Source organism: Nonomuraea rubra, assembly GCF_014207985.1.
Classification (GTDB): Bacteria; Actinomycetota; Actinomycetes; order Streptosporangiales; family Streptosporangiaceae; genus Nonomuraea; species Nonomuraea rubra.
This window is the reverse complement of record NZ_JACHMI010000001.1, coordinates 7,167,617-7,225,287: the sequence shown is the minus strand read 5'-3', so window position 1 is coordinate 7,225,287 and position 57,671 is coordinate 7,167,617. Positions and strand designations below refer to the sequence as shown.

Here is a 57,671-nt window from a genome sequence, read left to right as displayed (position 1 = left end):
TCGAGGATGAGCAGACTCGTGCTGTAGCGCAGCGTGCCCATCAGTTGCCGGCGAAGTGCCGCGGTGGTGAAGAGGTCGATCTCGCCGGACAGGTGGACGATGGTCGGCTTGCCGGTGTTGGCCACGCCGAGCGGCGCGGTGTCGATGACGGTCATATCAGGTCTCCTTCTGCGGAACGTCTCTTCTGCCTGGTCAGAGACCACGGGTGCGTGCCGGTGAACGTTCCGCCCCCGTTCTGTCGCCGTTCTGTCGCCGGGCAGAGCCGGCGGCCGGCGCTCGCGCGTCGAGGCTGGGCGGCAGGCGCGCGAGGCTGCGGCTGTGTCGTCAAGGGCCACGTCGGCCGTGTCCTGAGCGGCGAGCTTGCGGCGGGGCTGCGCGGCGCCGGTTGCGGTGTCCGGCGGGATGAACGGCAGGGTGATGGGCTCGCCGGTCGAGAGGACCCGAGGGATCGCGGATGAGGCGGAGGCGAGCGGTGCGGGCTGGGGAGAAAGTGCCTGTGTCATGGTCGCGTGCCCCGTCCGGGCCCCTGCACGGGCCGGTGGTGGTTCGCCGGGGGCGACGCAGACCTGAATGCCAACGCTCGAGAAGTCCTCGGTATTTCTATTGTACCTCTCGATGGAAGCGATGCCGGCGGGGTTCCGGGGGCGCGTGAATCGTCCGGCGTACAGGGCGGCCCAGGCGCGAGTGTCAGACGGGCGCCGCCACGCTGTGACGCCGGTCGCTGGGCGCGCTCCCGCTGATGAAGACGAGCCCGAGACCGTCGACGGCGACCTTGACGACCTGGCCGGGCCGGAGCTCGCCGTAGAGGATCTTCTCCGACAGCGAGTCCTCCAGCTCGCGCTGGATCGTGCGCCGCAGCGGCCGGGCGCCCATGACGGGGTCGTAGCCGCGGTCGGCGAGCAGCTGCTTGGCCTCGGGCGAGACCTCGAGCCCCATGTCGCGGTCCTTCAGCCTGGCGTCCACCTGGGCGAGCATCAGATCCACGATCTTGATGATCTCGTTCGGCGTCAGCTGGTGGAAGACCACGATGTCGTCGACACGGTTGAGGAACTCGGGCCGGAAGTGCTGCTTGAGCTCCTCCTGGACCTTCGCCTTCATCCGCTCGTAGTTGGACTCGGTGTCGTTGGACTTCGCGAACCCGACCCCGATGCCCTTGGAGATGTCGCGGGTACCGAGGTTGGTGGTCATGATGATGACCGTGTTCTTGAAGTCGACCACCCGGCCCTGGGCGTCGGTCAGCCGGCCGTCCTCCAGGATCTGCAGCAGCGAGTTGAAGATGTCGGGGTGGGCCTTCTCGATCTCGTCGAACAGCACCACGGAGAACGGCTTGCGCCGCACCTTCTCGGTGAGCTGGCCGCCCTCCTCGTAGCCGACGTAGCCGGGAGGCGAGCCGAACAGCCGGGAGACGGTGTGCTTCTCCATGAACTCCGACATGTCCAGGCTGATCAGCGCGTCCTCGTCACCGAAGAGGAACTCCGCCAGAGCCTTGGACAGCTCGGTCTTACCCACACCGGAGGGGCCGGCGAAGATGAACGAACCACCGGGACGGCGCGGGTCCTTCAGCCCGGCGCGGGTACGCCGGATGGAGCGCGACAGGCCCTTGATGGCGTCGTCCTGGCCGATGATCCGCTTGTGCAGCTCGTCCTCCATGCGGAGCAGGCGCTGCGACTCCTCCTCGGTCAGCTTGAAGACCGGGATGCCGGTGGCGGTCGCCAGGACCTCGGCGATCAGTTCCCCGGTGACGACGTCCTTGACGCACGCATCGACGGGATCGGTCATCCGGTGGATGCGCAGCCGCGCCCCCGCCTCGTCGATGAGGTCGATCGCCTTGTCGGGCAGGCAGCGGTCGCTGACGTACCGGTCGGCCAGCCGCGCCGCGGCCACGAGGGCGTCATCAGTGATCGAGACGGCGTGGTGCGCCTCGTAGCGCCTGCGCAGGCCCTTCAGCATCTCGATCGTGTGGTCGAGTGAGGGCTCGGGGACCAGGATCGGCTGGAAACGGCGGGCGAGAGCGGCGTCCTTCTCGAAGTGCCTGCGGTGCTCGTCGAGCGTGGTCGCGCCGATCGTCTGCAGCTCGCCGCGGGCCAGCATCGGCTTGAGGATGCTGGCGGCGTCGATCGCGCCCTCCGCGGCGCCCGCACCCACGAGCGTGTGCAGCTCGTCGATGAACAAGATGATGTCGCCGCGCGTGCGGATCTCCTTCAGCACCTTCTTCAGGCGCTCCTCGAAGTCACCGCGGTAGCGGGAGCCGGCGATCAGGGCGCCGAGGTCAAGCGTGTAGAGCTGCTTGTCCTTCAGCGTCTCGGGCACCTCGCCCCTGACGATCTTCTGCGACAGGCCCTCGACGACGGCAGTCTTGCCGACGCCGGGCTCGCCGATGAGAACGGGGTTGTTCTTGGTCCTGCGGGACAGGACCTGCATGACCCGCTCGATCTCCTTCTCACGGCCGATGACCGGATCCAGCTTGCCCTCGCGGGCGGCCTGGGTCAGGTTACGGCCGAACTGGTCGAGCATCGCGGCGGACCGCCGGATCGGCTCCTGAAAGGCCGGGGGCGGCGTCGACGGCCCGTCCCCGGGACTGGAGAGCGACTGGATGACCCAGCTCCGGATTCGCCCGGGATCGGCTTCGAGGTTGACCAGTACCTGGGCCGCCACGCCCGCACCCTCGCGGATGAGCCCGAGCAGGATGTGCTCGGTGCCGATGTGGTCGTGGCCCAGCTGCACGGCCTCACGGACCGACAGCTCCAGGACCTTCCTGGCCCGCAGGGTGAACGGGATGTGCGCCGACTCGGCCGGCAGGCCCTGGCCGATGATCTCCTTGATCTGCCGGCGCACTCCCTCAAGGCTGACACCGAGGCTCTGCAGAGCCTTGGCGGCCAGACCCTCACCTTCCTGGATCAAGCCGAGAAGAATGTGCTCGGTACCGATGAAATTGTGGTTGAGCATCCTGGCCTCCTCCTGCGCCAGGACGACGGCACGCCTCGCTTGGTCGGTGAACTTCTCGAACATCTCAAGCCTCCAGGCGGAGCGGGATATGCCGGATGAGGGTGACCGGACCTACCGGATCGCGGCCCCGTCAGGAGTTCACGGGTGTGGCCGTCAGCTGTCGTCAGGAGGGCATGATGCCCCCGGTGGATCCCACGCGTTCAACAGAACGGGCGGTGTGATCACCGCGCGACATCGTCCGGCGTACTGAGTCGGCGAACGCTGGCCATCGCATGGAACTGCGTGGGCGACCTCGTCGGGCTCCGGCGGATGACCCGCCTGCTCATCACCTTAGTACCCATTTTGGTAATTGCCCCGAATCAGGCCGCAGCCGTGGGCGGCAATCCGCGGCCGGCCCGCGCGGACCTGTACCTCGGTCCGCGTGCGAGGATGTGTGCTCGCGGAACGGCTGGAGTTGCGGCATCTTTTGGCGTTGGATGTGGAATCGAGCGGAATCAGCACGCAGAGTTGACTGGATCATTCCACTGTTGTCCGCCAGGGCGGCGTTGACCTTGTGGGTGCCCGTCGGGCGGCCAGGTGTGGTGCGCATGGCCGAGAGATTCGTGGAGGGATGAGATGGAAGATGTTGACGTCTGGGTGTTCGCGCTGTCCAGTGTGGAAGGCAAACAACAGCGGGTAACCGTTCACCTGTACGGGGGGCAGTCGCTCAAGGGGGCGGTCGTGGAGTTGGATCGAGCTCGCAAAACCGTCGTGCTCGACGAGTTCGCCCATGGATCGGCGGCGACGCGGCACGAGTCCCCTGTGCACACGATCCTCTTGACGGCGGTGCAGGCTGTCACCGTCCACAAGGTGGAGTAGGCCGTCCGGTGTTGCGTTATTGAACCCGCAATGAACTTCGTACGCACCTGGCAGAAGTGAGGCCCAGGTGCGTTTTTGTTTTTCCGGCGTATCGTGGTTTTATCTGGGACATTTCGCATGCTGGCAACCGCGTCGGCGTCGCCCCGGACGCAGCCGGCCTTCACGCCGGAGACAGGCGGCACACCCGATGCCGAACCGCCACGCATCAGTCACACCCATCGCACCCCAACCAGCCCGGGTGTTCCTCGAACCCACGCTGACTCGCGACGGAACGCTCGACGGCGCGTGGTGGCCGCACTCCTTCGACCTCCACCGCGAGCTACCCGCCCTCGTCCGGCTCCTCGAGGAGCGCCTCGGGCCCATCCTGCGGGTCAGGCTCGACACGGCTGCCTGGCCAGAGCTCCCGGCCCACCTGCTGGTAGATGGCCGGTTCGTGCGGGTCAGCGGCTTGTCGGCGACTCCGCACACCATCAGGGTGATTCGCGGCAGCCAGGATGGCTTCCTCCTCCTGGTGATCCCGCCCGACGCCGCCGGACCTGTCGCCGCCGCCGCGATGAGAATCGCCGCGAGCACGGGCAACACGCTGTCCGCGAAGGAAATCCTCGCCCCGCTCCACCTGCTCCCTCGTTCACCGGCAGCGGGGATGAGACTGCGCCGCTACCAGAGCCGCGACAGCGCGTCGGTGCTCGCGCTCATCGATGCCGACCGCCTGCCGGGCCAGCCGTCGTGCACCCCTCACATGCTCGACCAGGCGGTGGCAGGAACGTCCCGGTACGGCTGCGGTCCCTGGACCGACCTCGACCGCCCCGCAACCGACGTGCTGGTGGATCCGGACGGTCAGGTCGCGGGAGTCGTGTCGTACGCGACACGCCGGGATCACCGCGCCGGGCACGTCCTGTGGCTGCACGGGCGCGAGGTCCTGCACATCGTCGAAGAGCTCGTCGGCCACGCCCTTCTTCACCTGGGCGACAGCAGACCCGTGCTCGCCTTCACCGCCGCGCCGGGCCCCGGCCCGGCGGCCCTGCCGACGGGGCGCCGGCCCATGACACGAAAGGTCCTCGAACACGCGGGGTTCGCCGCGCGGGACTCCTGGCGCTACCTGTGCCGCACGACACCCGGTGCTTCCCACGCTCCGGCCCGCCCCGAGGTTGTCGTCGTCGCCAGCAGCACCCCGCCGGGCTGGTGGCTGAAGGCCCGGGACGACGACGTCTCGGCCGAAGTGGTCGCCCAGGAGCCGATCGACGGCTTCGGCATCCTGTGGTGGTTCGGCGCGGCCGCCGGACACGCCGATGAGGGGCTCGAACGGGAGCTGCTGTCCCAGGCGGACACCCTCCTGCACGAACACGGGGCATCGGAGACGGTCCTGTACGCTGCGGGCGATCCCGAACCTTGCTGGGAGCTGTTCGACACCGCCGGTTTCGCCGAGATCGACCATCTGGCCTCCTTCACCCGCCCGAGTCCTCCCACCGACCGGCCACACCCGGGAAGAGGCCTTTGACCAGCTCCGGCCGTTCCGCCGGCGATCGTTTCATCGGCATTCTGGCCGTCGGCCTCGCGCGCGGCGGGCGGTGCACAAGGGTCGCGTACTCCTCCTCGGGGCCGGCGACCGCCGACAGCCACGCGTGCACGGCCGCCGGGCCACCGCTACTGTCCGCCGGCTCGCGGTGCCGAGCCATCCGGCCGGCTCAGGAGGAGGACGTGAGGGGCGGCGCGGCAGGTGCCCGGCGGATCCCCTCGCGGCTCAGGCGGCTGCCGTCACACCGTGGTGAAGGCCCGGCGGTAGAAGTCGATCTGGTCGGCGACCACGCCGTCCCGGAACGTGGGGTCGGTGTAGAAGGTGAAGTGGGTGCCGGGGTAGACGCGCAGTTCGCCTCGTGGTGCACGCTCGGCCAGGACGCGGGTGGTCTCCAGGGGCGTCTCCTGGTCCTCGGCGGCGACGCAGACGAGCAGCGGGCAGGTCAGGCGGGCCGCGGCGCCGGCGGGGCGGTAGCGCATCATCTGCAGCAGCCCCCTGGGCGCGACGCTGTTGCGCCATGACGTGCTCTCCCCGCCGGTCAGGGTCTGAATGTGCTGGCCGGCCTCGGGGGTGGCGGTCACGGCGAGCTCTCCGGGGTGCCCCACCATGGGGATGTAGTACGGGCTCAGGCCCAGCCTCCCCCGGAGCGCGTCCCAGACGATCGCGCCCAGCACCCGCAGCGTCTGAACGGTCGAGCGGCCCTCGACCTGCTTCGGGAACCCGTTGAACGGGATCTGTGCCACCACGGCGGCGATCCGGGGGTCGTCCGCGGCCACCGTGATCACGTGCGCGCCGCCCAGCGAGTTGCCCCACAGCAGCACCCGGTCGGGGTCGACCCGCTCGTGCCCGCGTACGAAGGCCACCGCGGCGCGGACGTCGGCGAGCTGGCCGCCGATGTCCGGAACCCGGCGCGGCTCGCCGTCGCTCTCGCCGAAGCTGCGGTAGTCGAAGACCAGCGCGGCCAGGCCTTCGGCGGCGAAGCGCTCGGCGTAGTCGAAGAGCCGGTCCATGGTGCCGCTGAAGCCGTGGCAGAGCACCACGCACGGCACCGCCCCGGAACCGGCGGGCAGGTAGAGATGGCCGGCGCAGCGGACGCCGCCGGCGGTGAAGGACACCCTGGATCGCATGCAGATCATCCCCGCGCAAATTAGACTTACTTCCGGTAAGCACATTAGCGAAAGAACTGACCGATGGTAAGTGAGACCTCTTGACTTCAGAGCGGATTCTGGAGGCGGCGCGCGTCCTGTTCGCCGCTCGCGGCTACCGCGCCACCTCCATGCAGGCCATCGCCGACGAGGTCGGTCTCACCAAGGCCGCCCTCTACTACCACTTCGAGTCCAAGGAGGAGATCCTCCGGCAGCTCACCCTGCCGCTGCTGGACGAGCTGGAGGCGGTGCTGGCCCAGGCGGAGTCGTACGAGGACGCCGAGGAGGTGCGGTGGCGGGCCATCGAGGGGTACGTGGATGTGCACCTGCGGCACCGGCACACGCTCACCATGCTGGTCAAGGACATGACCCTGCTGGTGCAGGCGCCGATCGCCGACCGCTTCCGTACCGTCATCGCCCTGGCCAACGACCTGGTGGCCGGCCCCGGCAGCGGCCTGGAGCAGCGGGTGCGAGCCTGCCAGGTGGTCGCCGGGCTGGCCGATCCCGTGGTGCTGTTCCGCGACGAACCGGCCGGACAGCTGCGAAGCCTGATCCTGGACGGCGCCAGGGCCCTGCTGGGCGAACCGGCCGTTCCCCGGGCGCGCGGGCGGGCCCGGGGACGAAACGGCGGGCGGCACGCCCTCCTCACCGGGGAACAGGTCGCACAGGCCCGTTCCCTCTACGAGCAGGGCTGCGGCGCCGAGGAGATAGCCGCCCGTTTCGGCGTCTCCAGGGCGACCATTTATCGTCATCTCAAAAACTAAAGATAGTGAGATTTGATTTTGAGACTCGATTCCCGGCCGGAGTGAGACCGGGCCTTCGCGGGCGGCCTCAGCGGGTGGCGGCGTGGGCGGCGAGGATCTGCCGGACGACCGTGTCGGGGCGGGACATCATCACCACGTGCGACGCCCCGGCGACCTCCTTGACCTTGCCGCCGGCGCGCTTGGCCATGAAGCGCTGCACGGCGGGCGGGATGACGTTGTCAGCGGTCGGGATGACGAACCAGGACGGCACGCTCTTCCAGGCCGGGACGCCGCTGAGCCCGGACAGGCCGTCGACGCTGCCGGGCCGCTGGGTGGCGGCCATCAGGCGCGTCTGCCGGGCGGGCAGGTCGGCGGCGAACACCTCCCGGAACGTGGCAGGGTCGATGTAACCGTCCTTCCCGCCCGGGTAGGGCCGGATCACGAGGGCCGGGGGCAGCTTGCTGCCGGGGAACTTGCCGGCCAGCTCCAGCGGGGTCTCGCCTTCGTCGGGGGCGAAGGCGGCGACGTAGACGAGGGCCTTGACGTTGTCGTGGCCGCGGGCGGCGTTGGTGATGGCCGCGCCGCCGTAGGAGTGGCCGACCATGATGACCGGGCCGGGGATGGTGTCGACGATGCTGGAGACGTAGGCCGCGTCACCGGCCAGGTCGCGCAGCGGGTTGGCCGCGGCGATCACCGGGAAGCCGGCCTGCTGCAGGGCGGTGATGGTGGCGTTCCAGCCGGAGGAGTCGGCGAACACGCCGTGCACCAGCACGACGGTGGGCTTGGGGGTGCCCGCCGTCGCCGTTTGGGCCGCCGAGGCGGGCGTGACGGTTCCGGTCACGCCGAGCGTCACGGTCAGCGCGGCGAGCAGCAGGCTCAGGCCGCGGCGCTGGGAGCGGATGGTCATGGCGGTCTCTCCTCGGGTTCGTGCCGGTGAGGCGTTGATCACGGCACGAGCATGGGCCGCCGGGGCGCGGGCGCGAATCGGTCAGTTGACTCCATTGCCCGCCAAACCCTCCAAGGCGTCGCGTAAAGCGGCCCGGGAGGTGATGCCGAGCTTGGGGAAGATCCGGTACAGGTGGGCGCTGACCGTACGGGAGGACAGGAAGAGCCGCTCGCCGATCTCCTTGTTGCTCAGCCCCGAGGCGGCCAGGCGGGCCACCTCCAGTTGCTGGGCGGTCAGCCCGTGTGCGGCGTTGGGCCGCTGGGCGACGGCGACGCCGCTGGCGCGCAGCTCCTGCTCGGCCCGCTGCTGCCAGGCGGTCGCGCCGATGGAGGCGAACAGGTCGGCGGCTCTGCGCAGTTCTGGCCTGGCCTCGCCGGGTTGCAGGCGGCGGCGTTGCAGCTCGCCGAGCGCGAGCCGGACGCGGGCGTGGTCGAAGGGCCAGCGTTCGGTTCTGGGCAGCGCCAGGGCGGCCTTGAACAGCGGCACCGCCTCCTCCTCCGGCGCCACCAGCGCCTGGGCGGCCATCACGTGCAGGCGCAGCCGGGGCGCGCGCTCGGCCAGGCCGGCCGCGGCGGCGGCGTGTGCCCTGGCCTCGGCCGTCCGGCCGGTCCGCACCGCGGATTCGACCAGCTCGAAGACCGCCCACGGGGCGAACGCCACGTACGGGGGGATGACGCCGGGCGGGCTGATGCTGGTCCAGTGCGCGTAGGCCGTCTCGTAGTCGCCGTGGGCCATCGCGGCCAGGGCCAGGTTGCGGGCGGCCAGCGACAGGTGCAGCGCGCTGCCGCGCGGGGCGGCCCACTGCTCGACGGTCCTGCTGTACTCGCGGGCGCTGTCGGCGTCGCCGCGCGCGGCGGCGATCCAGCCGAGGCTGCAGCGCAGGTCGTGGGCCAGCAGTTCCAGGTCGTGCCGGACGCACAGGTCCAGCCCGGCGTTGGCGGCGTTCTCGGCGGCCTCCCACTGGCCGGCCAGGAAGTGATCGTGCGCGGCCAGCCAGTGGCCGCTGGCCGCGTGGGTCACCGCGCCGTGGCCGGACTCGCCCTCGGTCAGCGCCCGGATGCGCTCGCGGTAGTCGGGCAGCAGGTCCATCCAGGTGGCCGCCCGGCACAGCGCGGCCACCCGGCCGGGCGGGGCGTCACCCGGCAGCGTGTCGAGCGCCGTACGCACCCGCTCCGCCGTGCCGGTGCCCAGGAAGACGTCATGCAGCAGGCGGACGTGCTCGTCGTCGCAGCCCGCCACCACGTCCGTGACCTCCGCCCACGCTTCGGGGTCCTGGGCGTACGAGGCGGCCATCACCCTGACCAGCGGACCGGCCCCGGGCGTGCCGCGCAGCAGCCGGCGGGCGGCGTCCAGGTCGCCGTCACGCAGCAGGAGGATCTGCGCCCGGACCGCCAGTGCCCTGCCCGGGTCGTCCAGGTGGCGCCGGGCCTCGTCCAGCAGGGTCTGGGCCAGGTCGAGCTGCCCGGACTCGCCCGCCAGCTCGGCCGCGAGCTCCAGCCGGGCCGCGCGGGCCGCTGGGTCCGGGGTCAGCTCGGCCGCGCGCTGCAGCGCCTTGACCGCCAGCCCGCTGCCGCCCCGCAGGCTCACCGCGCGGGCGGCCTTCTCGATCTCGGCGGCCACCTGCTCGTCCGGCTCCACCGTGGCCGCCGCCAGATGCCACATGCGCAGCTCCGGGTCGGCCTGGTGCTGTTCTGCGAGCACGGCGTGCGCCTCTCGGGTCTCCTCCGGCGAGGCCGTCTTGATGATGGCCGACCTGACCAGCGGGTGACGGAAGCGCAGCCCCGACGGCGTCGAATCGCGGGTGACCAGGCCCGCGCGCTCGGCCTCCAGCAGCTCGTACGGCGACAGCTCGGCCCGATGCTGCAGCCGGTCGCCGTCCAGCGCGGCCACCAGCAGCGTGGTACGGATCCGCGGCGCCAGCTCCAGCAGCCGCCCCGCGAACCCGGTCTCCAGCCGGGTGCGCAGGGACGCTCCGGAGGGCAGCAGCTCCACGCTCACCGACGTCTGCGGCAGCTCGGTGATCGCCAGCGGGTTGCCCGCGGCCTCGGCGAGCACGCGTTCGCGCACCGACGGCGGCAGCGCGGGGTGCAGCAGGTCCAACAGCCGCCCGGCCGCCTCGTCGTCGAGCGGCCCGACCTCCAGCATGTGCACACCGGGGGTGACTCGCTCGGTGGCGGTCAGCGGCCGGCGGGCGAAGATGGCGCGCAGGTGGTACGGCTGCAGCCGCAGCAGGATGAACATCATCACTTCCCGCGTGGGATGGTCCACCCAGTGCGCGTCCTCCACGGCGATCAGCACCGGCCCGTCCTCGGCCACGGCGGCCAGCACCGCCAGGGAAGCCACCGAGATCGCCAGCCGGTCGGGCGGCGGGCCGTCCCGCATGCCCAGCACCCGCAGCAGGGTGTCGCGATGGAAGGGCTCCACCCGGTCCAGATAGTCCATCACCGGTGCGAAGAGCTGGTGCAGCCCGGCGAAGGCCAGCTGTGCCTCCGATTCGAAGCCGCTGCCGCCCACCACCCGCATGCCCTGCTCCCTGGCGTAGGCGATGCCGGCCTGCAGCAGCACGGACTTGCCTACACCGGGGTCGCCGTGCAGCACGACGTTGGGCAGTGCGCCGGGGGCGCGGTCGATCGTCCGCCGTAGCGCGGCCAGTTCTGTGGCGCGTCCGATGATGTCCATGTGGTTCGTCTCCTGGGTGCAGTCATTTGACCGATTGCCGCGCCTGTAGGTGGCGGCATGCTGGGCGGGTGCCGCGACTACAGGTGGATTCAGACGTGAGCCTCTTCTACGAGGACGTCGGCGACGGACCGCCCGTCGTCCTGGTGCACGGCTGGCCGCTGTCGTGCCGGTTCTGGGAGAACCAGATCGGCCCGCTCGTCGAGGCCGGTCACCGGGTGGTCTGCTACGACCGGCGCGGTTTCGGGCACTCCAGCCGGCCCTGGCACGGCTACGACCACGCCACCTTCACCGCCGACCTGGCCGCCCTGGTCGAGGGCCTCGACCTGACCGGGCTGGCGCTGGTCGGCCACTCCACCGGCTGCGCCGAGGCCGTCGGCTACGCCGCCGTGTCCGAGCGGGTGACCCGGCTGGTGCTGGGCAGCCCGGCGCTCTTTCCGGACCCGATCGCCGCCGAGCTGCGCATGGCCGCGCGGCGGCACCGCATCCCCATGCTCGACGACGTTCTGCTGCGTCTGTTCGCCGTCGACGGTCACAGCACGCTGGACGAGCAGACTCGCCTGTACCTGCTCAGGCACGCCGCGGACGCCTCCCCCCAGGCGACCGCGCAGTCGCTGGCCGCGTGGAGTTCCGCGGCCCCGGACGCGGAGCTGGCGCGCGTCGCCGTACCCACGCTGATCGTTCAGGGCGAGGCGGACGCGTTCGTGTCGCCGCGCGACAGCGGGGCACGGGTGAGGCGGGCGATCGCGGGCAGTGCGCTGGTCACGATCCCTCGCGCGCCGCACGGGGCCCCGCTCACCCACTCTGAGCAGTGGAACCAGCTGCTGCTGGAGTTTCTGGCGAGATGACGGCATGGCACGACGGTAGGCACCGGGCCCCCGCGAGGGGTATCGGTCGCATGACGTAGGTGCCGGGGGGTGACGCGCGGCTCAGAGTACGTCGCGCAGCTGGCCGCGGGAGGCGATGCCCAGTTTGCGGAAGGCGTGGTGCAGGTGGGTGCCGACCGTGCGATGGGACAGGTAGAGCTGCTGGCCGATCTCGCGGTTGGACAGGCCGCCGGCGGCCAGTTTGGCGATGTGCAGCTCCTGCGGGGTCAGCCGCTCGGCGGAGCTGGGCACGCGCTGGTGGCTGCCCTCGCCCGCGGCGCGCAACTCCTGGCGGGCCTTCTCTCCCCAGGCCAGCAGCCCAAGCTTGTCGCAGGCGTCGCGGGCCGCGCGCAGCGGGTCGCGAGCTTCCACGATCCGGCGTTGACGGCGTAGCCAGAGGCCGTGCGCGAGCAGCAGACGGGCCCGCGCTGTGGGCCAGGAGGTCAGGTCCGCGTCGAGCGCGGTCTTGAACAGGCCCTCGGCGTCGGCGTCGTCGGCCAGCACCGCTCTGGCATGGCGCAGGCCCACATGCAGGTAGGGGGAGGGCGTCTGGTGGCCCATGACCTCCAGCTCGGCCAGAGCCGTACGGGCCAGGTCACGGTGCTCGGCGGTCACCGCCGCCTCGGCCAGCTCGCTGATCGTCCACGAGCCCCAGATGGGATGGTAGGCGGTGTCACGAGGGTCGAACACCCGCCACAGATGACCGAAGGCGGTGGCGTGCCGGCCCGCGCACAGCGCGATCAGGCCCCGGGCGTACTGGGCCTGGGCGATGTTGGAGGCGATCGTGACGCTGCCCAGCACCCGCTCGCTCTGAGCGGCCAGCTCCAGCCCCCGGCTCACGTCCCCGCGCAGCCCGGCGAGGGCGGCCAGGATGGACAGGGCCGCCGACTGCCAGCGGGGCTGCTGGGTCTCCCTGGTCAGCCGTTCACACTCCTCGGCCACCAGCATGGCGCTCGGCCAGTCGCCGCCCAGGAGCTGGTTGAGCATCTGCGAGGTCAGCGACTGCGCCAGCACCCCCAACCGTCCCTGGGCGCGCAGTTCGCTGATGGAGTGGTCGAGGAAGGCGGCGGACAGCTCGTGCGCGCCGATCGTGCTGGCCGCCACGCCCAGCAGCCTGGCCATGGCGCCGTCCAGCCGGGTCTCCCGTAACCTCGTCAGCCGGCCGATCAGCTCCCCGGCCCGCTCCACCGGCGCCGCGGTGGCCAGCGCGACCAGCAACTCGGGATCGTCGTCGTGCGCGGCCAGCCGTTCGGCCAGCGCGATGACGCGGTGGCGAAGCTCCGCACCGGGATCGCGCCACCAGCAGCGCATCGCGGCCGCGCGGACGAAGTTGCGTGCCAGGGCCCGGTCGCCCGCGCGCTCACGTTCCTCGGCGGTCACGATGAGCCTGCGCACCCGCTGCGGGCCCTCGTTGCGGCCCTCCTCCCGCATCTCGTTCAGCCACGCCAGCCGGGCTCGTTCGGGCTCGCCCAGCAGGGCCGGGTCGGTCAGCGCGAGCAGTTCGGTGATCAGCTCGCCGCGGCCCAGCTCGAAGGCGAGTTCCGCGGTGCGCAGCAGGCGCATGGCGCGGTCGGCCACGTGCTCGCTCAGCTCGGCAGCGCGGCGCAGCGCGGTGACCGCCACGGTGAGCGCGCCGCGCTGCCGGGCTCGCAGCGCCACCTGTTCCAGGTCGGCGGCGACGCTGTCGTCCGGGTGGTCGAGCGCGGCGGCCCGATGCCAGGCCCGGCGGTCCGGATCGGGGGTGTGCACGTCGGCCAGCGCCAGGTGGATGACCTGCCGATCCAGCAGCCCGGCCTTTTGGTAAATGGCCGAGCGGACGAGCGGGTGCCGGAAGCGAATGGACCGCTCGTGCAACGTGACCAGGCCGAGGTCAACCGCAGGGGCCAGGTCGGCCAGCAACAGCTCGGTCCCGGTGACGGTGCCGGCCGCCGTCAGGGCCTCGCGCAGATCGTGGCCGTCGTTGGCGGCGCAGGCCAGCAGCAACATCCTGGTACGCCGCGACAGTTCCGCCAGCCGGGTGGCGAAGGAGCGCTCCAGCCGGGCCGTGAGCGGCAGGAACTCACCTGAGGGCGGACCCGGCTCCCTGTCGAGGGCGATGGGCAGCTCCACCAGGGCGAGCGGATTGCCCGCGGCCTCGGCCAGCACCCGCCATCGCACACCGGCGGAGAGCTTGGCCGGCTGGCTGTCCAGCAGCTCTCCGGCCGCCGACGGGTCGAGCGTGCCCAGGCTCAGCTCCGGTAGCCCGATGTCGTCCAGGGTGGTCGCATACCCCTCGCGCACGGCCAGGAGCATCCCGATCGGCTCGGATCTCAGCCGCCGGGTGACGAAGGCCAGGACGTCGGTGGTGGGCCGGTCGAGCCATTGCAGGTCTTCGACGACGACGAGCAGCGGCTCGGCCGCTGCGGCCTCGCCGAGCAGGTTCAGCACGGCCAGGGCGATGAGGAAGGGCTGGGGAGCCTGGCCGTCGCCCATGCCGAACGCGTTGAGCAGGGCCTCTCGCTGGGCGACCGGCAGCTCGGCGGCGGTCTCGAGCATCGGCTGGATCAGCTGATGCAGCCCGGCGAAGGGCAGATGGGTCTCGCTCTGCACACCCGAGGCGACGGCCGTCGCGAAGCCGAGTGCCCGTGCGCGGTCCAGCGCGACCGCCAGCAGGGCCGACTTGCCGATCCCGGCCTCGCCCCTGATCACCAGCGCGTCACCCTGCTCGGGGATCTGCGCCACCAGGCTTTCGACCTGGGCGATCTCGCGCTCACGCCCGAACAGGGCCATGACCATGGGTGCTCCCCCGCTTCTCCCGCAAGAACACCCCTAAGTGTCGCAAGAAATACGTCATCCGACGCATACCGCATGGCGTGGCTTCACCCTAGTGTCGGGGCGCCGTCCGCTGTTTCAGGAGCCTTCATGTCCAAGCCGGTGCTGGACCCTGCCGCCCAGTCCTTCGCCGACGCCACCGCCAGTCCACCCTTCCTGTACGGCATGCCGCCGCAGGAGGGGCGCAAGGCCCTGCGCGACGTGCAGCAGCCGCAGATCCTGGTCCCCGGCACCACCAGCCAGGAGATCGCCGGTCTGACCGTCTACCGGCCCGAGCGCGCCGACGGCGCCTTGCCGGTGGTGCTGTACCTGCACGGCGACTGGGTGTTCGGCGGCGAACACGCCGAGGGCAGGCTCGCCCGTGAGCTGGCGCTGAACGCGCATGCCGCGGTGGCGTTCGTGCACTACAGCCTCGCTCCCGAGGCGCGCTATCCGGTCGCGCTGGAAGTAAGCCTGGGCGCTCTGGAGTGGCTGCGCAGACATGGCGCCGGGCTCGGGCTGGACGTCTCCCGCATCGCGGTCGCCGGGGGGAACCTCGCCGCGGCCCTGGCCCTGCGTGCGGGTGGGCTGCTGGCCGGACAGGTGCTGCTGTGCCCGGCCACCGACGCCTCCTGCGACACCGGCTCCTACCGCGAGTTCGCGGAGGGCTACTTCCTGCGAGCCGACGGGATGCGCTGGTGCTGGGATCAGTACCTCCCGGACGCGGCCCGCGGGGCCGAGAGCACTGCCTCACCGCTGCGGGCCACGCGCGGGGAACTGGCCGGGCTCCCGCCCACCATGGTGATCACCGCGGAGGCCGATGTGCTGCGCGATGAGGGCGAGGCCTATGCCGTACGGCTGCGCGGAGCGGGCGTTCCGGTGTCGGCGGTGCGCTACCAGGGCGTCATCCACGGCTTCCTCACGCTCAACGCCCTGCGCGGCACCTGCTCCGCCCAGGAGGCGATCGAACAGGCCGCGAGCTTCCTCGCCAGGGCGCTGGGGACCGGCCGATCGTGAGGCCACCCGCGGGGTGACCGCAGGCGAGGCGACGCGTAGGCTCTGGGTGATCTCCACCGGATCGCGCCGCGGCAGGCGATCGACCGTGCGCCCGGCGTGCTGCCGAACGACGGGCTGCACGGCGATCCGGGGAAAGACAAGCCGGTCCTGTATGAGGGTGCGATCCCGTCATGTGAGACAGCCGAACCAGGCAAGCCATCGCCGTGTGATGATCGGCTTTCGTCGGGTCGCCATCGTGAGGGTGGGCGAAATGGCTGAGCGGGAGTTCGGTTCCCTGCTACGGGAGCTGCGGACGGCTGCGCAGATGACGCTTGAGGAGCTGTCGGAGGCTTCAGGGGTGAGCGGGCGGGCGATCGGCAACATGGAGCGCGGCAAGGTGGGCTCACCCCAGCGCCGCACCGCCGAGGCGCTGGCCGACGGCCTCAACCTGAACGAACAGGATCGGGCCAGGTTGCTGGCCACGGTCAAGACGCGACCGCGAGCGGGGGCTTTGGCCCAGCTCCCGGCTGATCTGCCGGTGTTCACCGGCCGCCGCGCCGAACTCCAGCAGGCCCTCGCGCTGCTGGACGAACAGGGGCGGCAGGCACAGGCTGTGCTGATCGGCGCCATCCGCGGAATGGCCGGAGTCGGTAAGACGGCGCTGGCCCTGCACTGGGCCCATCAGATCACCGACTCCTTTCCCGATGGGCAGCTGTGGGTGGACCTGCGGGGGTTCGACCGCGGCGGCCAGGTGCTCGACCCCGGCCAGGTGCTGGGCGGGTTCTTGCGCGCGCTGGGCGTCACCGACAGCCGCATCCCGGCAGGCACCGAGGACCGGGCGGCACTGTTTCGCAGCAAGCTGGCCGGCCGCCAGGTGCTGATCGTCTTGGACAACGCTCGCGACAGCGAGCAGGTCCGCCCGCTGCTGCCCGCAACAGCCGGTTGCCTGGCGATCGTGACCAGCCGCAACCAGCTCACCGGCCTGGCCGCCACGCATGGCGCGCGCACGCTCACCTTGGACGTGTGGACTCCCGCAGAGGCGAGAGAGGCTCTGGCCCTCAGGCTCGATGAGGCGCGGGTGGCGGCCGAGCCTGAGGCGGTGGCCCAGGTCCTGGAGTTGTGCGGCCATCTGCCGCTGGCGGTGGCGGTCGTGGCCGCCCGCGCCGCCGCACGGCCGTCCTTCGCGCTCGCCGACATCGCGGCCGAGCTGCGCGAGGCGCACGGCACCCTGGACGCCTTCCACACCTTGGACGGGGTCGATCCGCGCGCGGCCTTCTCCTGGTCCTACCGGGCTCTGAGCCCGGCAGCCGCTCGCCTGTTCCGTCTCCTGGGGCTGCATCCGGGGCCGGACGTCACGCTGTCGGCCGCCGCCTCCCTCATCGCCTTACCAGCTCGCCGCGTTCGTGCCTTGCTGGACGAGTGCAGCGCCGCCCACCTGGTCACCGAGCACGAGCCGGGACGGTGGCGGCTGCACGACCTGCTGCGCGCCTACGCCGCCGAGGTCGCCGAGGAACAGGACGGGCCCACCGAGTGCAGGCAGGCCTTCCACCGCTTCGTCGATCATCTGCTGCACACTGCGCATGCCGCTGATCAAGTCATCTACCCCGTTGTCTCCACGCCCATTGAGCTGGCGCCCGCGCAGCCGGGTACGGTCGTCGACGTCATCCACGACCGTGAGCAAGCAGCCGCGTGGGCCACCCGTGAGCTACACGTGGTATGGGCGGCTCAGCGGCAGGCGGAAATCTGGGGCGGATTCGACAGTCACTTGTGGCAGCTCGCCTGGACCACGGTGGACGCCTTCATCGATCACCAGTGGTCACTCGGCCAGGAGTCGCTGGCCTTCCTGGCCCGCGCCGCCGAAGCCGTGACCCGCGACCCCGCCGGGCAGGGCTACGCCAGCGCCGTCGTGGGCTGGGTGACCAGGCAAGAGCACCACCTCGGTCGGTCGCAGGAGGCGAAGGCGCGCCTTCTGACCTTCCTGCAGATGCCCGGCACGCGCGCCCAGCCACTGGATCAGGCCCGCGTCCACCACGATCTGGGCTGGCTCCATGGTGATCTGGGGGAACACGACGACGCCCTGCACCACGCCCTGGCTGCTCTCGCCCTCTACCGCGACGCCGGCAACCTGGTCGGCCACGCCCGGGAACTGGCCTCCGTCGCCTGGTACCACGCCCTGCTCGGCCATTACGACGACGCCATCACCTACGGCGAACAGGCCATCACCCATCTCGCCGAGCAGAAGATAGCGGTCAACGAAGCCGGAGCATGGGACACCCTCGGCTACGCCCACCACCACCTCGGCGACCACCAGCGCGCGATCGACTGCTACCGGCGATCCCTCGCTCTCTACCGCGCTACCGGTCGCAGCCACCTGGAGGCCGAGGTCCTGGAGCACCTCGGCGACACCCACCACGCTCTCGGAGACGCCACAGCCGCTGCCGCGGCCTGGCAGCAAGCCCTCGACCTGCTGATCCCGCTCGATCACACCGGCGCCGGCAAGCTGCACGCGAAACTCTCCGCCTCGCCGCCAGCCGGCTGATCCGGCAGCGGCCCCTACCGCCTGCCTCTTCGGCGGCCCGTGGCATGGCCGGAGGTCCTTCGGCCCCCGGCCTCGCGCGCCCAGCGTGAGCCGGGGCCGGCGATGGCGGCAGGCGGCCGGGTCGGGCGCGCCTGCCGTGCGGTTTTCTTCCTCCGTAGTTCCTGGAGCACGGGGCAGCCCGCTGCTTTGCTGGTCAAAGCGGGCTGCGGCGAGATCGCCGGGTGCCCTCTACAGGAGGGGGAGAGCCCATTGAGCGTGATGGTGACGATTGCTTCGGTTCCGGACCGGGTGCCGGCGGCTGAACGTGCCGGCCGGACATCAGCGCTGATCACGCGCCGCTCGACAGTTTCTCATCGGGTGAGGAACTCCAGCACGAGGCAGTTCCACTGCTCGTGGTGGGTGAGCGAGGCGGCGTGCGGCACGGCGGGAATGGTGGTGAGCAGGCTGCCCGCCACGGCGCGGGCGACACGCCGGCCGCAGTCCTCGGGCGGCACGAACGCGTCGGCCTCGCCCTGGACGATCAAGGTGGGTACGGCGATCCGCACCAGATCGAGGCTCGGATCCGCGGCCCCCAGACCGTCAGTGACTCGGCGGTGGCCTTGAGAGAGGCGTCAGCGGCCAGCCGCAGCAGATACAGGCGCGTCTGCTCGTCGAGCGCGCTGTGCCCGTCGACGGCGACGAACCTGCGCAGGACGTCGTCCAGCATGTGGATCCGGTGGCCGTCCGCGGCCCTCCTGAGCTCGCGGGCGATCAGATCGGCGTACACCACGGGGCTGCCCAGCACCAGCCGGGCCACCCGGTCCGATCCCGCGGTGTAGCTGACGGCTTCCGCGCAGCCGGTGGAAAAGCGCGCTGGCTCGACCGTCGTCGAGGCCATCGGCAGTCACGCCGTCCACATCTCCCAGCCCGCGGCGGTCGCCGACCTCATCCGCCAGGCCGCCACCTGACCTCTCCGCTCCAGCGGCGAACCCACCGCTGAGCAGGCGTCCACGCCAACCGCTGCGGATCGCGAGCTCCTGACTCGCGGCCCGCTGATCCGGCACGCCCCAATGCCCTGCACGACCCATCAGCCCGGACGCCGTTCCCGTGCGCTCGGCTCCCACGACAGGAGGCAGTCATGACAAGCAGATCAGTGACCAGGGCCGCCGTCATCGGCACCGCGATCGAGTTCTACGACCTCGCACTCTTCGGCCTGGCCGCGGCGATCGTCTTCAACGACCAGTTCTTCCCCGCCGACGCCCCCTTGGCCGGCACCCTCGGCTCCTTCACCGCGTTCGCCGTCGGCTTCCTCGCCCGGCCCATCGGCGGAGTCGTGTTCGGGCATCTCGGCGACCGCGTCGGCCGCAAACCCGCCCTGGTCCTGACGCTGCTGCTGATGGGGCTGGCCACGACCGGCATCGGGCTGCTGCCCACCTACGACCAGGTGGGCCTGGCCGCGCCGATCCTGCTCGTGCTCCTGCGGCTGGTCCAGGGCTTCGGCGCCGGAGCAGAATACGCCGGCGCCCTCGTCCTGGTGGCGGAGACCAGCGACCCCCGCCGACGAGGCCTGCGGGCCGCGCTTCCCGGCATGGGCGTCCAGATCGGCATCCTGATCGCCACGCTCGTCTTCACCGCGGTTGCGCCGCTGCCGTCGTTCACGTCGTGGGGCTGGCGGGTGCCGTTCCTGCTCAGCCTGGTGGGTGTGGGCGTCGGGCTCTTCTGCCGGATCCGGGTGCCGGAGTCGCAGCTCTTCGAGCGCGAGCGGGCGCACGGCGTAAGCCGCTTCCCGGCGCTGGAGGTCTTCAGAAGGCAGCCGCGCAGCCTGCTGATCGCCGCCGGGATCAACGCCCCCTACGGCGCGATCGGCTACATCATGAACGTCTTCGTGCTGTCCTACGTCACCAAGACGCTCGGCCTGCCCGCCACGGTGGGCCTGATCGCCAACGTGTGCTCGGCAGCCGTGGGGATCGCGCTCATGCCGCTGTTCGGGCACCTGGCCGACCGCGTCGGCCGTCGGCCGGTCTTCCTCGGCGCCACGCTAGCCCTGTCCGTCTTCGCCTTCCCGATGTTCCGGCTGATCGACACCGGCCGCCCCGAGCTGGTGATCTTCGCCGTCACGCTGGGGTACGGCGTCTTCGTCACGGCCATGTTCGCCGTCCTCGCCTCGATCCTGACCGAGCTGTTCGGTACCCGCTACCGCTACAGCGGCATCGCCATCTCCCGCGAGTGGACGGCCGCGCTGACCAGCGGTCCCGCCCCGCTGGTGGCGGCCTCTCTGGTAGCGGGCGCGGGCGGCGCGTCGTGGCCCATCGCGCTCCTGCTCGTGGGCCTGGCGACGATCGCCTTCCTGACGGTTCTGCTCGCTCCCGAGACCCGCGCCAAGGACCTGGACGAGCGCGTAAGTCAGGAGCACGTCGGCTCAGGTGCAGTCATCTGACCGATTACCGGCCGGGGGCCGCAAGCCTAGCTTCGGAGCACAGCGAGACCGCACCAGTAAGGAAGTCACATGCCCTACATCACCGCCAACGACGGAGCCCAGATCTTCTACAAGGACTGGGGCACCGACGGCTCCCCGGTCCTGCTCAGCCACGGCTGGCCGCTCAACTCCGACGCCTGGGAAGCGGCCGCCCTCTTCCTTGCCGAGCACGGGCACCGCGCCATCGCGCACGACCGGCGCGGCCACGGCCGCTCGGCGCAGACCTGGCACGGCAACGAGATGGACACCTACGCCGACGACCTGGCCTGCCTGATCGAGCAGCTCGGCCTGCGGGACCTCACCCTGGTCGGGCACTCGACCGGCGGCGGGGAGGTCGCCCACTACGTCGGCCGCCACGGCAGCAGCCGCGTCTCGAAGGTGGTCCTGGTGTCCGCGGTGCCGCCGCTGATGCTGCGCAGCGACGACAACCCCGAGGGCCTGCCGATCGAGATCTTCGACGCGATCCGGGCCGGCGAGGCCGCCAACCGCTCCCAGCTCTACCGCGACCTGGCCGACGGCCCGTTCTTCGGGCACAACCGCCGGCAGGACGTCCCCCAGGGCTTCCGGGACGCGTTCTGGCTGCAGAGCATGGCGTGCGGGCATCGGGGCGCGTACGAGTGCATCGCCGCCTTCTCGGCCACCGACTTCCGGCCGGACCTGGCGAAGATCGACGTCCCCACCCTGGTCGTTCATGGCGATGACGACCAGATCGTGCCGTTCGAGGTCGGGGGCAAGCGATCGGCCGAACTGATCGACGGCGCCGTCCTGAAGGTCTACGAGGGCAGCGGGCACGCCCTGCCCGACACCGACCGCGACCGCCTGCACGCCGACCTGCTCGCGTTCATCGACACCCCCTGAACTCCTCGCCCTCCCGACCTCCAAAGGAGCATCGCGCATGACCCCCTTACGCCGGCTCGGCATGCTCATCACGACCTGCGTTCTCGTCCTCGGCCTGGGCGGAGCGACCGTCCCCGCCTCCGCTGCCTCCGGCGCCAAACCGACCGTGGTCCTGGTTCATGGGGCGTTCGCCGACGCCTCCGGATTCAACGACATGATCACCATGCTGGAGGCGGCGGGTTTCCCGGTGATCGCGCCGGCCAACCCGCTGCGCGACGTCTCCGGTGACGCCGCGTACGTCTCCAGCGTCCTCGACACGATCACCGGTCCGGTCATCCTGGTCGGCCACTCCTACGGCGGCGTCGTCATCACCAACGCCGCCCGCGGCCACGACAACGTCAAGGCCCTGGTCTACCTCGGCGCCTTCGCCCCCGACGCGGGCGAGAGCGCGTTGCAGCTGGCCCAGCAGTTCCCCGGCAGCGAACTGGGCGCCGCCCTCGTCCTGCGGCCCTACCCCCTGCCGGGCAGCACCGAGCCGGGGATCGACGGCTACATCGACCCCGCGAAGTTCCGCGCGGTGTTCGCCGCCGACCTGCCCTCGTACAAGACCCGGCAGATGGCCGCCACCCAGCGACCCGGCAGTCACACCGGCCTGTCCGACGGCAGCGGCGAGCCGGCGTGGAAGAGCATCCCGTCCTGGTACCTGATCCCCGCCCAGGACAAGGTCATCCCGCCCGCCGCCCAGCGCTTCATGGCCGGGCGCGCCGGCAGCAAGGTCCGCGAGATCAACTCCTCGCACGTCGTGATGATGTCCCACCCCGCCGCCGCGACCGCGATGGTTCTGTCCGCGTACGCCGCCACCCGCTAGAGGGAGAACCGACATGAAACCCGACACGATCGTCCTGATCCACGGCTTCTGGGTGACGCCCCGCAGCTGGGAGAACTGGATCGCCCGTTACGAGGCACAGGGCTTCAAGGTCCTGGCCCCCGCCTACCCGGGGTTCGAGGTCGAGGTCGAGGCGCTCAACGCCGATCCCACGCCGATCGAGCGGGTGACCGTCCCGCAGATCATCGGCTCGCTGGAGAAGCTGATCAGCGGCCTGGACAAGCCGCCGATCCTCATCGGGCACTCCGCCGGCGGGGTGTTCACCCAGATCCTGCTCGACCACGGCTACGGCGCCGCCGGGGTGGCGATCAACTCCGCCCCCGCCGAAGGCGTCAAGATCATCCCGCTGTCGCAGCTCAAGGCCACCTTCCCCGTCCTCAAGAACCCCGCCAACCGGCACAAGGCCGTCGGCCTCGACTACGAGCACTGGCGCTACGCCTTCACCAACACCTTCCCCGAGCAGGAGGCGCGGGCCGCCTACGAGCGCTACCACATCCCCGCCTCCGGCAACATCTTCTGGGGCAGCGCCCTGGCCAACATCCACCCCGGCAAGGACGACAACTACGTCGACTACCACAACGACGACCGCAAGCCCCTGCTGTTCATCGCCGGCGAGCACGACAACCTGATGCCGCCGAAGATCCAGCGCTCCAACGCCAAGCACTACAAGGCGCCGAACACGATCACCGAGGTCATCGAGTACCCCGGCCGCTCCCACCTGATGCCCGCCCAGGAGGGCTGGGAAGAGATCGCCGACCGCGCCCTGGCCTGGGCGCTCCACCACAGCCGGTAGAGGGAGGCTCCCATGTCGGACGTCAGGTTCACCCACATCGGCGGCCCCACCGTCCTCATCGAGTTCGGCGGCTGGCGGCTGCTGACGGACCCGACCTTCGACGCCCCCGGCCGGACGTACGCGTTCGGCTGGGGGACCTCCTCCCGCAAGCTCACCGGTCCCGCGCTCCCGGCGTCCACCCTCGGGGGCGTGGACGCCGTCCTGCTCACCCACGACCATCACGGTGACAACCTCGATCACGCCGGGCGCGCCCTGCTGGCCGGCGCCACGACCACGATCACCACCGCCTCGGGCGCCCGCCGGCTCGGCGGGGCCACCCGCGCACTCAAGGCCGGGCAGGCCACCCGCCTGGAGGCGCCCGGCCGGCCGACGATCGAGATCGCCGCCACCCCGTGCCGGCACGGGCCGCCGCTGAGCCGGCCCATCACGGGCGAGGTGATCGGCTTCGCTCTCACCTGGCCCGGCCAGGCCCACGGCCCGCTCTGGATCACCGGCGACACCGTCTACCACCGCGCCCTCCGCCGGGCCGCCGCCCGGATCAGGCCCGGCACGGTCCTGCTCCACCTGGGCGGCGTCGGATTCCCCCTCACCGGGCCCCTGCGCTACACCATGACCGCCAGGCAGGCCGTACGGCTGTGCGAGGCCATCGCCCCGCGCACCATCCTGCCGATCCACTACGAAGGCTGGCAGCACTTCCGGCAGGACCGCGACGGCATCGAGCGGGACCTGCTGCACGCGCCGAAGCAGATCAGCGACCTGTTCCACTGGCTGCCCACCGGATCAGCCGAACACGTACGGATCTGACCCCGCATCCACCCTGAAAGGCCCACGCGAATGACCACCACCCACCTCGACAACCTGGCGACCGCCGCCCTGCAGGACGTGCTCATCGACGTCGCCGAGCTGGCGTCGCAGGCCAAGCAGGCGCACTGGAACGTCCGCGGCGCGACGTTCCTCTCCGTGCACCGCTGGCTGGACGAGCTCGCCGAGGCCCTGCGCGGCCACGCCGACTCACTGGCCGAGCGCATCGCCGCCCTGGGCGGCTGGCCGGACGCCTGCAGCGAGACCCTGAGCGAACGCACCACCCTGGAGTCGCTGCCCTTCGGCCGGCTCGCCACCGGCCAGGCCCTGGCCGCCATGGACGCTGGCCTCGAACGCATCGCCGCCGTGGCCACCTCGTGGCTGGACAACCCGGCCGTCGGCCACGATCCGGTGACCGCCGACCTGCTCACCGGCGTGTGCCGGGACGTCCAGATCCAGCAGTGGTTCGCCCGCGCCCAGCAGTGAGCGACAGCCATGGCCGACCTGTACTGGACCAGCCGCGCCGCCTGCCGGGCGACCGACCCCGACCTGTTCTTCCCGCTCACCTGGGACGGCCGGCACCAACCGGCCATGCGGATCTGCTCGAACTGCGCCGTCCGGCCGCGCTGCCTGGAGTGGGCGCTGGAGGCCGGCGAACCGGACGGCGTCTGGGGCGGAACCACTCCGGCCGAACGCCGCCGGCTCCGGCAGCACCAAGGCTGAAGGCATCACCCTGTCCGGCGCGGTCCCTAGATCCGGGACCAGCGCTGGTTGGCCGCGCCCGTGCAGGTCCAGATCTGGAGCCTGGTGCCGTTGGCCGTGGCGTTGCCGGCCACGTCCAGGCACTTGTTCGCGCCGACGGCGGTGATGCTGCCGTCGGTGTTGAAGCGCCATCTCTGGTTGCTCTGGCCGTTGCAGTCCCAGATGATGACGGCGGTACCGTCGGCGGTGCCGGCGCGGTCGACGTCCAGGCACTTGCTGCCGTAGACGCGCAGCTCGCCGGCGGTGGTGCTGGTCCACTGCTGGTTGGCCTGCTGGTGGCAGTCCCAGATCACCACGCTGGTGCCGTTGGCCTGGGAGGCGCCGTTCACGTCCAGGCACCTGCCGGAGCCGGCACCCTGAATCCGGGTGGACGGCAGGGGAGTTCCGCCGCTGACCCGGTAGACGACGGTGCCGTGGGACGGGACGCTCGCCGAGATGGTGCCGGTGGTCGTGGTGACGGCGTTCGTCCAGGCGTCGCGGAGGGTGAACGGGCCGCCGGTCAGGCCGATGGCGGAGGCGGTGGTGCTGATCGTGGTGGTGCTGCCGCCCTGGTTGAACAGGGCGACCGCGACGTCGCCGTTGCTCAGCCGCTTGGCCAGGACGCGGCGGGTGCCGTCGTTGCCGATCTGGGTGGCCTGGAGGCCGAGCGGGTCCTGGTTGATGGCGATCAGGTTCTGGTTCTTCATGATCGTCGAGGTCGCGGAGTCCATGGCGCGGACGTCGTTCCCGGCGATGAGCGGGGCGGCCATGACGGCCCAGAGGGCGAAGTGGCTGCGCATCTCGGTGTCGTTCATGCCGCCCCGGCCGACGACCATCATGTCGGGGTCGTTGAACGCCCCCGGCCGGGCGCGGCCCGCGAGCGGGACGTTGACGTTGACGATGTTCTGGATGCCCATCGGGTAGCCGTTGGTCTGGCCCGTGTTCCAGGCGTTGGTGATGTCCTCGGTCGTGCGCCAGATGTTGGCGACGTCGCCCCAGTCGCGCTGCGGGCCGGTCTTCTCGTGGATGCTGTTGGGGTTGATGCTGTAGAGGATCGGCCGGCCGGTGGCGGCCAGCGCGTCGCGCATCTTCGCGAAGGTGCGCACCTGGTCGTCGATGGTGCCGGTGGGGGAGCACCAGTCGTACTTGAGGTAGTCGACGCCCCAGGCGGCGAACTGCCGGGCGTCCTGGACCTCGTGGCCGAGGCTGCCGGTCGCGCCCGGGTAGGAGCCGAAGTACTGGGCGCAGGTCTTGTCCAGCGGCGCCTGGTAGAGGCCGAACTTCAGGTTCCTGGCGTGCAGGTAGTCGCCGAGCGCCTTCATGCCGCTCGGGAACCGGGACAGGTTGGCCTGGAGGTTCCCGGCCGCGTCGCGGTTCGGGTCGAACCAGCAGTCGTCGACCACGACGTACTGGTAGCCCAGGTCGCGCATGCCGGAGCTGACGAGCGCGTCGGCCGTCTGCTTGATCAGCGTCTCGTTGATGTTGCAGCCGAAGGTGTTCCAGGTGTTCCAGCCCATCGGCGGGGTGCGGCCCACGCCGTTCTCCAGCGCCTGCGCCGGCAGGGGCGGGACGGCCGCGACGGCCCCCGTCGTCAGGGTCAGCATCACGGTCAGGGCGAGGGAAAGGCGCGTTCGTTTCCTGCTCATCGATGTCTCTCCTCAAGGGGGTCGGAGGGGCGGCTCTCCGGCGGTCGTTCGATGCGGGGACACGTTCGTACGGAACGACGGATGCTCAGGACGTGCCGGGTCACCGGAAGGAGGCGTCGTCGATGTAGAGGCCGTCGGTGCCGGCGGCCGTCTCGACGTAGAAGGAGGCGTTGGTCAGCGTTCCGGTCCAGGAGACGGTCGTGGTGCCGGTCAGCTGTGTCCAGCCGTTCGTGCCGGCCGTCTGCGCAGGGGTGAGCTGGTGGTAGCTCGTGGTGCCGTTCGCCGTGATCGTCAGGGTCGCCTTCGCGCTGGGGGTTCCGCTCTGCGATCGCACCCAGACGCTCGTGGTGTAGCTCTTGCCGTTGGTGAGCTGGGCGGTGACGTTCTGGTGGGGGCCGTTCCAGGCCGCGGCCCGACCGGAGTTGAGCAGGGACCGGTTGCCGGCGTGGGCGACGTCGGTGGTGGAGGACAGGGTGCCGCCGGAGGCGGTCCAGCCGGTCGTGCCGTCCTCCATGGTGCCGTTCGTCAGCAGTTCGGAGCCGCTGCCCGGCGTGAACTGCCACCAGTTGAGGTTGAGCAGGTAACCGCTGCCGCCGGCGAAGCGGAGGTAGAGGTCACGCGTGCCGGTCGCCCCGGACACCGGGCAGGTGACCGAGGTCCAGTTCTGCCACCCGCCGGTGCCGGCGACGGTGCAGGTGCCCACGAGGGTGCCGGTGGCGCTGCCGAGCCGCAACTCGATCCGGCCGCCGCCGGTGGCCGAGGCCACGCGGGCGGTGAAGGAGGAAGCGCCGTCGCCGAAGGCGACGCCCTTGACCTTGAGGTAGTCGCCGTTCTCGATGTAGCCCACGTTCATGCCGCCCTCACCGGACGGTTCCGTCTCGACCCCGGCGGCCCAGGCGATGGTCTCGGCCTCCTGGCGGACGAACGGGTTGAGCGTGCCGATCTGGGGCGGCCCCGCGGTGGTCATGTTGATGGTGGGGAACGTGCCGTCGGCGTTGTAGGTGAACTTCTCCACGGCCACCGACCTGGTGTAACCGCCCCCACCGGGAAGGGCGCCGTTGTGGTAGAAGAAGTACGAGCCGCCGTTGAAGTCGATGATCCCGGCGTGGTTGGTGAAGCTGCCCCCCTGCCTGGGCATGATCGTCCCCCGGTAGGTCCACGGCCCGGTGGCGCTGGGCGCCGTCGAGTAGGCGATGAACTCCGAGCAGCACTCGGCGGCGAAGACGTTGTAGTACACGCCGTTGCGCTTGAAGACCCAGGGGCCCTCCTCGTACAGGGTGGGGCGGGAGGCGTTGCCGGTGCGCGTGCCGAAGCCGGCGGTGGTGAGCGGGATCTGGGCCGGGCTGCCGGAGTAGGAGATCATGTCCGTGTTCAGCCGGACGTACCAGAGGCGAGGGTTGCCCCAGTACAGGTAGGCCTGGCCGTTGTCGTCGATGAAGACGTTCGGGTCGATCTCGTTGTTGTTGACCAGCGGGCGGCCGAGGGCGTCCCGGAAGGGTCCGGTCGGGCTGTCGGCGACCGCGACGCCGATGGCCATCGAGCCGGTGGCGCGGTCGCGGACCGGCACGTACCAGTAGAAGCGGCCGTTGCGGTGGGCGACGTGGCCGGCCCAGGCGTTGGCGTCGGCCCAGGCGAAGGTGGCCAGGCTCATGGGGGAGCCGTGGTCGGTCCAGTTGGCCATGTCCGAGGAGGAGTAGACGCGCCAATCACGCATGGTGAAGTACGTGGAGCCGTCCTCGTCGTGGCCGGTGTAGAGGTAGACGCGGCCGTTGTGGACGAGCGGCGCGGGGTCGGCCGTGTAGATGGTCTGCACGATCGGGTTGTCGGCGCCGGCCGCCGGCGGGAACAGCACGTTCGGAAGCAGCAGGCCCACGGTCAAGAGGAACGTACGCAGGGCGAGTCTCACCAGTTGTCTCCCTCAGGCGGGTGGGTGACGGAAATCGGCGCTGCGGGACCGGCCTCGCGGTCTCATTGTTAGCGCTAACAATTTGCGATGCGGGGGTACGCGGGCCTCCTTCGGTGAGGGTGTTGTCGCGGAGTACATCCGACGGTCCGGCCCGGCGTCAACGAGGGGGAGCCCCTGCCGGCCTGGGCGCTGCCGCCGGAACGCCTTCCCGCCTGGAGCTTCGTCTCCGCGGGGATCGCGACGCACCGCCCGTGGAGGTGAAAGTTTCACAGAAGTCACCCGGTGGCGCCGTCTAACTTGCGAGAGATCCGGGGGTAAGTTGCCGAGGGGCCACGCCTGACGTCGCGAATGACCCAACGCTGGCGGAGCATGGGGCGGCGAACACCGCGTTTGGCACCGGGTTGCGGTCGCTGTACGAACGGGTTCGATCTTAGTTAAGTTTCTTCAGGCGAACGTTTGACGGGTCGTGTGACGCCCTCCGACGGGCTCGTCCTCGCGGGAGAAGCGCACGCCGTCCTCAGTCCAGGCGAGCCCGATGCGGGAGACGCGGTCGGCGGCGTGCGCGCGGCAGAGCAGCGCGACCCGGCCCCTGGCGACGATCGCGGCCCGTACGCCAAGGGGATCGCCAAGCGGCAGCAGCCGCCTACGCCGACAGCGCCGGGCCGTCCCTGCGGGCCGTCGCGCGAGCGGCCGGGCTGAGCGAGCGCGGCCTGCTGCACTACTTCCCCGCCCGCGACGAGCTGTTCGTGCCGATACTCGCCGAGCGCGACGCCGCGCGTCGATGCCGACTTCGCCGCCCGCATCCTGATCGCCGCCTCCGACGGCCTGCAGGCCCAGTGGCTCCTCGACACCGACCTCGACCTGGAAGGCGACCTCGACCGCCTGGCCCGGCTCCTCAAGGCGGCCGCCACCCGCCAGTGAGGGCGGGCTCCTGGAGCGCGCACGGTCATCCTTCTCCGGAAACGACGCTCAGCAGGTCGGTGTACACGCGTCGCGAGGGGAACCGAGCCAGTGCGCTCGTCAATTCCGCGCGGGCGTTCTCCCGGTGCAGGGGGTCTGCGTCGGGGTCCAGTCTGAGCCGCGCCTGAACGGCGACATAATTCAGCAGCGTCGCCGCGCTCATGGCGAACATCTGCTCGTCGCCCACCACGGCCCGCCCAGCCGCCCGCCGATAGGCGGAAAGCGTCCGCAAGACTCCGGCCCGGTTCACCACACCGTCCCGCACGTGCCAGCCGAGCAGCACCGAGGCCAGCTCCCGCGCCGGGCTTCCCGGCCCGGCGTCATCCCAGTCGAGCAGGATGAGCCCCGCCTCGTCGGCGAGCACGTTCGACGGCTGGACGTCCAGGTGGCACATGATCCGCTCGTGCTCCGGTATCGGCTTCACCCACCGCGCCAGGTCGATGATCGCCCGAAGGCTATGGCGAAGCAGGGGCGCCCAATCCTCGCCGGCTGCGGCCGCCGCACGCGTGATCTCCTCCCATTCGCTCTCTTCCGGAACGACCTCGTACCAGGGATCGGTTTCCCCGGAGGCGGGGGCCGCGAGCCCATGCAGCCGCCCCAGCAGTTCTCCGAGCCGCGCGGCCGTCGCCGGATCGTCAGGATCGACAGGCGCGCCCTCGACCCAGGAATAGAGCCGCACCATCCTGCCTCCCGCACTTTCGGGAAGGGGCTGCAGGTAATCACCGTCCACACCTCGGAGGTTCATCGGCGATCTGACTCCTGCCGACGCGGCCAGATCACGGAACGCCGCTTCTCTGCTGGCCGCTCCTTCGTCCATCGTCCAGAAGAACTCTTTTACGGCATACAGCCGTTCATCCACCGCCAGCCTGTGCACCATTCCCATGGCGCCTCTGCCGATGGCGGTTACCTCCCTTCTCGCTCCGCCTTCCAGCCCGTAGGCCGTGCTCACGGCGGAGATGAAGTCAATGTTCTGGTCAGTGGTTCCCGGCATGCCGGGAGATCGGCAGGCTCGCGGGTCAGGGCGGATGCTCATGGAAGGACGCTTTCCAAGCGGTAAGCTCCCCTTTCGAGGAGGTTTCGAATGGCGAAAGTGGCCTTGGTCGGCGCGGGGAACGTCGAACTGACCCGCAAGATCCTCTCCGACCTGATGTCCAGCCCCGAACTGGCCGGCAGCCTGCGGGTGGCCCTCCACGATATCGATGCCCAGCGCCTGGCGACCGCCGAGCTGTTGTCCCGCCGCCTGAACGCCGAGACGGGCGCGGGCGCGACGATCGAGGCCGGCACCGACCGCGAAGCGGCGCTGGCCGGCGCCGACTTCGTCGTCTGCCAGATCGACGTGGGCGGCTACGACGCGGCGCTGGCCGACTTCGAGATTCCCCACCGGTACGGCGTGCGCCAGACCGTCGGCGACACGCTCGGCCTCGGCGGCATCTTCCGCGGCCTGCGCGCCATGCCCGTCCTGCTCGATCTGGCGCGCGACATGGTGCGGCTGTGCTCCCAGGCCTGGCTGCTCAACTACACCGACCCCCTGGCCATGTTGTGCGGGGCCGTGGTCGCGGGCACGCCGCTGCGCCGGGTGGCCGGGCTGTGCCACTCGGTCCGCGACACCCACGCGCTGCTCGCCGACCTGATCGGCCGCGAGCTCGACGACATCGACTTCCTCACCGCCGGGCTGAATCACCAGGCGTTCGTGCTCCGTTTCGAAAGCGGCGGACAATCCCTCTACGACGAGCTCGACCACGTCATGGCCGCCGATCCCGAGCTGCGCGGGCACGTCCGCGCGGAGATCTACCGGCGTTTCGGCTATTTCCCGACCGAGTCCAGCGAGCACGCGGCGGAGTACGTGTCCTGGTTCCTGCCGCACGAGAAGGAGGTGCTCCGGCTCAACCTGCCGCTGAACGAGGGCCTGCGGCGCCGGCTGCGCAAATTCGACGCCTACGAGCGGCTGCGGGAGGCGCTGGCCGCCGGCAAGCCGGTGCTGGCCCGGTGGAAGCACTTCGAGATGGCCTCCGAAGTGATCCACTCGCTGCTGACCGGCACGCCGCGAGAGGTGCAGCTCACCCTGCCCAACCACGGGCTGATCGACAATCTGCCGGCAAGCGCCTGCGTGGAGGTGCCCGCCCTGGTGGACGGCGCGGGAATCCACCCCAAGCCGGTCGGCGCCCTGCCCGTGCAGCTCATGGCGCTCAACCGGTCGTTTCTGAATGTGGTGGAATTGACCACGACAGCGGTCCTGGAAGAGCGACGATCGGCGGTGTACCAGGCGGCCATGCTTGACCCCAGCACCTCGGCGACCCTCCCGCCGGCCGACATCGAGGCGGTGTGCGACGACATAATCACGGCACAGGCGGCGTACCTGCCCGGCGGCATCACGCGCGGCGGGGCGGGCCGATGAAGGACCCGGCGCCTTCGGCGCCTCCCGCCGGCGACGCCGGAGCCCCGCTGCGCCGCGAACGCATCGTGGCGCTGGTGCTGGAGCACGAGTTCGTCCGGGTCACCGACCTGGCGGAGACGTTCGGCGTGTCCAGCGTGACGATCCGCGGCGATCTGGAGGTGCTCGGCCGTCAGGGCGCGCTGCGCCGGGTCCGCGGCGGGGCGATGCACGTCAAGGCCGCGCCGCCTCCTGAGGAGGCGTCGTCCGGGACCGCGGTGGACAGCCTGGCGCTGGAGAAGACCCAGCTCGCCCGGCACGCCGCCGCGCTGGTGGCCGACGGCGAGAACATCATCATCGATGCCGGCACCACCGCCACGTTTCTGGCCCGCGAGCTGGTGGCCCGCGGCGACCTGGCCGACGTTGTGATCTTCACCAACAGCCTGCGGGTCGCGGCGGAGCTGGAGCCCGCCATTCCCCGCTTCTCCGTCCTCGTCACCGGCGGAACGCTCCGGCCGGCCACGCACGCGCTCGTCGACCCGCTGGGCGGGGCCATGCTGGAGCGCATCCACGCCGACACGGTCTTCCTCGGCTGCCACGGTGTTCACCTGGAGTCCGGGCTCACCGGGGCGCACCTGCTGGAGGCCGAGCTGAAACAGCGCATGATCAACGCCTCCCGGCGCCGGGTCGTGCTGGCGGACTCCACGAAGCTGGGCCGGATCGGGCTGGCGCCGATCTGTGCGCTGTCCAAGGTCAACCTCCTCGTCACCGACGCCGGCGCGGCGCCCGGTTTCGTGAGCGCCGTCCAGGAGCAGGGCGTCGGCGTCGAGCTGGCGAGGGGACGCCCGCCTGACGGGGATGCCGAGGGGGAGTGCCGGTCAGGCCTGGAGGGTGAGTAGGGCGGGCATCCCGTCGGTGAACAGCCGCGCGTCGACCTGGTCCAGGGCGACGCGCAGCGCGCCGAGGGCGACACTGTCGGCGCCGAGGTCGGAGGCCCTGATCTCGGGGACACGCAGGCAGAGGCGGCCGAGCTCCCGCTCGAAGGGCTCGATGAGCAGGTCCGCGGAGCGGGAGTAGCCGCCGCCGAGGATGACGACCTGCGGGTCGAGGGTCAGTACGAGCGCCGCGGCGCCCACGGCCAGGTCCTTGACGTAGCGGCGCAGCGCGGTGCGGGCGTGGCGGTCGCCCTCGCGGGCGCGTTCGAAGACCCAGGCGGCCTTGTCGTTGGGGTGGATGTCCCCGGGTACCCCCGGGCAGTTCTCGATGTGGGAGGGGGCGGCGAGCCAGCGGACCGCCTTGAGGGCACCGATCTCGCCGGCCGCCCCGCCGTAGCCGCGCCGCAGGGTGCCGTCGAGGATGAGGCCGGCGCCGGTGCGCATGCCCGCCAGCAGGTAGACGATGTCGTCGGCGTCCTGCGCGGCGCCCTTCCAGCGTTCGGCGACGGCGGCGAGCTTGCAGTCGTTCTCGACCAGGATCGGGCAGGTGAAGCGGGCCGAGAGGTGCTCGGCGGGGGAGACGCTCGCCCAGCCGGGCAGCGGGGTGAACAGGGTGGTGCGGCCGGTGGCGTCGACCGGGCCGGTCACGCCGACCGTCACCGCCCAGATCTGCTCGGGCCGCATCCCGGCGTCCGACAGGCACTGGCTGATGGCGGTGTCGACGGCCCGCAGCCGCGCGGCGGGGTCGGCGTCCGGCTCGACCGGGAGCCGGTGACTGTGCAGCACCTGTCCTTCGAGGTCGGCGAGCAGGACGAGGATCTTGTGGCCGCCGACGTCGACGCCGAGCACGTGCCCGGCGCCGGCGTTGAAGCGGTAGCGGCGGGCGGGGCGGCCGACGCTGCTGCCGTCGGGCTCGACGACCTGCACCCATCCCTCGGTGACCAGCCCGCGGACCACGACGTCGGTGCCGGGCCGGGACAGGCCGGTGCGGGTGGCGAGCTCGGTGACGGTGGCGGGTGGCTGCCCCCGCATCGCCCGCACGACGCTGAGTGAGTTGATCTCACGCAGTCTGCTGACGTCTACTCCGGCCGCCTCGGGCACCCCTACCCCCAATTATGCTTCGTTGTAGCGTAATTCTACCGGCTCCGTCAGGAGATCGGATACTGCTGTCCCGGTCTCAGAGCGCCGGTGAAGTCCACGGTGCGGCCGTCGATGACGAAACTGTACCGGCCCGTCCGGACGATCTCCGGCCGCTCGGCCAGGTAGGCCGCCATGTGCTCGAGCTCGTCCGCGCTGAGCCACGACGGCGGGTCGGAGACCGCCTTGAAGCCGCAGATCGTGGCCAGGTCCCGCAACCAGCCCATCTGCGTCTCGGTGAGCAGGTTGAGCCGGCTGCGGAAGTACACGATGTCCGGGTCGACCTGGAGCAGCCGTGACTGCCACAGCCGGTGCAGCGTGTTCACCACGGCGTTGTAGGCCATGGCGTCCGAGGGGTCGTCGGTGGCGTAGTTGGTCCACAGCGGGGCGACGTCGGGGCCGCTGCGCAGCCCGTCGGCCAGGCCGAGCGAGGGCAGCAGCAGGGCGCCGCTGCCGAGCAGGTAGACCTCCGGGCCCGCGACGCGCCGGATCAGGGAGAACGCGTCGCGATAGGCCTGCTCGCGGTGCCCGCCGGAGTGCCGGACGCCGGGGACCGCGCCGGCGTTGACGAAGTCGAGCTTGAGGTAGGTGAAGCCCCACTCGTGCACGACCCTGTGGATCAGCTGGGTGAGGTGCTCCTGGACGCCGGGGTGGGTGAGGTCCAGGGCCCAGTACGAGGTGCCCCAGTTGTATCCGGCGACGACCGGCTGCCCAGCGGCGTCGCGCAGCAGGAACTCGGGGTGCTCGCGGGCGGTGCGCGACGTCGGCAGCGCGATGAACGGCGCCAGCCACAGCCCCGCCCTCATGCCCGCGGCGTTGATCCGCTCGGTCAGGGCGCGCATGCCGGAGGGAAACTTGTGGTTGGGCTCCCAGTCCCCGACGGCGAGCTCCCAGCCGTCGTCGATCTGGGCGACGTCGTACGGCAGGCCCGCCAGCGAGGCGAGGTCCTTGTTCAGCACCTGCTCGCTGACGTCCTCGTAGTAGGCGTACCAGGTGCACCAGACGTTGCCGGCCTGCCGGTCGCTGCGGCCCAGCCGCGCCGCGAGCTGGTCGGTGTAGCGGTCGAAGACCTCCTGCTCGCTCCCGTAGGCGAGGAACCACGGAGCGCCGTCGTCCTCGTACCAGCCGGCGAGGGTGTCGCGGTCGGCGGACAGCCGGGGGGTGCCCAGCCCGAGGGAGCCCAGCAGGAGCACCTGCCCGTCGTCGCCCTGCAGCGCGGCCACGGCCGAGGAGTGGTGGCGGGCCGGGTCGTCCCAGATCGTGTCGTCCGCGGTCAGGCGCCGCTTCGGGTTGGCGATCCGCAAGGGAGGCTCGCTGAGCCGGCGCCACCCGCAGGGGCTCCACGAGTTCTGACCATGCCGGTAGAACAGGGCGTCGCCGAGACCGTGCAGGATCGCGACCCTTCCTGACGGCAGGACGAGACCGCCGGCGACGGGCGTGGGGGGCTCGGAACCGGTGAGCTCGATCGCGAATTCACGACCGGCCAGGTCGACGAGCAGGGGCATGGTTCTCCTTCGAGCAGCGGTGTTCAATCGGCGGTGTACGAGCAGCAGTGCCCGTCCGGTGGAGGTGCGGGGTGCCGATTCCGCCGGACGGGCAGATGAGCCTGAACGATCAGGCGAACAGGCTGTTGACCTGCTGGTTGGCCTTCTTCAGCGCCTCGGCGGGCTCGAGCTGGCCGAGGATGACCGACTGCAGGGCGTCCTGCACGATCTGGCTGATCTCGGTGCCGTGGTCGGTGATCGGCAGGAGGAACGTGCTGCCGGGCGTCTTGGTGTAGTCGACGTACACCTGCACGTCACGGCCCTTGGCCTTGTGCGCGGCCAGAGCCTTCTCCGCCGAGGTCTTGATCGCGGGGAACACCACGGCGTTGCCGGCGACCACGTCCTGGCAGGCGGTCGAGCCGAGGTACTTCACCCACTTCCACGCGGCGTCCTTGTGCTCGGTGCCCGCCCAGATGGCGTCCGACAGGCCGTTGATGGCGCTCTTGCGCGACCCGACCGGCCCGATGGGCAGCGGGGCGAGCGCGAACTTGTGCTTGGCGCCGTCGCCCATGTACGTGTTGATGGTCCAGGAGCCGGCGATCGTGAGCGCGGCCTTCCCGGAGTTCATCACGGCGTCGATGCCGAGCGTCGACTGCTTGTCGAAGCGGGGCGCGAACCCCTTGTCCGTCAGCGCCTTGTACCAGCCGATGGTCTCGATCAGCTTGGGGTCGTCGTACTTGAACTGGGTGCCCCACGGGTTCTTGTCGAGGTAGGTCCAGCCGTTGGCGGCGGCCAGCTCGCCCCAGCCGTTCTGGCCCTGGGAGCCGTCGTTCCACTCCGGCTGGTAGCCGTAGATCGCGACGTGGTCCTTGTCGAAGTCCGGGTCCAGGCCGTTGCGGCCCTTGTCGTCGACGGTGAGCTTGGCGATGACCTGCTCGAAGGTGCCGCCGTCGGTGGGGTTCCAGGTCAGGTCGGCCAGCTCCGCGGGCTTCACGCCCGCCTTGTCGAGCATGTCGCTGTTGTAGACGATCGCCTCGGTGTCCCAGTCCTTGGGCAGCCCGTACCGCTTGCCGTCCTTGGTCCACAGGTCCGCCAGCCCGTCCTGGTACTGGGTCAGATCGACCTTGTCGGCGTCGACGTAGGGCTGGATGTCGAGGATCTGCTGGCTGGAGACGAACTGCGGGTAGTACGACACCTGGTTGGTCCACACGTCGGGCGCCTCGCCCGCCGCCAGCTGCGTGGTCAGGTTCTGCCAGTACTGCGCCCAGGCCGTCTGGGTGATCTTGATGGTGATGTTCGGGTTCGCCTGGTGGAAGGCGTCGGCGCAGGCCTGGTAGGAGGCCTGCTGGTTGTCGTCCCACAGCCAGTAGTCGAGCGTGACGGCACCACCCGCGTCACCGCCCGCCGGCTCGTCCGCCCCGGAACCGCCGCACGCGGTGAGCGTGGTGCCCGCCATCAGCCCGCACAGCAGGGCTGCGGCGACCCGCTTCGTGTTGATCATCGAGGTGCCTCTTTCTGGGGGATAGGGCCGAGGGCCCGAGAAAGTTCCCTCTTGCCTTGTCGGCTCTCTCGAATAATGATGTGGCTCATCGAAAATTTGTCAAGGCCAGCTCATAAGTGCTTTGGCAATCGTCATGTGGAGGCATCGATGGTCCACTCTCCGATCCGCCGGCCTGCACGGATGGCGCTCGTCGCCCTCCTGGCCGCGGCCGTCACGGCGCTGCCCGCCCCGAGCTCGGCCACGGCCGGCCAGCCGGGGTGGCGGAATCTGGCGGCGGCGCCGGCTCCCGACGCCAATCCGCTGGAGGGCTTCATCCCCTACGCCGGCGCCTATACGACGTTCCCGCACTCGATGGAGTGGTTCTACCTGCCGGTGAACGCGGTGATGACCGGCCCGCACCGGTTCGACTGGCGGGCGCTGGAAGAGCAGCTGGACGCGATCGCCGCCCGCGGCCACCAGGCGGCGTTCCGCTTCTACCTGGACTATCCGGGCAAGCCCAGCGGCGTCCCGCAGTTCCTGCTCGACCAGGGCCTGCTGACCCGGCCGTACGACGACTTCGGCAACAACGGGCAGAGCGTGTCGCCCGACTACGACGACCCGAACCTGACCGCCGCGCTCGATCGGTTCATCGCCGCACTCGGCCGCCGCTACGACGGCGACCCGCGGATCGGATTCGTCCAGCTCGGCCTGCTGGGCTTCTGGGGCGAGTGGCACACCTGGCCGCACAACGGGGACCCGGGCACGGAGAACTGGTTCGCGTCCCCGGCCGAGCAGCTCAGGGTGCTGGACGCCTACGACAGGGCCTTCGACCGGACCAGGCTCATGGTCCGCTACCCCGGCGCCGACAACAAGGCGCACGACCTGGGCTACCACGACGACTCCTTCGCCTACTCCACCCTGCCGGGCCCCGGCTGGCACTTCATGGACCTGATGCGGCAGGCGGGCACCACCGACAAGTGGCGGACCAACACGGTCGCCGGCGAGCTGCGGCCCGAGCTGCAGGGCTGCCTGTTCAACGTGCCGATGGACTGTCCCGGCGACGGGGACAAGGACTTCGACACGAGCGTCGCCCAGACCCACGCCACCTGGCTGCTCAACCACTACGCCTTCAGCCCCGGATACACCGGCGCCGCCTACGACCAGGCGCTGAAGGGCGCCAGGTCGCTGGGCTACGAGTTGCGCGTCACCGCGGTGCGCACCGAGCGGCGGCGCGGCAGCCTCGGCGTCGCCGTCCGGATCAGCAACGACGGCGTGGCCCCGTTCTCCTACGACTGGCCCGTCCAGCTGGCCGCGGTCGGCCGGGACGGGCGGATCGCCCGGACCTGGACCACGTCGTGGAAGCTGACCGGCGTCATGCCCGGCGAGCCCGCCGAGCTCACCGCCACCCTGCCGCTCGGGTTGCGGAAGGGCGAGTACACGCTGGTCCTGCGGGCCGCCAACCCGCTGCCGAACGGCATGCCGCTGCGCTTCGCCAACGCCGGCCAGGACACGACCGTTCCCGGCTGGCTGACCCTCGGGCGGATCCGGGCCTCCTGACGCCGAGGGGTGCGGCTCCGGCCGCACCCCCGCTTCCTCACTTGATGCCGGAGAAGTTCATCGACTGCACCAGCCGCTTGCCCAGGAAGACGAGCAGGATGAGCACCGGGATGACGGACAGCACCGAACCGGCCATGATCCCGGTCCAGTCCGGCCCCCGGTTCGGCGACTGCTGGAGGAAGACGCCCAGCCCGACGGTGAGCACCCGGGTGTCCTCGGCCTTGCCCGCCAGCAACGGCCACAGGTAGTCCTTCCAGCTCCACACGACCGTGGTCAGCCCGATGGTGATCAGCGGGCCGCGGCTCATGGGCAGCACGATCCTCCAGAACATGCCCCACCGGCTGATGCCCTCCAGCGTCGCGGCCTCCTCCACGTCCCGGGGGATGGACAGGAAGAACTGGCGCAGGAAGAACACCGCGAACGGCGTCATCAGCAGGCTGGGCAGGACCAGGCCCGGGAACGTGTTCAGCAGGTCCAGCTGCTTGACCAGCACGAAGTTGGGCAGGATCGTGAAGATCGGCGGCACCATCAGAGCGGCGATGATCGCGGTGAAGGCCAGGTCCCGGCCGGGGAAGCGCAGCCGCGCGAAGGCGTAGCCCGCCATGGCGCAGCAGAAGGTCTGCACGACGGCGATCAGCCCGCTGTAGACGATCGAGTTGAACGTGTAGAGCAGGAAGTTCAGCTGTGCGCCCGACCCGCCCGCGGCCCTGGCCGTCTCGGCGTCGACCAGCCCCAGCACCCGGGCGAAGTTGATCAGCGTGGGGTGGTCCGGCCACAGCGCGGTCGAGTCGGTGTAGAGGTCGCCCGCCGGGGTCAGGGCCGTGCGGACCATCCAGTAGAAGGGGAAGACGGTGAGCACGACCGCGGCGATGACGGCGAGCCAGGCGGCCTTCCTGCCGATTTTCATTCCGAAGGCTCCTTAAGCCAGGTCCGAACGCGACGCGCGCAGCATCCGCAGCTGAATGGTGGTCAGCACGCCGAGGATGACCACGAGGACCATCGCCAGGGCGGAGGCGTATCCCATGTCGAAGTAGGTGAACGCCCGCTGGTAGATGTAGTAGTAGATGACCCTGGTCTCCGGGATGGGGGCCTTGCCGCCGTACACGACCGCGACCGTGTCGAAGATCTGGAACGAGCCGATCAGCGACACCACCAGCACCAGCGCCAGGATCGGCCGCAGGAGCGGCAGCGTGATCGAGCGGAACATGCGCCACTCGCCGGCGCCGTCCATCGCCGCGCCCTCGTACAGGTGCGGCGGGATCTGCAACATCCCCGCGTAGAGCAGCAGTGCGGTGTAGCCCGTGAAGGTCCAGGTGTTGACCAGGGCCACCAGCGGCATCGCCCACTCCGGCGAGTTGAAGGAGAGGGTCGTGTCGAGCCCGGTCAGGCCGATGAGGTGGTTGACGAACCCGAGATCGGGATCCAGCAGCCAGGCCCACAGCAGGCCGATCGTCACGTTCGGCACCAGCCAGGGCACCAGCAGCGTCGCGCGCAGGACGACCGACCGGGTCAGCCGGTGCATCAGCGCGGCCAGCCCGAGCGCGAGCAGCGTCTGTGAAACGATGTTCACGACCACGTAGTAGCCCGTGACCTTGAGCGCGTTCCACGCCTGCGCGTCGCTGATCAGCTCCCGGTAGTTGTCCCCGCCGACGTACTTCGGATCGGCGAGCAGGCTGTAGTCCGTGAACGAGTACCAGATGCCGCGGACCGTCGGGTAGGCGTAGAAGACGGCGAAACCGACGATCACCGGCAGCAGGAACAACCACGCGACCCGGCGGTCGTCCCGCCGCCGGCGCCGCGCGCGACCACGGCGGCCGGGAAGCCCTTGCCGCTGGTCGGTCCCGGCATCGAGTCGTGTCCCAACCGCTTGCATGGGCGCTCCCTGTCGACTGCCACTCGCCGGCTTTCCGTGCGGCCGGTCCTGGGTAATAATGATGTGAGCAATCGATATTTTGTCAAGAGCGCATCATATCTGCCCGGGCGCGGCGGCGGACTTGCGATAGCAAAAGTGGATCTGGCGTAAGCGAAGGCTTCGTGCTTGTATTCCGTTACATCCAGGTTTCGCTGTGGCAAACCACCCCCCACCCTCCGAGGCCCCCATGAAGATCAGACGTTGGTTCGCCTCCCTCGCCGCCATCACGACCCTGCTGTCAGGCGGGGCGGTCCCCGCGTCGGCCGCCCCGGCCGGCCCGCCCGCCCGGCCGCCCGCCGGGCCGCCCCCGGACACCACGCTGACCACCCACACCTACGCCTACGCCCCCACGCCGGTGGGGCAGCCGCTGAAGGGGTTCGCCCCCTACCTGTTCCCCGGCGACAACTACGACGCCAAGTACCCCGGCGGCGTGATGTGGACCTACTTCGCGCTCAACGAGATCATGACGAACCCCTCGAACTGCAACGCCTTCGACTGGACGCTCTTCGAGAAGGCGCTGGACGAGTCAGCCGTGTGGGGCCGCCAGGTCGCCTTCCGGTTCTACGTGGAGTACCCGGGCGGCACCTCCTCCCACCCCGGCAACGGCATCCCGCCGTGTCTCAACGGCAAGATGGCGCTGCGCAACAACGGGTTCTGGGGCACCGTCAGCCCCGACTACGACGACCCCGACGTCATCGCCGCGTTCACCAACTTCATCAACGCCTTCGCCGCCCGCTACGACAAGGCCGGGCCGGGAGGCACGGCCGACCCCCGGATCGGGTTCATGTCCCTGGGCCTGGTCGGGCTGTGGGGTGAATGGCACACCTGGCCCTACGACCGGGACACCGCCGACGGCTACCCCGACCTGATGCCGACCGACGCCACCATCAGCACCCTGATCAACGCCTTCGACTCGGCCTTCGACAACATCCAGCTGGAGGTCCGCTACCCGGGCCTGGCCGGCACCCAGACGGCGGACATCGGCTTCCACGACGACTCCTGGCCCTACAAGGAGCACCGCGGCGGCCAGCTCAAGAGCATGACGCTGCCCAGGTCCATGAACGGCTGGGACGACGCGTTCACCCAGATCATGCTGGACAACGGCACGGAGAACCGCTGGACGACGCACTCCATCGGCGGGGAGGCCCGTCCCGAGATCCAGGGCAGCCTGTACGCCAACTACCCGGCCGGTGGCGGCCAGGTGGACGACGTGCTCGCAGCCACCGAGCTCACCCACATCAGCTGGATGATCAACCAGACGGGCGCGGGCGGGTACAGCCCTGCCGATCCGAAGGTCGCCGCGGGTGTCCGGAAGATGGGCTACAACCTGCACATCCCGCAGGCCAACTTCAACGCGAGCAACGGCGGCACCTTCAAGGTCGGCGTCACCGTGCAGAACGACGGGGTGGCGCCCTTCTACTACCCGTGGAAGTTCGTCCTCGGCCTGCGTGACTCCAGCGGCAGCGTGGTCAAGACCTGGGACACCGACTGGGACATCCGTACCGTCCAGCCGCTCAAGATCCGCGCCTTCCCCGACTGGAACGCCGGCGCCGACCCCACCTACCTCGACTTCGGCCGCCCGGTGAACTTCTCGGCCAACCTCAACGCCGCGGGCGTCCCGGCCGGGAACTACCAGCTCGTCCTCCGGGTGCGTAACCCGCTGGAGGCCATCACCCAGCAGGTGCTGCGCGACCGTCCGGCGTCCGTGCGCCTCACCGACTGGATCATCGACAGGTGGCGGCCCGCCTATCCGCTGTCGTTCGCCAACGCCAACCAGGGTGCCGACGGCTGGGTCGACCTCGGCCAGGTCAGCACCACCGGCACCTGCGGCGGTGACTGCACGGCGCCGTCGGCCCCGGCGGGCCTGGCAGTTACCGCACGTACCGACACCAGCGTCTCGCTGTCCTGGTCCGCCTCCACCGACAGCGGTGGCAGCGGCCTGCGGGGCTACCACGTCTACCGGTCGGGGACGAAGGTCACCGCGACGCCGGTCACCGGCACCTCGTTCACCGACACCGGGCTGACCGCCGGCCGTACCTACCAGTACACGGTCGAGGCGGTCGACAACGCGGGCAACGTCTCGGCCCGGTCGGCCGCCGTGAGCGCCACCACGACCGGATGCTCGGGAGACTGCACCGCGCCCACCGCGCCCACGCTGACCTCGACGGGCAAGGCCGCCACGTCGGTGTCGCTGTCGTGGAACGGGGCCACCGACAATGTCGGGGTCACCGGCTACGAGGTCTACCGGGGCACCACCAGGGTCGCCACCCCCACCGGCACCTCCTACACCGACGAGGGCCTCACCCCCTCGACGAGCTACGCCTACACGGTCAAGGCCAAGGACGCCGCGGGCAACCTCTCGCCGTCGAGCAACACCGTCACCGTCGTCACCGAGGCGGACTCGGGCGGCTCCGGCCTGGTGCTGGACAACTTCGACGGCAGCCCGGCCTACCCGTCGAGCGCGCAGAACGACCTGGGCAAGTGGACGGGAGGAAACTGCTTCCTGGACGGCGGCGGCTCGGGCGTGGTCACCGGCGGGGCGCTGAGCCTGCGCTACAACAACTGCGGCTGGTTCGGCAGCGACGTCGGGGTGGACCTGTCCACCAAGACCCACCTGGTCATCCGGGTCAAGGGTGCCGCGGATGGCGAGCAGGCCCACTTCAACCTCGGCCTCGGTGGCACCACCAAGGTCTTCGCCGACTACGTCCTGGACGGCGGCGCCCACCCGGCCATCACCACGGCCTACCAGGACATCAGGATCCCGATGGCCGCCAACGGGATCAGCCGTACCTCGCCGGGCCAGCTCGCCATGGGCTTCTGGTACGGCGGCAACTCCACCATCACCATCGACGAGATCCGCTTCGAATAGGACCGCCCCGGGATGCCGAGCACCATGCTCGGCATCCCGGCCGGCAGGCGGATCACGGGGCGAATCCCGTGCTCTCCCGGAACGCCAGCCGATGCGGCACGCACACCTCGTGCGCCTTGTCCATCCCGCCGCTCAGCCGCTCGGCCAGCAGGTTCACCGCCGACTGCGCGATGAGCGCCTTGTCGGGCGCCACGGTCGACAGCGTGGGCGTGGCGAACCGGCCGTCCTGGATGTCGTCGAACCCCATCACCGAGACGTCGTCCGGCACCTTGCACCCCCGCTTGAGCAGGGTCCGCAGGGCGCCGAGCGCGAGCGTGTCATTGAAGCAGAAGACCGCGTCCGGCGCGCCGGAGTCGAGCAGCCGGCCCATGGCCTCGGCGCCGTCGGCGCGATCCCAGCGCGCGACCGGCGCGACCAGTGACGGGTCGGCGGGCAGGCCGGCCTCGGCCAGCGCCTGCTGGTAACCCTTCAGCCGCAGGCGGCCCGTCACGGCGGCCGGCGTGCGCTGCACGCCGATGGCGGCGATCCTGCGCCTGCCGCGCTCGGCCAGGTGCAGGGTGGCCGCCCGCGCGGCGGCCACGTTGTCGATGCCGACATGATCGTACGGCGAGCGGCCCGTCCCGATGCGCTCCCCGAGCAGCACCATCGGCGTACGCTTGTCGCGCCCGGCCAGGTCCCTGCCCGTGAGCGCGAGCGGGCTGAACAGCAGCCCGTCGATGAGATGGTCGCGGATCCCGGAGATCACCACGCGTTCCTTGGCCCGGTCGCCCTGGGTCTGGTCGATGAGCACGGTCCAGCCTCGCCGGTCGGCCGCCTCGATGACGTTCGTGGCCAGCTCGGCGAAGTAGGGGTTGTGCAGGTCGGGCACCGCCAGCGCGATCACGCCGGAGCGGCCCGCGCGCAGGCTGCGCGCCGACAGGTTCGGCCGGTAGGAGAGCTCGGCTATCGCCGCCTCCACCCGGGCGCGCGTCGCCTCGCTGACGTGGGGATAGTCGTTGACCACGTTGGACACGGTCTTGATGGACACCCCGGCCAGCTCGGCGACGTCCTTCAGCCTCGGCCGCACGATGCCCCCTTCGCGTTGGAGCCCGAGTTTACAACGATGTAACGAACTGGCGCGAGGCGATTTACATCGTTGGAACCAACGATGTAAAACGTCCGTAACCTCACGGGCAGGAGTGATCTGGCATGTTCCTCGACAACCTCTCCAGGCGGCGTTTGCTGGGGCTGGGCCTCGGCGCACTGGCCATCGGCACGGCGGGCTGCGGCGGAGGCGGCGGTCCCAAGCAGGCGCAGGCACCGGCCACCACGGCGGCGCCCACCGCGTACACCGGGCCCTCGGTCTCGCTGAAGTTCTGGAACGGCTTCACCGGCGGCGACGGCCCGGTCATGAAGAAGCTGGTGGACCAGTTCAACGCCGAGCACCAGAACATCAAGGTGTCGATGAACGTCTACCAGTGGGCCGACTACTACGCGAAGGTTCCCGCGGCCGTCTCCGCTGGTCAGGGTCCCGACCTGGGCATCATGCACGTCGACAGCGTCGCCACCAACGCGGCACGGCAGGTGGTCCTGCCCCTCGACGACGTGGCCAACGCGCTCAGCCTCACCGAGGCGGACTTCTCCCCGCCGGTCTGGCAGGCCGGCGTCTACAAGGGGGCGCGCTACTCGATCCCGCTCGACGTCCACCCGCTCGGCATGTTCTACAACAAGGCGGTCATGAAGAAGGCCGGGCTCGACCCGGAGCAGCCGCCCAAGACCGGCGAGGAGTACCTGGCGGCGCTGGAGGCGCTGAAGAAGGCGGGCATCCAGGGGCACTGGGCCACGCCGTTCCCGTTCACGGGAAGCATGCAGTTCGGGACGCTGCTCTACCAGAACGGCGGCCAGCTCTTCGCCGACGACGCCAGTGTCTCGCGCTTCGCCGAGGACCCCGGCGTGCAGGCCCTGACCTGGCTCGTCGACCTCGTCAACAAGGGCTACAGCCCCAAGAACGTCGGCCAGGACGCCGACTTCATCGCCCTGCAGAACGGCAAGGCCGCGTTCAACTGGAACGGCATCTGGTCCATCAACACGCTCAAGGAGATCAAGGACCTGGAGTGGGGCGTCGCGCCGCTCCCGCAGATCGGGTCGAAGCCGGCGGCGTGGGCGGGCTCGCACCAGTTCGTGGTGTTCAAGCAGCGCACGCCCGACCAGAACAAGCTGACCGCGGCCAAGGTGTTCATCAACTGGATCAGCGGCCACTCGCTGGAGTGGGCCAAGGGCGGCCAGGTGCCGGCACGCAAGACGATCCGCGACGGCGCGGAGTTCGCGGCGCTGAAGGAGCAGGCCACGATCGGCACCCAGATCGACTACCTGTACTTCCTGCCGTCGGTGGCGGGCATCGGGGACGCCTCCGCGGTCGTCGACCAGGCGATCAACGCGGCGATCCTGCTCAAGAAGAGCCCCAAGGACGCGCTCACGGAGGCCGCCGCCAAGGCGGACAAGATCCTCGAGGCCAACCGGAAGAAGTACGGCGCCTGATGGTCGCGATCTCGGTGAAAGAGACGCCGGCGGTGGCCGCGCGTGTTCCCCGATCGGGCAAGGCGACGCCGTACCTGTTCCTGGCGCCGTACCTGATCCTGTTCTGCGTGTTCGTGCTGGCCCCGGCCCTGTTCGGGATCTGGGTGAGCCTGCACGACTGGGACTACATGCTCGAGGGCAAGCCGTTCGTCGGCCTGGACAACTACACGGCGCTGTTCGACAGCCAGTCGCCCGTCTACGGCGATTTCTGGATGTCGATGCGGGCGACCGGGATCTTCACCCTGTTCAGCGTGCCGTTCCTGGTCGTGCTGCCGCTCGGCGTGGCGTTGCTGCTCAACCGGCCCTTCCGGGGCCGGACGCTGTTCCGCGGGCTGTTCTTCGCGCCGTTCGTGCTGGGCGTGGCGGTGGTGTGCCTGATGTGGCGGCTGCTGCTCGACCCGAACCTCGGCCTGGTCGACTGGATACTCGGCACGCCGATCCCCTGGACCACCGCGACGCCGTGGGCCTGGATCGCGCTGGTCGGGGTGACGGTCTGGTGGACGCTCGGGTTCAACGCGGTGATCTACCTGGCCGGGATGCAGGACATCCCGCGCGAGCTGTACGACGCGGCGAAGGTGGACGGCGCGGGGCGGTGGGGCGAGTTCGTCCACGTCACGCTGCCGGGGCTGCGGCCCGTCGCGCTGTTCGTCGTGACGACCACGATCCTGGCCTCGGCGAACATGTTCGGGCAGTCGTACCTGCTGACCCAGGGGGCGCCGGGCGGGGAGACGCGGACCGCGATCATGTACATCCTCCAGCAGGGGCTCAGGGAGTACAAGATGGGCAGCGCCTCGGCCATGAGCTACCTGCTCACGCTGGTGCTGATCCTGGTCAGCGTGGCCAACTTCCGGCTGTTCAGGAGCCGGTCATGAAGCGTTACACGGGCCTGCTGGCCCTCGCCGTGCTGTTCGTCGGGCCGCTGGTGTGGGCCCTGGGCGTGTCGTTCAAGACGCAGAGCGAGGCCACCCGGGTGCCGCCCACGCTGCTGCCCGCCGAGCCGACGACGTCCGCGTACGGGACCGTCTTCGAGGGCACCACGGACACGCCGGTGCTGCGCTGGTTCGCCAACAGCCTCATCTCCGCGACGGCGCACATGGTGCTGGTGCTCGCGGTGGCGTCGCTGGCCGCGTACGCGCTGGCCAGGCTGGAGTTCCGCGGCAAGAAGCTGATGTTCGGGATGATCGTCGGCACGCTGCTGGTGCCGGGGTTCGTCTTCCTCATCCCGCAGTTCCTGATCGTCGACCAGCTCGGCTGGCTGGACAGCCTGACGGCACTCATCGTGCCCGGGGCGGCGGGCGCGTTCGGGGTGTTCTTCCTGCGGCAGTTCTTCCTCGGGCTGCCGCGCGAGCTGGACGAGGCCGCGCTGATGGAGGGCGCCAACCACTGGCACATCTTCTGGCGGATCACGCTGCCGCTGTCGCGGCCCGCGCTGGCCACGCTGGCCGTGCTGAGCTTCCTGTCCAACTGGAACGACTTCATCTGGCCGATCTACGTGATCTTCAGCCCCGAGTACTTCACGCTGCCGCCGGGCCTGTCGATCCTCCAGGGCGCGTACACGATCCACTATCCGGTGATCATGGCGGGCGCGGTGCTGGCCAGCATCCCCGTCCTGATCCTCTTCAGTCTGACCCAGCGGTACGTCATCGAAGGCATCTCCCGCAGCGGCCTGAAAGGCTGACCCATGCACCTGGCTGTCATCGCCACGTTGGTCCTCTCCCTGTTCACCAACCCGGTGTCCAGCTCCTTCTCCGACACGTTCGCCGACCCGGCCGTGATCCGCGGGCAGGACGGCTACTGGTACTCCTACGGCACGTCCGACCCGCTGCGCGAGGGCGAGAAGGTCATGCACCGGCTGCCGATCGCGCGCTCCAGCGACCTGGTCGACTGGACCTACGTGGGCGACGCGTTCGGGCCGGACAACCTGCCGCCGTACGCGGCGCCGGGCAGCCTGCTCTGGGCACCGGACATCCGTTACCTCGACGGCCGGTACGTCATGTACTTCACCGTCACCGACACCGCCACCACGCCCGCCAACTGGGACTACTCGATCGGCGCCGCCACCGCGCCCACCCCCACGGGGCCGTGGACGCACCTCGACGCCCCGGTCGTCGCGCCGCGGCCCTCGGGCGGGTCGTACTGGAACACGATCGACCCCTCACAGTTCACCGACGTGGACGGGCGCAAGTACCTGTACTTCGGCGGGTTCTTCGGCGGCCTGTGGGTGACCGAGCTGTCCGCCGACGGGCTGCACGCCACCGGGCAGCCGCAGCAGGTCGCGATCGACAACAAGTTCGAGGGCGCGTACGTGGTGCGCCGCGACGGCTACTACTACCTGCTCGGCTCCTCGGCGAACTGCTGCGCCGGGCCGACCACCGGCTACTCGGTGCTGGCCGGGCGCTCGACCAGCCCGCGCGGGCCGTTCGTGGACCGCGAGGGCGTGCCGCTGCTGGCCTCGCGGGCCGGCGGCACCCCCGTCCTGGACCAGAACGGCAACCGCTTCATCGGCACCGGCCACCACGCCCAGCTCACCGACCTCTCCGGTCAGGACTGGATGCTCTACCACGCCATCGATCGAGACGACCCGTTCCTGGACGAGCCGTACGGGATCAACGAGCGGCCCATGCTGCTGGACCGGCTGGACTGGATCGACGGCTGGCCGGCCGTACGCGCGGGGGCCGGGCCCTCCGAGCGCTCGCGGGAGAAGCCGGTGACCCGCGGGGTCGTGGACGACCGGTTCGCGGGCGACCTGTCGGGCTGGCGGAACCCGGCCGGGTGGACCGTACAGGATGGGTACGTCCGCGGCCAGGGCACGCTCATCAGCCGTAAGTCGCTCGGCGGGGACGTCCGCGTCGAGACCGACCTCAAGACGGACCAGAGCGCCGGGATCCGCATCGGCGGCACGACCGCGGTCGTCTCGCCCGACGGGCTGACGCTCACCTCGGACGGCACGTCCCGGACGGTGCCGCTGCCCGGAGGGGCCGCGACCTGGCACAACCTGGCCGTCACCGTCAAGGGACGGACGATCACCGCCGAGGTGACCGAGGCCCGGCTCCGCGACCCGCAGGCGAGCGTCACCGTCACCGGCCGCGCGCACGGCCCCGTCGGGCTGGTCTCCGACGGGGGAGCCGCCTTCGACAACGTCTCCGCCGCCCGGCTGTTCAAGGCCGTCACCAAGGCGGCGCCTACGCCGCGCACGGGCAGGCTGCTGGACGCCGACGAGTTCACCGGGCCGCTCGGCCCCGGCTGGACCTGGGTGCGGCAGGACGCCGCGGCCAGGACCGAGGACGGCGTGCTGCGCTGGCCCGTCCAGGGCGCCGACCTGGTCGGGGCCGGCAACCAGGCGTCGGTGCTGCTGCGCGAGGCGCCCGAGGGCGACTACGTCGTGGAGACCAAGGTCACGCTCGATCTGGGCGAGGACACCGTACGCAACTACCAGCAGGCCGGGCTGATCGCCTACGCCTCCGACGACGACTTCGCCCGCCTGGCCCAGGTCGCCATCTGGAACACCCGCCAGGTCGAGTACGGCCGCGAGCTGACCTTCGCCGACCGCCTGTCCTACGGCGGCAACATCGTCGGCCCGCCCGCGAAGACCACCTGGCTGCGGCTGGCGCACCACGTGGACCCGGCCAACGGGGAGCACGAGTTCCGCGCCGGATCCAGCCGCGACGGCAAGACCTGGACCTGGGGCGGCGTGTGGACCTTCCCCAAGGACACGGCCGTGCGCATCGGCCTGATCGCCCACGGAGGGGCCCAGCCTGCCGTCAACGCCGACTTCGACTACGTCCGCGTCTACCGAGGAGCCTGACCCTGTGCCTCAAGCACACCTGACCCTTGACCCCTCCTTCCGCATCGCCCCCGTCAACAGGCGCCTGTTCGGCTCGTTCGTCGAGCACATGGGCCGATGCGTCTACACCGGCATCTACGAACCCGGCCACCCGGCGGCGGACGACCACGGCTTCCGCACCGACGTGCTGGAGCTGACCCGCGAGCTGGGCGTGAGCGTGGTCCGCTACCCCGGGGGCAACTTCGTCTCCGGCTACCGCTGGGAGGACGGCGTCGGCCCCGACCGGCCCACCCGGCTGGACCTGGCCTGGCGGCAGATCGAGACGAACGCGTTCGGGCTCAACGAGTTCATGACCTGGACCCGGGCCGCCGGGGTGGAGCCGATGATGGCCGTCAACCTCGGCACCCGGGGCATCCAGGAGGCCTGCGACCTGCTCGAATACGCCAACCACCCCTCGGGTACGCACTGGTCGGACCTGCGGGTCAAACACGGCGTGACCGACCCGTACGGGATCAGGCTCTGGTGTCTCGGCAACGAGATGGACGGACCCTGGCAGATCGGCCACAAGACCGCGCACGAGTACGGCCGGCTCGCGAACGAGACCGCCAAGGCCATGCGGCTCGTCGACCCCGGCATCGAGCTGGTGCTGTGCGGCAGCTCCAACAGCGGGATGCCGACGTTCGGCGCGTGGGAGGCGACCGTACTCGAACACGCCTACGACGCGGTCGACTACCTGTCGCTGCACAACTACTACGAGGAGAACGGCGACCTGCCCGGCTTCCTCTGCAGCGCCGTGGACATGGACCGCTACATCACGGCCATCGTGGCCACGGCCGACCACATCGGGGCCAAGCTCCGGCGCAAGAAGAAGATCAACCTGTCCTTCGACGAGTGGAACGTCTGGAACCAGAGCCGGTTCACCGGGCGCGAGCGCTCGCCGTTCCAGGAGGCGCCGGAGCTGATCGAGGACACCTTCACCGCCGCCGACGCCGTGGTGGTGGGGGACTTCCTGATCACGCTGCTGCGGCACGCCGACCGGGTGAGCATCGCCTGCCAGGCGCAGCTCGCCAACATCATCGCGCCGATCAGGACCGAGCCCGGCGGCCCGGCCTGGCGTCAGACGATCTTCCACCCGTTCGCGCTCACGGCCCGGCACGCGCGCGGCACCGTGCTGCGGGTGGAGCCGTCCGGGCCGCTCCTGGAGACCGGGCGGTACGGCGAGGCGCCCGCGCTGTCGGCGGTGGCCACCGTGGACGGGTCCCGGGTGGCGCTGTTCGCCGTCAACCGCTCGCCCGACCAGGACCTCGACCTGACCGCCCGGCTTCCGGCACCGGTCAGGCCGGTGTCGGCCACGGTGATCGCCGCCGGGGACGACCCGCACCGGGTGGAGGCCCTTCCGGAGCCGCTCGCCGTACAGGCTGACGGGGACCGGCTGACGGCGCGGTTGCCCGCCGCCGCGTGGACGATGATCCTCGCGGACTGCGAGAACCTGCGCGATCAGCACTGATCCCGCCGCCGCGCTCCAGCTCGCGCTGGAGCGCGGCCTCCGGCGCTGAACGCTCCATGCCCTCACGTGCCCTTTCGCCGCACCGCGCGGTCACCGCGTCGGCGCCGGCCCTGAGTCTGGTCGCGACGCTTACGCCCACGGCCTGGAGCGACACTCCGCGCGCCCGGCTCCGGCAGCCGCGCAGAAGCGGGTCGAGGCCGGAGCGCCCGGCGTGATCGTGCGGGCCGACGGCCCGGCCGGCCCATGGCGATCGCCGAGCAGGCCGCCTGGGCCAGGCGGGATCACCTGCTCAGGGTCTCTGGCGGGACGGCACGGCCGCAGTCCAGCGCCAGCCTGGCCGGCAAGGCCGGCAGCCGCGCACGTCCGACGGGGAAAGGCCGTCCTCGGTCTCCAGCACCAGGGGGCCGAGGACGCCGATGCGTACCCGTGCGCTCGCGTTCGCCCGGGCCAGCGGTCTGGCTGCGATCGGCTCCTCGACCGGCGGCCACGAACGCCATGCGTGCGTCATGGCGGCGGGCCGGCGTCGTCATCCGACCGCCGTCGTCATGCGGCGGGTGGCGTCGTGCGGCGGGTGGCGTCGTGCGGCGGGTGGCGTCGTGCGGCTGGGCGGAACGTTGTACCGGCCGCTGAACCGGGAGGGGCTCAGCGCGGCGGGTCCCGCAGGAGGGAGATGCCCGGAGGGAGGCCCGTGACGTGGGCCGTGCCGGATCGGTCGAGCGTCACGTCCACCGGGGAACCGGCCACCCGTAGCCCGCGTACCGACAGCGCGCCCAGGGGAGCGCCGGGCAGGGGCCGGAGGGTCGCGCGGCCCGAGGGGACGTCGGGGTACAGCCCGGTGGCGGCGTGCAGGATCGCGATGGCCGCCGCCGCCGACCAGGCCTGGGGCCGGCAGGCCGCCGGGTACGGCACCGGCCGCCCCATCAGCGTGCGGTCGTCGCCCGCGTGCAGCTCGGGCAACCGGTAGCCGAAGGTCTCGGCCGCCGAGAGAAGCCCCCGTACGAGGTCGGCGGCGAGATCGGCGTGGCCGGAGCGGGCCAGCCCGGAGATCACGATGGCGGTGTCGTGGGTCCAGACGGAGCCGCAGTGGTAGGAGAGGGGGCTGAAACCGGCGTCGGCCGCTGACATCGTGCGCAGGCCGAAACCGCCGGACATGCTCGCGTCCGTCAGCGTCCGGACGATCCTCAGCTCCTCGGCGGGGGTGAGCAGGCCGGTGCCGAGAAGGTGGCCGATGTTGCTGGTCAGCGAGTCCACCGGGCGCTTGCCGTGGTCGAGGGCCAGGGCCGGGTAGCCGCCGGCCAACCAGAACCGCTCGCGGAACCGCTCCGCCAGCGCGCCCGCGTAGTCGCGCCACCGCTCGGCGCCCGGCCTGCCGTACGCCTCCAGCAGCGCCGCGCCCGCCATGGCCGCCTCGTAGGCGTACCCCTGCACCTCGACCAGGGCGATGGGTGGCTCGGCGCGCGAGCCGTCGCGGAAGCGGACCGCGTCTCCGGAGTCCTTCCAGCCCTGGTTGGCCAGGCCGCGTCCGCTGGTGTCGAGGTACTCGAGGAAGCCGTCGCCGTCGGCGTCGCCGTGGTCGGCGAGCCAGCCGAGCGCCGCCTCCATGGCGGGCAGCAGCGCGGCCACCTCGGCCTCCGGCATGCCCCAGCGCCAGGCGTCGTGCAGCAGGCAGATCCACAGCGGGGTGGCGTCGATGGTGCCGTAGTAGGCGGCGGGCAGGAACAGCCCGTTGCCCTCGACGGCGAACTCGTGGCGGCGCAGCTCGTGCATGATCTTGCCGGGGGCCTCGCCGGAGGTGGCGTCCACCTTGGTCCCCTGACGGCGGGCCAGGACGCGCAGCGTGCCGGCGGCCAGCTCGGTGCCCAGCGGGAGCAGCATCCGGGCGGCCCAGATGCTGTCACGGCCGAACAGCGTCAGGAACCAGGGGACGCCCGCGCCGAGAAACGTGTCGCCCGGCGCCGCGGTCTCGGTGAGCCGGAGCGACTCCAGGTCGTCGAGGGACTGGCGGGTCAGGCGTTCCAGGCGGGCGTCGTCCGCCTGGACCTGCGGCCTGCTCCACTCCGGGCGGCCAGGCGGGGCGGCCACGACGGCGTCCGGGTCCTCGACCCGGACGCCCCACCGCAGCGTCACCGGCCGCCCGGGCGCGACCGTCACGTGCCACCTCAGCATGGCCCCGCCCGCGTTCACGCCGGCGCCCACCTCGGCGCCCACCTCGGCGCCCACCTCGGCGCCCACCTCGGCGCCCACCTCGGCGCCCATCTCAGCGCCCATCTCAGCACCCGCCTCGGTGCTCACCTCGGCGCTCGCCCCGGTGTCCGAGTGGATGGTGACGCGGGTGCCGCCGGAACGCCACACCAGCTCGCCGCCCGTGACCTCGGGCGGCAGCGGCTCGGCGGCCCCGCCCGACTTGACCACCTCGACGGGGGCCAGATCGCAGCCCAGCGTGAGCGTGACGGTGCAGGTGACGGGCCCGGCCGCGGTGGAGGCGACGGTGATCTCCTCCTCCATGACGCCAGGCGTGACGCGGCGCACGCGGTCGAGCCTGACCGTGGGATCGGGGGAGCGGTCACCGAGCCAGCGGGCCAGCGCGACGAAGCGGGAGACGCCCGGCGCCGGCACGGCGTGGCCGATCGGCTCCGGCTCGCGGCCATCGACCAGCAGTCCGGCCTGGGAGAGCACCCGGGCGTCGGCGTGGAAGAGCCCCTGCACCCCGGCGGGCCTGATCTGGCCGTCCGTGCCGCTGAGCGCGGTCGTCGGCGCCAGGACGGTGGAGACGAGGTCGTGCAGCAGCGGTTGCAGACGGTGGTCGTGCACGGTGAGGACCCCTTGACACTCCGTTTATTTGAACGATCTAATCCTCTCATACGCCTTTTGGATCGATCAAACCATTAGAGAGGACACAGATGGCGTCAAAGGTGACGATCGCCGACGTGGCTCGCTACGCAAACGTGTCCCGCCAGACGGTGTCGAACGTGCTGAACTCCCCCGAAGTGGTCAAGGAGGAGACCCGGCAGCGCGTGCTGGACGCCGTGGAGGCCCTCGGCTACCGGGTGAGCGCCGCCGCCAGGCAGATGCGGACCGGCCGGTCGCGGCTGCTGGCCGTACGGATCGAGACCACGCAGGACGGCATGAACGTCTTCGACCGCTTCCTGCACGGCCTCACCGAGTCGGCGGCCAGGTCCGGCTACCGCGTGCTGCTCTACACCGCGGCCGACGACCGGGCCGAGATCGCCACGATCGATCAGCTCCTGGGCGAGTTCGAGCCCGACGGGTTCGTGCTCACCAGCACCCATCACGGTGACCCGCGGGCCGCCTGGCTGGCCGAGCGCGCCCTGCCGTTCGTCAGCTTCGGCCGGCCGTGGGGCGCGCCGGAGGACGTCCATCCCTGGGTGGACGTGGACGGCGCCGCCGGCACCGAGGCGGCCACCCACCACCTGCTCGACGCGGGACACCGCCGCATCGGCTTCGTCGGCTGGGAGCCCGGCTCCGGCGTCGGGGACGACCGCAGGGCCGGCTGGTCCAGGGCACTGGCCGGGCGAGGGCTCGACGCCGGCCTCGTCCTGGAGACGGACGGGTCGTCCGCCCAGGGGCAGGCGGCCGCACGGGAGCTGGTGGAGCGCGGGGCGACGGCCCTGGTCTGCGTCAGCGACTCGGTGGCACTCGGAGCCCTGCAGGTGATCCCCGACGTCGTCGGATTCGACGACACGCCCGTCGCCGCGGCCGTCGGGCTCACCAGCCTCAGCCAGCCGCTCACCGAGGCCGCGGCACGCTGCGTGGACCTGCTCACCAGCCGGCTGTCCGACCGGCCCGCCGTGTCGCACGTGCTCCTCACCCCCTCCCTGGTCATCCGAAAGGAGCCTCGCTCATGAAAAGCCTCGCGATCCTGGCGGCGCTGGCCGCGCTGCTGTCCGTCACGGCCTGCGGCAGCGGATTCGACGACCGGCAGGCGGCGCCGGCGCAGCAGACCACCGGCCCGGCCGCCATCCAGGTCCTGATGGCCTCCTCCGGCGACGCCGAGACGAACGCGGTCAAGCAGGCGGCCGAGGCCTGGGCGAAGGCCAGCGGCAACACCGCCACCGTCACCCCCGCCCAGGACATCCACCAGCAGCTCGGGCAGGCCCTGGCGGGCAGCAACCCACCGGACGTGTTCTACGTCGACGCCGCCCGCTTCGCCGACTACGCCAGCGTCGGCGCGCTGGAGCCGTACGCCGACCGGATCTCCGACAGCCAGGACTTCTACCCGAGCCTGCGCGAGGCGTTCACCTACGACGGCCGCTTCGTCTGCGTGCCCAAGGACTTCTCCACGCTCGCCCTGATCGTCAACGACGAGCTGTGGAAGCGGAACGGGCTCACCGACGACGACCTCCCCACGACCTGGGACGAGCTGACCGCCGCCACCAAGAAGATCAAGGGTGTGACGCCGCTGGCGTTCGGCGACACCAGAGACCGGCTCGGCGCCTTCATGGTGCAGGCCGGCGGCTGGATCACCAGCGCCGACGGCAAGCAGGCCACCGGCGACAGCCCGGAGAACCTCGCCGCGCTCCAGTACGTCAAGAGCCTGCTCACCGGCGAGCAGGCCCAGTACGCCAAGGCGCTCGACGCCGAGTGGGGCGGCGAGGCGTTCGGCAAGGGCAAGTCCGCGATGACCATCGAGGGCAACTGGATCAAGGGCGCGCTGAAGGCCGACTACCCCGGCGTGAAGTTCTCCGTCCACGAGCTGCCCGCGGGGCCCAAGGGCAAGGGCACGCTGTCGTTCAGCAACTGCTGGGGCATCGCCGCCAAGTCCCAGCACAAGGCCGCGGCGATCGCCTTCGTCGAGGCGATGACCAGGGCCGATCAGCAGCTCGCCTTCGCCAGGGCGTTCGGCGTCATGCCCTCGCGCCAGTCGGCCAAGGACGCCTACCTCCAGGAGTTCCCCGCCGACGCCGCCTTCCTGGCCGGCGCCGAGTACGCCCAGGGCCCGGTCAAGGCCCCCAAGATGGACAGCGTCCTGTCCGACTTCGACTCCGGGCTCCAGCAACTGGCCACCGGAGACCCCAAGCAGATCCTGGCCAGGCTGCAGAAGAACACCCAGAGCGCGCTCGGCTGACGTCATGCGCAGTCGTACCAGGGAGAACCTCGCGGGGTGGCTCTTCGTGGCGCCGGTGGTGGCGATCCTCGGGCTGTTCCTGCTGCTGCCCATCCTGATGGCGCTCTGGGTGAGCCTGACGGGATGGAACGGGCAGGGCAGCCCGTTCCGGGCCGGCGTGCCGTTCGTCGGCGGGGAGAACTACGCCCGGCTGTTCGCCGAGGAAGGGCTGGCCCGCGAAGACTTCATGACCAGTATCCGCAACAACGTCTACTACGTCGCCGCGGTCGTCCCGCTGCAGACAGCGCTCGCGCTCTTTCTCGCGCTCGCGGTGAACAGGCGCAGGACGTTCTTCCGCACCGCGTTCTACTTCCCCTCGGTGACCAGCTCCGTGGCGATCAGCGTGGTGTTCCTGTTCATATTCAGCAACTCCGGTGCGGTCAACCAGCTCCTGGCCCTGGCCGGCGTGCGGGGGCCGCAGTGGTTCTCCGACCCGCGCGGGGTGATCCAGCTCCTGGTCGGCGAGCCGCCCGCCGCGCTCACCGAGCACGGGATGCTGGGCCTGACCTGGTGGGACTGGCTCTCGGGGCCGAGCGTGGCGATGTGCGCGATCATCGTGCTCGTGGTGTGGACGACGTCGGGGACGTTCATGCTGATGTTCCTCGCGGCGCTGCAGAACATCCCGAAGACGCTCGACGAGGCGGCCATGATCGACGGCGCCACCCGGTGGCAGCGCTTCCGCCGGGTGACGTTGCCGCTGCTCAAGCCGACCATGTTCCTGGTGCTGACCCTCGGATTGATCGGCACCTGGCAGGTCTTCGACCAGATCTACGTGATGAGCCAGGGCGATCCGGCCAAGACCACGCTGACGCCGGCGTTCCTGTCGTACCGGACGGCCTTCCGCGACTTCGACTACGGCGCGGGCACGGCGATCTCGTTCGTGCTCTTCCTGATCATCGTGCTGCTGACCCTGTTCCAGCGGTGGATCTTGAGGGAGCGGAAGGCATGAGGCGGATCGTACTGATCGTCTTCTCGGTGATCTTCATGTATCCGTTCGTCATCCAGATCGCCAACTCCTTCAAGACCGACCCCGACGCCGCGGCCGGGCCGCTGTCGCCCATCCCGCATCCGGCCACGCTGTCGGCGTTCGAGCGGGTGTTCACGGGCACGGACATGCCGGTCTGGCTGGCGAACTCGCTGCTGGTGACGGTGGTGGTCACGCTGGGGCGGGTGCTGCTCGACTCGATGGCCGGGTACGCGCTGGCCCGGCTGCGCTTTCGCGGGCGTTCCGGGCTGTTCGCCGCGGTGATCGCGGTGATGGCGGTCCCGGGGGTCGTGCTCTTCATCCCGAAATTTCTGGTCCTGAACCAGCTGGGGATGTACGACTCGTACCTCGCGCTGATCCTCCCGCTCGTCGCCGACGCCACCGGCGTGTTCATCATGAAGCAGTTCTTCGAGTCGGTCCCGCGCAGCGTCGAGGAAGCGGCCCGCATCGACGGGGCCGGCCCGTTCCGGATCTTCTGGTCCGTGGTGCTCCCCATGTCGCGCCCGGCGCTGATCACGCTGACGATCCTGTCGTTCCAGAGCTCATGGAACGAGTTCCCGCACACCCTGGTCGCCGTACAGGACCCGGCCCTGTTCACCCTCCCGCGCGGGCTGGCCGACCTGGTCAGCGGATCGCTCGGCGGCGGGACCCAGTTCCCGCTCAAGCTCGCGGCGGCCCTGCTGGCCACCATCCCGGTGGCCGTGATCTTCATGGTGTTCCAGCGGTACTTCATCCGCGACCCGAACCAGGGGGCGGAGAAGGGCTGAGGCCGCCCGGCGTACCGAGAGGGAAGGGAGGCGGCGGGTCTCAGAGCCCGAGCGCATCACGAAGCTGCGCCCGCGCCGAGATCCCCAGCTTCGGAAATATCCGGTACAGGTGGGTGCTGACGGTCCGATGAGACAGGTACAGCTGCTGCCCGATCT

46 protein-coding genes (2 of these 46 running past the window's edge) are annotated in these 57,671 nt (G+C 70.7%); 27 read left to right on the top strand and 19 right to left on the bottom strand.

Translation table 11 applies throughout. The features are described 5' to 3' along the window. Together HD593_RS32925 and HD593_RS32920 are read right to left on the bottom strand one after the other, a co-directional pair. Nucleotides 1-155 carry the beginning of an STAS domain-containing protein gene (locus HD593_RS32925; RefSeq protein ID WP_185105847.1) on the bottom strand. The gene continues 169 nt to the left of window position 1, outside the view, so the window shows 155 of its 324 coding nt (coding positions 1-155); it begins with the start codon at nucleotides 153-155; the stop codon falls past the left edge of the window. Between the two features lie 532 nt (nucleotides 156-687). Next, nucleotides 688-3,009, bottom strand: a complete 2,322-nt coding sequence (locus HD593_RS32920) for an ATP-dependent Clp protease ATP-binding subunit (RefSeq protein ID WP_185105846.1) — start codon at nucleotides 3,007-3,009, stop codon at nucleotides 688-690. A gap of 552 nt (nucleotides 3,010-3,561) precedes the next feature. Between HD593_RS32920 and HD593_RS32915 the strand changes: the two genes are divergently transcribed. Together HD593_RS32915 and HD593_RS32910 are read left to right on the top strand one after the other, a co-directional pair. After that, complete coding sequence (locus HD593_RS32915) at nucleotides 3,562-3,804, top strand: hypothetical protein (RefSeq protein ID WP_185105845.1); 243 nt, start codon at nucleotides 3,562-3,564, stop codon at nucleotides 3,802-3,804. 238 nt (nucleotides 3,805-4,042) lie between these two features. Next, nucleotides 4,043-5,302 carry a DUF5994 family protein gene (locus tag HD593_RS32910; RefSeq protein WP_185105844.1) on the top strand — a complete coding sequence of 420 codons (1,260 nt, stop codon included), beginning with the start codon at nucleotides 4,043-4,045 and terminating at the stop codon, nucleotides 5,300-5,302. 257 nt (nucleotides 5,303-5,559) lie between these two features. Here the strand turns inward: HD593_RS32910 and HD593_RS32905 are convergent, their stop codons facing one another. After that, nucleotides 5,560-6,447 carry an alpha/beta hydrolase gene (locus tag HD593_RS32905; protein ID WP_221525118.1) on the bottom strand — a complete coding sequence of 296 codons (888 nt, stop codon included), beginning with the start codon at nucleotides 6,445-6,447 and terminating at the stop codon, nucleotides 5,560-5,562. 80 nt (nucleotides 6,448-6,527) lie between these two features. Here HD593_RS32905 and HD593_RS32900 point away from each other — a divergent pair, with 80 nt between their 5' ends. After that, nucleotides 6,528-7,229, top strand: a complete 702-nt coding sequence (locus HD593_RS32900) for a TetR family transcriptional regulator (RefSeq protein WP_185105842.1) — start codon at nucleotides 6,528-6,530, stop codon at nucleotides 7,227-7,229. 67 nt (nucleotides 7,230-7,296) lie between these two features. On the opposite strand, the gene HD593_RS32895 is transcribed toward HD593_RS32900, so the two are convergent. Further along, nucleotides 7,297-8,115: an alpha/beta fold hydrolase gene (locus HD593_RS32895; protein ID WP_185105841.1), complete on the bottom strand. Its 819-nt coding sequence runs from the start codon at nucleotides 8,113-8,115 to the stop codon at nucleotides 7,297-7,299. A gap of 81 nt (nucleotides 8,116-8,196) precedes the next feature. Further along, nucleotides 8,197-10,833 carry an AAA family ATPase gene (locus HD593_RS32890; protein WP_185105840.1) on the bottom strand — a complete coding sequence of 879 codons (2,637 nt, stop codon included), beginning with the start codon at nucleotides 10,831-10,833 and terminating at the stop codon, nucleotides 8,197-8,199. A 95-nt stretch (nucleotides 10,834-10,928) separates the two neighbouring features. Here HD593_RS32890 and HD593_RS32885 point away from each other — a divergent pair, with 95 nt between their 5' ends. Beyond that, nucleotides 10,929-11,678 (top strand): alpha/beta fold hydrolase, encoded by a 750-nt coding sequence (locus HD593_RS32885; protein ID WP_185105839.1) that lies wholly within the window; start codon nucleotides 10,929-10,931, stop codon nucleotides 11,676-11,678. Nucleotides 11,679-11,759: 81 nt separating this feature from the next. Here HD593_RS32885 and HD593_RS32880 read toward each other — a convergent pair whose 3' ends face one another. Then, on the bottom strand, nucleotides 11,760-14,471 hold the full coding sequence (locus HD593_RS32880) for an ATP-binding protein (RefSeq protein WP_185105838.1): 2,712 nt from the start codon (nucleotides 14,469-14,471) through the stop codon (nucleotides 11,760-11,762). 126 nt (nucleotides 14,472-14,597) lie between these two features. Between HD593_RS32880 and HD593_RS32875 the strand changes: the two genes are divergently transcribed. Both HD593_RS32875 and HD593_RS32870 read left to right on the top strand, forming a co-directional pair. Beyond that, entirely contained in the window at nucleotides 14,598-15,503 is a 906-nt protein-coding gene (locus tag HD593_RS32875; RefSeq protein ID WP_185105837.1) for an alpha/beta hydrolase, read from the top strand. 250 nt (nucleotides 15,504-15,753) lie between these two features. Beyond that, a complete protein-coding gene (locus HD593_RS32870; RefSeq protein WP_221525117.1) occupies nucleotides 15,754-18,021 on the top strand; it encodes a tetratricopeptide repeat protein in 2,268 nt (755 codons plus the stop codon). Nucleotides 18,022-18,371: 350 nt separating this feature from the next. Here HD593_RS32870 and HD593_RS32865 read toward each other — a convergent pair whose 3' ends face one another. Together HD593_RS32865 and HD593_RS32860 are read right to left on the bottom strand one after the other, a co-directional pair. Next, entirely contained in the window at nucleotides 18,372-18,566 is a 195-nt protein-coding gene (locus HD593_RS32865) for an alpha/beta fold hydrolase (RefSeq protein WP_185105835.1), read from the bottom strand. Further along, entirely contained in the window at nucleotides 18,542-18,817 is a 276-nt protein-coding gene (locus tag HD593_RS32860; protein WP_185105834.1) for a hypothetical protein, read from the bottom strand. Before HD593_RS32860 ends, HD593_RS32865 begins: the two co-directional genes overlap by 25 nt. A gap of 321 nt (nucleotides 18,818-19,138) precedes the next feature. Between HD593_RS32860 and HD593_RS32855 the strand changes: the two genes are divergently transcribed. The 7 genes from HD593_RS32855 (at nucleotide 19,139) to HD593_RS32825 (ending at nucleotide 24,516) form a co-directional block, all read left to right on the top strand. Next, nucleotides 19,139-20,437 carry an MFS transporter gene (locus tag HD593_RS32855; RefSeq protein ID WP_185105833.1) on the top strand — a complete coding sequence of 433 codons (1,299 nt, stop codon included), beginning with the start codon at nucleotides 19,139-19,141 and terminating at the stop codon, nucleotides 20,435-20,437. A gap of 69 nt (nucleotides 20,438-20,506) precedes the next feature. After that, a complete protein-coding gene (locus tag HD593_RS32850) occupies nucleotides 20,507-21,334 on the top strand; it encodes an alpha/beta fold hydrolase (RefSeq protein WP_185105832.1) in 828 nt (275 codons plus the stop codon). 37 nt (nucleotides 21,335-21,371) lie between these two features. Beyond that, a complete protein-coding gene (locus HD593_RS32845) occupies nucleotides 21,372-22,181 on the top strand; it encodes an alpha/beta fold hydrolase (protein ID WP_185105831.1) in 810 nt (269 codons plus the stop codon). A gap of 13 nt (nucleotides 22,182-22,194) precedes the next feature. Then, nucleotides 22,195-22,992, top strand: coding sequence for an alpha/beta hydrolase (locus HD593_RS32840; RefSeq protein WP_185105830.1), 798 nt, complete (start codon nucleotides 22,195-22,197; stop codon nucleotides 22,990-22,992). A 12-nt stretch (nucleotides 22,993-23,004) separates the two neighbouring features. Next, nucleotides 23,005-23,796, top strand: a complete 792-nt coding sequence (locus HD593_RS32835) for an MBL fold metallo-hydrolase (protein ID WP_185105829.1) — start codon at nucleotides 23,005-23,007, stop codon at nucleotides 23,794-23,796. Between the two features lie 30 nt (nucleotides 23,797-23,826). Next, the gene (locus HD593_RS32830) at nucleotides 23,827-24,279 is read left to right on the top strand and encodes a Dps family protein (protein WP_185105828.1); all 453 of its coding nucleotides are present in this window, start codon (nucleotides 23,827-23,829) and stop codon (nucleotides 24,277-24,279) included. 9 nt (nucleotides 24,280-24,288) lie between these two features. Then, the gene (locus tag HD593_RS32825; protein WP_185105827.1) at nucleotides 24,289-24,516 is read left to right on the top strand and encodes a WhiB family transcriptional regulator; all 228 of its coding nucleotides are present in this window, start codon (nucleotides 24,289-24,291) and stop codon (nucleotides 24,514-24,516) included. A gap of 26 nt (nucleotides 24,517-24,542) precedes the next feature. On the opposite strand, the gene HD593_RS32820 is transcribed toward HD593_RS32825, so the two are convergent. Both HD593_RS32820 and HD593_RS32815 read right to left on the bottom strand, forming a co-directional pair. Beyond that, nucleotides 24,543-26,180, bottom strand: coding sequence for a glycoside hydrolase family 27 protein (locus tag HD593_RS32820; protein ID WP_185105826.1), 1,638 nt, complete (start codon nucleotides 26,178-26,180; stop codon nucleotides 24,543-24,545). A gap of 100 nt (nucleotides 26,181-26,280) precedes the next feature. Next, nucleotides 26,281-28,086, bottom strand: coding sequence for a family 43 glycosylhydrolase (locus HD593_RS32815; RefSeq protein WP_185105825.1), 1,806 nt, complete (start codon nucleotides 28,084-28,086; stop codon nucleotides 26,281-26,283). Between the two features lie 456 nt (nucleotides 28,087-28,542). On the opposite strand from HD593_RS32815, the gene HD593_RS32810 reads away from it, so the two are divergent. Then, nucleotides 28,543-28,785 carry a hypothetical protein gene (locus tag HD593_RS32810; RefSeq protein WP_185105824.1) on the top strand — a complete coding sequence of 81 codons (243 nt, stop codon included), beginning with the start codon at nucleotides 28,543-28,545 and terminating at the stop codon, nucleotides 28,783-28,785. A gap of 247 nt (nucleotides 28,786-29,032) precedes the next feature. Here the strand turns inward: HD593_RS32810 and HD593_RS32800 are convergent, their stop codons facing one another. Beyond that, nucleotides 29,033-30,079, bottom strand: a complete 1,047-nt coding sequence (locus tag HD593_RS32800; protein ID WP_185105823.1) for a phosphotransferase enzyme family protein — start codon at nucleotides 30,077-30,079, stop codon at nucleotides 29,033-29,035. 48 nt (nucleotides 30,080-30,127) lie between these two features. Here HD593_RS32800 and HD593_RS32795 point away from each other — a divergent pair, with 48 nt between their 5' ends. Then, nucleotides 30,128-31,441, top strand: coding sequence for a family 4 glycosyl hydrolase (locus HD593_RS32795; RefSeq protein WP_185105822.1), 1,314 nt, complete (start codon nucleotides 30,128-30,130; stop codon nucleotides 31,439-31,441). After that, a complete protein-coding gene (locus HD593_RS32790; protein ID WP_185105821.1) occupies nucleotides 31,438-32,316 on the top strand; it encodes a DeoR/GlpR family DNA-binding transcription regulator in 879 nt (292 codons plus the stop codon). The genes HD593_RS32795 and HD593_RS32790 overlap by 4 nt, the downstream gene beginning before the upstream one ends. Here the strand turns inward: HD593_RS32790 and HD593_RS32785 are convergent. The 3 genes from HD593_RS32785 to HD593_RS32775 all read right to left on the bottom strand — a co-directional run bounded on the left by HD593_RS32785 (nucleotide 32,296) and on the right by HD593_RS32775 (nucleotide 36,474). Next, nucleotides 32,296-33,453 carry an ROK family protein gene (locus tag HD593_RS32785; protein ID WP_185105820.1) on the bottom strand — a complete coding sequence of 386 codons (1,158 nt, stop codon included), beginning with the start codon at nucleotides 33,451-33,453 and terminating at the stop codon, nucleotides 32,296-32,298. The two genes, HD593_RS32790 and HD593_RS32785, sit on opposite strands and share 21 nt — an antisense overlap. 47 nt (nucleotides 33,454-33,500) lie before the next feature. Continuing rightward, nucleotides 33,501-34,994: a glycoside hydrolase family 36 protein gene (locus tag HD593_RS32780; RefSeq protein ID WP_185105819.1), complete on the bottom strand. Its 1,494-nt coding sequence runs from the start codon at nucleotides 34,992-34,994 to the stop codon at nucleotides 33,501-33,503. Nucleotides 34,995-35,103: 109 nt separating this feature from the next. Next, the gene (locus HD593_RS32775) at nucleotides 35,104-36,474 is read right to left on the bottom strand and encodes an ABC transporter substrate-binding protein (RefSeq protein WP_185105818.1); all 1,371 of its coding nucleotides are present in this window, start codon (nucleotides 36,472-36,474) and stop codon (nucleotides 35,104-35,106) included. Nucleotides 36,475-36,621: 147 nt separating this feature from the next. Between HD593_RS32775 and HD593_RS32770 the strand changes: the two genes are divergently transcribed. Next, nucleotides 36,622-38,010 (top strand): DUF4832 domain-containing protein, encoded by a 1,389-nt coding sequence (locus HD593_RS32770; protein WP_185105817.1) that lies wholly within the window; start codon nucleotides 36,622-36,624, stop codon nucleotides 38,008-38,010. Nucleotides 38,011-38,047: 37 nt separating this feature from the next. Here the strand turns inward: HD593_RS32770 and HD593_RS32765 are convergent, their stop codons facing one another. Beyond that, entirely contained in the window at nucleotides 38,048-38,917 is an 870-nt protein-coding gene (locus HD593_RS32765; RefSeq protein ID WP_185105816.1) for a carbohydrate ABC transporter permease, read from the bottom strand. A 12-nt stretch (nucleotides 38,918-38,929) separates the two neighbouring features. Continuing rightward, nucleotides 38,930-39,883, bottom strand: a complete 954-nt coding sequence (locus tag HD593_RS32760; RefSeq protein WP_185105815.1) for a carbohydrate ABC transporter permease — start codon at nucleotides 39,881-39,883, stop codon at nucleotides 38,930-38,932. A gap of 226 nt (nucleotides 39,884-40,109) precedes the next feature. Between HD593_RS32760 and HD593_RS32755 the strand changes: the two genes are divergently transcribed. After that, complete coding sequence (locus tag HD593_RS32755) at nucleotides 40,110-42,791, top strand: fibronectin type III domain-containing protein (RefSeq protein WP_185105814.1); 2,682 nt, start codon at nucleotides 40,110-40,112, stop codon at nucleotides 42,789-42,791. Nucleotides 42,792-42,843: 52 nt separating this feature from the next. Here the strand turns inward: HD593_RS32755 and HD593_RS32750 are convergent, their stop codons facing one another. Continuing rightward, entirely contained in the window at nucleotides 42,844-43,857 is a 1,014-nt protein-coding gene (locus HD593_RS32750; RefSeq protein ID WP_185105813.1) for a LacI family DNA-binding transcriptional regulator, read from the bottom strand. Between the two features lie 122 nt (nucleotides 43,858-43,979). Between HD593_RS32750 and HD593_RS32745 the strand changes: the two genes are divergently transcribed. From HD593_RS32745 to arfA, 5 genes are read left to right on the top strand one after another with little or no spacing between them, the layout of a single operon-like run. After that, nucleotides 43,980-45,308, top strand: coding sequence for an ABC transporter substrate-binding protein (locus HD593_RS32745; RefSeq protein ID WP_185105812.1), 1,329 nt, complete (start codon nucleotides 43,980-43,982; stop codon nucleotides 45,306-45,308). After that, a complete protein-coding gene (locus HD593_RS32740) occupies nucleotides 45,308-46,219 on the top strand; it encodes a carbohydrate ABC transporter permease (RefSeq protein WP_185105811.1) in 912 nt (303 codons plus the stop codon). The genes HD593_RS32745 and HD593_RS32740 overlap by 1 nt, the downstream gene beginning before the upstream one ends. Then, nucleotides 46,216-47,025, top strand: coding sequence for a carbohydrate ABC transporter permease (locus tag HD593_RS32735; protein WP_185105810.1), 810 nt, complete (start codon nucleotides 46,216-46,218; stop codon nucleotides 47,023-47,025). The genes HD593_RS32740 and HD593_RS32735 overlap by 4 nt, the downstream gene beginning before the upstream one ends. Nucleotides 47,026-47,028: 3 nt before the next feature. Then, nucleotides 47,029-49,152 carry a family 43 glycosylhydrolase gene (locus HD593_RS32730; protein ID WP_185105809.1) on the top strand — a complete coding sequence of 708 codons (2,124 nt, stop codon included), beginning with the start codon at nucleotides 47,029-47,031 and terminating at the stop codon, nucleotides 49,150-49,152. A 4-nt stretch (nucleotides 49,153-49,156) separates the two neighbouring features. Continuing rightward, on the top strand, nucleotides 49,157-50,638 hold the full coding sequence (arfA, locus tag HD593_RS32725) for an arabinosylfuranosidase ArfA (RefSeq protein ID WP_185105808.1): 1,482 nt from the start codon (nucleotides 49,157-49,159) through the stop codon (nucleotides 50,636-50,638). A gap of 642 nt (nucleotides 50,639-51,280) precedes the next feature. On the opposite strand, the gene HD593_RS32720 is transcribed toward arfA, so the two are convergent. Beyond that, nucleotides 51,281-53,449 carry an amylo-alpha-1,6-glucosidase gene (locus HD593_RS32720; RefSeq protein WP_185105807.1) on the bottom strand — a complete coding sequence of 723 codons (2,169 nt, stop codon included), beginning with the start codon at nucleotides 53,447-53,449 and terminating at the stop codon, nucleotides 51,281-51,283. A gap of 116 nt (nucleotides 53,450-53,565) precedes the next feature. On the opposite strand from HD593_RS32720, the gene HD593_RS32715 reads away from it, so the two are divergent. Genes HD593_RS32715 through HD593_RS32700 form a run of 4 tightly spaced genes read left to right on the top strand, consistent with a single transcriptional unit; the run spans nucleotide 53,566 to nucleotide 57,515 of the window. Further along, nucleotides 53,566-54,504, top strand: coding sequence for a LacI family DNA-binding transcriptional regulator (locus tag HD593_RS32715; RefSeq protein WP_221525115.1), 939 nt, complete (start codon nucleotides 53,566-53,568; stop codon nucleotides 54,502-54,504). Further along, the gene (locus tag HD593_RS32710) at nucleotides 54,501-55,724 is read left to right on the top strand and encodes a sugar ABC transporter substrate-binding protein (protein WP_185105805.1); all 1,224 of its coding nucleotides are present in this window, start codon (nucleotides 54,501-54,503) and stop codon (nucleotides 55,722-55,724) included. The genes HD593_RS32715 and HD593_RS32710 overlap by 4 nt, the downstream gene beginning before the upstream one ends. Nucleotides 55,725-55,728: 4 nt before the next feature. After that, nucleotides 55,729-56,712 (top strand): carbohydrate ABC transporter permease, encoded by a 984-nt coding sequence (locus tag HD593_RS32705; protein WP_185105804.1) that lies wholly within the window; start codon nucleotides 55,729-55,731, stop codon nucleotides 56,710-56,712. Beyond that, nucleotides 56,709-57,515, top strand: coding sequence for a carbohydrate ABC transporter permease (locus tag HD593_RS32700; protein ID WP_185105803.1), 807 nt, complete (start codon nucleotides 56,709-56,711; stop codon nucleotides 57,513-57,515). Before HD593_RS32705 ends, HD593_RS32700 begins: the two co-directional genes overlap by 4 nt. Nucleotides 57,516-57,555: 40 nt before the next feature. Here HD593_RS32700 and HD593_RS32695 read toward each other — a convergent pair whose 3' ends face one another. Then, nucleotides 57,556-57,671 carry the 3' portion of an AAA family ATPase gene (locus HD593_RS32695; RefSeq protein ID WP_185105802.1) on the bottom strand. The gene runs 2,599 nt beyond the window's last position, so 116 of the gene's 2,715 nt are visible here — the last part of the coding sequence; its start codon lies beyond the right edge, outside the window — the gene reads right to left on this strand; it ends in the stop codon at nucleotides 57,556-57,558.

Bases quoted from the DNA above. Each gene is read 5' to 3' on its own strand.
- HD593_RS32920 (WP_185105846.1), bottom strand. From the start codon at position 3,009: ATGTTCGAGAAGTTCACCGACCAAGCGAGGCGTGCCGTCGTCCTGGCG.
- HD593_RS32915 (WP_185105845.1), top strand. From the start codon at position 3,562: ATGGAAGATGTTGACGTCTGGGTGTTCGCGCTGTCCAGTGTGGAAGGC.
- HD593_RS32905 (WP_221525118.1), bottom strand. From the start codon at position 6,447: ATGCGATCCAGGGTGTCCTTCACCGCCGGCGGCGTCCGCTGCGCCGGC.
- HD593_RS32895 (WP_185105841.1), bottom strand. From the start codon at position 8,115: ATGACCATCCGCTCCCAGCGCCGCGGCCTGAGCCTGCTGCTCGCCGCG.
- HD593_RS32890 (WP_185105840.1), bottom strand. From the start codon at position 10,833: ATGGACATCATCGGACGCGCCACAGAACTGGCCGCGCTACGGCGGACG.
- HD593_RS32880 (WP_185105838.1), bottom strand. From the start codon at position 14,471: ATGGTCATGGCCCTGTTCGGGCGTGAGCGCGAGATCGCCCAGGTCGAA.
- HD593_RS32875 (WP_185105837.1), top strand. From the start codon at position 14,598: ATGTCCAAGCCGGTGCTGGACCCTGCCGCCCAGTCCTTCGCCGACGCC.
- HD593_RS32870 (WP_221525117.1), top strand. From the start codon at position 15,754: ATGGCTGAGCGGGAGTTCGGTTCCCTGCTACGGGAGCTGCGGACGGCT.
- HD593_RS32855 (WP_185105833.1), top strand. From the start codon at position 19,139: ATGACAAGCAGATCAGTGACCAGGGCCGCCGTCATCGGCACCGCGATC.
- HD593_RS32850 (WP_185105832.1), top strand. From the start codon at position 20,507: ATGCCCTACATCACCGCCAACGACGGAGCCCAGATCTTCTACAAGGAC.
- HD593_RS32845 (WP_185105831.1), top strand. From the start codon at position 21,372: ATGACCCCCTTACGCCGGCTCGGCATGCTCATCACGACCTGCGTTCTC.
- HD593_RS32840 (WP_185105830.1), top strand. From the start codon at position 22,195: ATGAAACCCGACACGATCGTCCTGATCCACGGCTTCTGGGTGACGCCC.
- HD593_RS32835 (WP_185105829.1), top strand. From the start codon at position 23,005: ATGTCGGACGTCAGGTTCACCCACATCGGCGGCCCCACCGTCCTCATC.
- HD593_RS32830 (WP_185105828.1), top strand. From the start codon at position 23,827: ATGACCACCACCCACCTCGACAACCTGGCGACCGCCGCCCTGCAGGAC.
- HD593_RS32825 (WP_185105827.1), top strand. From the start codon at position 24,289: ATGGCCGACCTGTACTGGACCAGCCGCGCCGCCTGCCGGGCGACCGAC.
- HD593_RS32820 (WP_185105826.1), bottom strand. From the start codon at position 26,180: ATGAGCAGGAAACGAACGCGCCTTTCCCTCGCCCTGACCGTGATGCTG.
- HD593_RS32800 (WP_185105823.1), bottom strand. From the start codon at position 30,079: ATGAGCATCCGCCCTGACCCGCGAGCCTGCCGATCTCCCGGCATGCCG.
- HD593_RS32795 (WP_185105822.1), top strand. From the start codon at position 30,128: ATGGCGAAAGTGGCCTTGGTCGGCGCGGGGAACGTCGAACTGACCCGC.
- HD593_RS32790 (WP_185105821.1), top strand. From the start codon at position 31,438: ATGAAGGACCCGGCGCCTTCGGCGCCTCCCGCCGGCGACGCCGGAGCC.
- HD593_RS32780 (WP_185105819.1), bottom strand. From the start codon at position 34,994: ATGCCCCTGCTCGTCGACCTGGCCGGTCGTGAATTCGCGATCGAGCTC.
- HD593_RS32775 (WP_185105818.1), bottom strand. From the start codon at position 36,474: ATGATCAACACGAAGCGGGTCGCCGCAGCCCTGCTGTGCGGGCTGATG.
- HD593_RS32770 (WP_185105817.1), top strand. From the start codon at position 36,622: ATGGTCCACTCTCCGATCCGCCGGCCTGCACGGATGGCGCTCGTCGCC.
- HD593_RS32765 (WP_185105816.1), bottom strand. From the start codon at position 38,917: ATGAAAATCGGCAGGAAGGCCGCCTGGCTCGCCGTCATCGCCGCGGTC.
- HD593_RS32760 (WP_185105815.1), bottom strand. From the start codon at position 39,883: ATGCAAGCGGTTGGGACACGACTCGATGCCGGGACCGACCAGCGGCAA.
- HD593_RS32755 (WP_185105814.1), top strand. From the start codon at position 40,110: ATGAAGATCAGACGTTGGTTCGCCTCCCTCGCCGCCATCACGACCCTG.
- HD593_RS32745 (WP_185105812.1), top strand. From the start codon at position 43,980: ATGTTCCTCGACAACCTCTCCAGGCGGCGTTTGCTGGGGCTGGGCCTC.
- HD593_RS32740 (WP_185105811.1), top strand. From the start codon at position 45,308: ATGGTCGCGATCTCGGTGAAAGAGACGCCGGCGGTGGCCGCGCGTGTT.
- HD593_RS32735 (WP_185105810.1), top strand. From the start codon at position 46,216: ATGAAGCGTTACACGGGCCTGCTGGCCCTCGCCGTGCTGTTCGTCGGG.
- HD593_RS32730 (WP_185105809.1), top strand. From the start codon at position 47,029: ATGCACCTGGCTGTCATCGCCACGTTGGTCCTCTCCCTGTTCACCAAC.
- HD593_RS32710 (WP_185105805.1), top strand. From the start codon at position 54,501: ATGAAAAGCCTCGCGATCCTGGCGGCGCTGGCCGCGCTGCTGTCCGTC.
- HD593_RS32705 (WP_185105804.1), top strand. From the start codon at position 55,729: ATGCGCAGTCGTACCAGGGAGAACCTCGCGGGGTGGCTCTTCGTGGCG.
- HD593_RS32700 (WP_185105803.1), top strand. From the start codon at position 56,709: ATGAGGCGGATCGTACTGATCGTCTTCTCGGTGATCTTCATGTATCCG.